The following is a 57,671-nucleotide window of genomic DNA, read 5'->3' as shown; positions in this document are numbered from 1 at the left end:
TTCAAAGCTATACAGAAAAGACAAAGCACTCCAAGAAGTATACGCAAGAGCACCGATTTGTTCATGCGAACAATCGCAATGTGTCTGGATTCCGTTCTTATTGGAAGGAAATGGTCTATCCGATCATTACACAAGCATCAGCTGGTTCAAAAATGTGGGATCTCGATGGGAATGAATATGTCGATCTGACGATGGGTTTCGGTGTAAACCTGCTCGGTCATAATCCTGCATTTATCATGAAAAAGCTGGAGGAACAGATTCAATCTGATCTGCCTCCGCTGGGTCCTATGTCGGATGTAGCTGGAAGGGTAGCAGAATTAATCAGCGAGCTTACCAGAGTAGAGCGTGTCGCTTTTTACAATTCGGGGACAGAGGCAGTCATGGTGGCACTGCGCTTGGCTAGAGCTGTTACAGGCCGTTCGAAAATCGCATTATTTTCCGGCTCCTATCACGGTACATTTGACGGCGTTCTGACTGTTGCTGATCCTGAGTCCCAGGACGGGAAGGCCATACCGATGGCACCAGGTATTACCCAACATACGGTGGATGACGTCCTGGTCTTAAACTACAACCATCCAAAATCAATCGAGCTGATTAAAAAACATGCACATGAACTGGCCGCAGTATTAGTCGAGCCTGTTCAAAGCCGCCGTCCAGATCTGCAGCCAGTGGAATTCTTGAAGGAAGTCAGAGAGATCACAAGCCAATCAGGCACTGCCCTTATTTTTGACGAAATCATTACGGGATTCCGCATACATCTTGGTGGCGCACAGGCGTGGTATGGAATAGAAGCTGACCTCGTTACGTATGGGAAAGTTCCGGGTGGTGGCATGCCGATCGGTGTTGTAGCTGGTAAAGCTGCGTTCATGGATGCGGTAGATGGGGGAACCTGGAACTTTGGAGATCATTCTTACCCGGTAAATGCCGAGAAAAAGACGTTTGTGGGCGGAACGTTTTGCACGCATCCACTGACGATGCATGCTGCGATCGCTACTCTGGAATATTTGAAGGATCAGGGGCCGAAGCTTCAGGATGCGTTGACTCAAAAGACTCTCTACTTGGTAGAAACGCTTAACGCGTATTTTAAGAACGAGCAGATTCCAATCCAGATGATTAATTGCGGTTCCTTGTTCCGCTTCGTATCGTTTACCGATATAGAATTGTTCTTCTACCATCTGATCAGCAAGGGCATTTATATATGGGAGGGCAGAAATTGCTTCCTTTCCACTGCTCATTCCGATGAGGATATCGAGAGACTGATCCATGCGGTGAAGGAAAGTATTGATGATCTGAGGCGAGGAGGTTTTTTGCCAGAGCCACCCCCAACTTCTCCGAATGGAGGACGCAAACAAAATCAAGTCGTCGAAATGACAAACTTTACGAGACGGGATGGACAGCAGCCAGAGGCAACGCTTGTGGAACGTGCGGGGGAACAACTGAGGCTTCCTCTTAGCCCTGAACAGAAACAAATGTGGTTTGCAGTCAAATATCGAGTAGAAGCATCCGCCGCTTTTAACGAGACTATCTCCCTTCAGGTGGAGGGTGAGCTTGATATCCCTGTGTTTGAGCAGGCAGTCCAAACCATGGTGGATCGTCATGAAGCATTGAGGACCATCATTGATTCCAACGGAGAGCATCAGGTGGTACTGCCCAAGAGGGACATACATGTTCGATTCGTAGATTTGAGTCACCTTTCTTCTGAGGAACAGGAAGAAAAAAGGAATCAGCTGTTGGATGAACAAACAGGCACGCCATTTGAACTGTCTTCTGAGGACCCTCTGTATCGGGTAAGTGTCATCAAGCTGGCTACCGCCAAATTCCTGACTTCCTACACCTTCCATCACATGATTGCGGATGGGTGGTCCATGGCTGTTTTTATAAAAGAGCTGGATGATATCTACTCGGCCCTTACACAGAAACGACCTATATCGCTCGAGCCTTCTACACCGTTTTCTACGTACCGAAACTGGCAAGAAAATCAGATGGAGAATCCAGCGTTTCAGGACGCGCTCACGTACTGGAACGAAAAGTTCGCAGATCCAATTCCCAAGCTCGTTTTTCCTTTAGAGAAACGAGAAACGGGAAAACCATCTTTTACAGGTGAGCGAATTACCTTCAAGATCGACAGTAGCATCACAAGGAAGGCAAGAAAAAGAAGCATTCAAAACAAGAACAGTCTGTTTATTACCTTACTGGCTTCTTTTAACCTCTTCCTCCATCGCATTCTTGGAAATAGAAAGATGGTTGTTGCGATTCCTACTGCGGGTCAATCCCATATCGGCAAAATGTCCTTGATCGGAAACTGCGTCAACCTGTTGCCTGTTTCCACGGAGATTGACGGCAATGATACGGCAGCGGATTATTTGTCTCGGGTGAAACAGGCGGTTGCGGAGATAGAAAAGCATCAAGCTTACTCCTTTGCAGCATTAGCTGAGAATTTGCCGCATCAGAACTTGCCAGAGCTTTCTGTGTTGTTCAATATGGATCGACCGCTTCACAACCTGACTTTCGCTCAAATGAAGGCTACGCTGTTGCCCAATCGGATCATTTACAGCAAGTACGATCTTTTTGTCAACGTGACAGAAGTGGGCGGAGAGCTTGTAGTTGATTTGGATGCACGAAGCGGGGTAGTAACCACGGAGATTCTTCGCCAGTGGGGAGTCTACTTCGCCAATCTTTTGCATCGTATTGCAGAAGACGATCAGGAAAAAATTCATGCACTATCACTTTTACAGCCCAACGAGATGGAAATGATGCTACGCGAATCCAGTGGCAACCTGGGCAAATATACAGCGGAATGGACAGAACTTCTGCAGGATGTGCCAGATGATCGAGTAGGACGAGCTTCCCTCTATGTCCTGGATCAGTATCAGCAATTGGCTCCTGTGGGTGCGGTCGGACAGGTGTATCTGGCTGATGGGGGATTCGAGCATGCGGACCTGTCTCATTGGCAGCAAACAACGAAAACGGCTGTTCAACTAGGAAATGGAGAAATCCACATTATCGATTCATCCGATCGACTTGCAGGGCAAAGAAGCACGGGAGGCAGAGAAGTAGAGCGGGCTGGTACAGCGACCGAAGAGACCATTAGGGTCATTTGGCAAGAAGTCTTGGGAAGCTCCCCGATGTATCTGGATGATAATTTTTTTGAACATGGCGGGAACTCCTTACAAGCGACGGTCATGCTCAGTAGAATCTACAAGGAATGCCATGTGCAAATTCCTTTGCATCAAATTTTTCAATCGCAGACGATACGTGAATTAGCCGCTTATGTAGACTCGTCGAAGCATCAAGCTTTTACTCCCATTCGCTCATGCGAGTTGCAGCCATACTATAAGGCTTCTTCCGCACAGAAAAGAATGTACATCCTCCAAGGTCTGGATGGAGGAACCGCCTATAACCTATCCGGCTACTTACAATTGGATGGGGAACTGGAACTTGATCGTCTGATTCACTCTTTGCAACAGGTTATACAAAGGCACGAGTCTTTCCGAACCAGCTTTGTCATCAGAGAGAATGAAGTCGTGCAAGTTTTACATGACGATCTGCCATTGGATATTGAGGTCGAACAATTGTCTGAAGAAGATGTAAATGAGGCGATTCGCACCTTTATCCAGCCATTTGATCTCAGCAAAGCACCGCTTATTCGGGCGAAAATCTTCCAAGTGTCAGCCAAGCGCTTTATTGTAGCTGTGGATATGCACCACATTATTTCGGACGGCTATTCGGTCTCTCTGTTTATCCGTGAGCTGCTGCATACGTATAGAGGAGAATCACTGCCTGAGCTCGGCGTGACGTATAAAGATTTTGTGGCATGGGAGCAAGAGAGGGAGGAATCAGAACAGCTCTTGGCTCAAAAGGAGTATTGGCTTAACCAATTTGGTCAAGTAGAGCTTCCGGTATTGAAGCTTCCCATTGATTATCAAAGACCGCCCGTTCAATCCTTTGAAGGTGACCGCTTGACGATGGGGATCAGTGAGGAAGTCAGGAAGCAGTTACTCCAATTAGCTAGGGAAACTGACACGACCTTGTATATGGTATTGCTTGCTGCTTACAATGTACTTCTTTCTCGATACACGGGGCAGGAGGAGCTGATTGTCGGTTCTGCTGTGGCCGGAAGACAACACCCTGATTTGGAACGAATGATGGGCATGTTTGTAAATACGTTGGCCATCCGAAACTATCCGACAGGAAGCAAAACCTTTACGAACTTCCTGAAAGAAGTGAAAAATCAAGCCATACGTGCCTTTGAAAACCAGGAGTACCCGTTTGAAAAACTGGTTGATGCTCTTCAACTAAACAAAGATTTGAGCCGCAATCCGCTATTTGATACCATGTTTGATTACCATTATGAATCCTTTGACGACGTGGCCTCAGATGATTTCAAAGTCACGACGTATGAATATCCAAAAGGTGTGTCCCTCTTTGATCTCAGTCTTGATGTCCATGACGATGGGACAACGCTCACGTGCCAATTTGATTACAGCACTCATCTGTTTAAACGCGATACGGTTGAGCGAATGGCCAATCACTTTGCCAAGATTCTTCACTCCATTCTGCAATCGAATGGTAGTTGTCTAGCTGATTTGGAGTACTTGTCCAGCGAAGACGTCAAGCAGGTTGTTGCTGACTTTAATCAAGAGAGAAAGCAAATACCCGCTCCTCTCTATCCAACGTTCTATGAATGGTTTGAAGCAGAAGCAATACGCCATGCAGAGCAAGTCGCTGCTTCTTACGGGGAAGAGCAGATCAGCTATCAGGAACTCAATGAGAAAGCAAACCGCTTGGCACGGACTTTGCGTGATCAGGGTGTAAAACCAAACAGCTCCGTTGCGATTTTGGTAGAACGCTCGATTAACATGGTCGTTGCTGTTCTGGCAGTCATGAAGGCGGGTGGAGCCTATGTTCCGATTGATCCTCAGTATCCGAAAGACCGCATTTCGTTCATGTTGGAAGACAGTCATGCAAAGGTCATGCTGGTTAATCAAAATGGACAGAGCGGAATAGACTTTAGCGGCGTCATTATCGATCTGGACACAGAAGCCAGTTACACGGAGGATTCATCCAATCTCGACGCCATCTCCGGACCGAGCGATCTCGCTTATATTATTTATACATCCGGTACTACTGGCAAACCCAAAGGGGTCATGATCGAGCATCGCAATCTGGTGAGTGTAGCCAATACATGGCGCTATGAGTACGAACTTGAACAGATGAATGTGAATCTCTTGCAGATGGCGAGTTTCTCTTTTGACGTGTTTGCAGGGGATTTGTGCAGGGCCTGCTGCATGGTGGGCATTTGGTGATTTGTCCTAGTGATGTAAGGATTGATCTTCCGGCTCTTTATCAGTGGTTGACCCGGTATGAAATTTCCTTGTTTGAATCGACACCTGCTCTTGTTCTTCCTTTTATGGAATACATTTATCAAAATGGATTGCCGCTCTCTCATCTGAAATTGCTGATTCTTGGTTCGGATACATGCCAAAGCGAAGCGTTTGTCCGCTTGGTCGAGCGTTTCGGGCAGATCAAAATCATCAATAGCTATGGAGTCACAGAGGCTGCTATTGATTCCAGCTACTTCGAAATAGCTGGCGATACCGAAATGACAACCGGAAATGTTCCGATCGGAAAACCGCTGCAAAACACAGAATTTTATGTGTTGGATTCCCAATGGCGGCCACAGCCGGTGGGCGTGTACGGAGAACTATATATCGGGGGAGCAGGTGTTGCGCGGGGTTATCTGAACCGAGAAGAATTAACCCGTGAGCGCTTCATCCAAAATCCTTTCCGTCCTGGTGAGACCATGTATAAGACCGGCGATATTGTGCGCTGGATGGCAGATGGAAATATGGAGTTTGTTGGTCGTTCGGACTACCAATTGAAGATTCGTGGATTCCGTGTGGAGCTGGGCGAAGTCGAAAATCAACTGTTACGGCATGCAAAGGTTCGCAATGCCATTGTGCTCCCGAAGACAAAGGGAGATGAATCCGTTGTATTGTGCGCTTATTACACGACGGATGAGGGAGTAAGTTCGTCCGAAATTAAGGGCTTTTTAGCCGATTCCCTGCCTGACTTCATGGTGCCAACCTTTATCATCCAATTGGCAGAGCTACCTGTGACGCCAAACGGCAAAATCGATCGTAATGCTTTGCCTGAACCGGATCTTTCTAAGCTAATATCCGAGGAGTACGTAGAACCTGCAACAGAAAATGAAAGAAAACTTGCAGGAATATGGCAAGAGGTCTTGGGTATCGAACGAGTCGGCGCGCTGGATCGATTCTTTGAGATCGGTGGACATTCGCTACACGCCGCCATTCTTCTTGCCAAAGTGAACAAGGAGTGGCAGGTAGAAATTCCGCTGCGAGCCGTTTTCCAAAATCCTACTGTCAGAAGTTTTGCCCACGTTATTTCTGAATCGACACTGACCGAAAAGCCTTTGATTCAGTCGGTTGGAAAACAAGAGAATTATGAGCTCTCTCCTTCGCAAAAAAGAATTTTTACGGTTCAATCGCTCGATGAAACGAGTGTGGCCTATAACATGGCAGGCGCGCTGATTCTTTCCGGGCAGCTGGATTCTACGGCATTGGAAAACGCATTCCAGTCTCTCATTCAAAGGCACGAGGCGTTCCGTACGTCCTTCGACTACGTAAATGGTGAGCCTAAACAATTTGTCCATGACTCTGTCCGTTTTGCCATCGATCATGCTCGCGCAGAGGACAGTCCTGAACGTATAGAAAATCTCATTCGGACGTTCATTCAACCATTCGAACTGAGCCTGGCGCCATTATTGCGCGTCAAGCTGGTCAAACTGGCAGAGGACAAGCATTTGCTCCTGATTGACATGCACCACATCATAGCAGATGGAACATCGGTGAGCATTGTGATTGATGAGTTGAATCAACTGTATAACGGGCGAAATCCAGAACCACTCACCGTTCAGTACAAGGACTATTCGGCTTGGTTGAAACAGATCAAGACGACGGGTCAGTCCCATAAGCAGGAGAAGTTCTGGCTCGATGAATTCAGCGGGGAACTACCTGTCATGAATCTGCCTACGGACTATCAGCGACCGCAGTTTCAAAGCTTGAAGGGGGTACGGTCGAAAGCGAGATTGAGGCGGATGTATCCCGCAGTTTGCACAACTTGGCGAAGGAAGCAAACGTAACGGTCTTTTCGATTCTATTGGCGGCGTACAACGTTTTGCTGTCCAAATATACGGGGCAAGAGGACATTGTCGTAGGGACTCCAGTGGCAGGACGTAACCACACCGATGTTCAAAATGTAGTGGGGATGTTTGTAAATACGCTTGCCCTACGAAATTATCCAGCAGGCACCAAAACGTTCCGCGAGTTTGTCCAGGAGCTAAGTGAGAAGTCACTACTGGCGTTTGAACATCAGGATTATCCATTGGAAGATCTCGTGGAGAAGCTTCAAGTTCGACGCGACCCAAGCAGGAATCCGTTATTTGACACCATGTTTTCCTATGACAATGTAGCAGATACGGCATTTGACTGGAACAGGGTAGAGGTCAGCCTTTATCCATTCCAAACGAAAATATCCAAGCTAGACATCGTCATGAATGTCGAGACGAGAAATGACAGCTTTTTTGTGGAGTGCGAATATAGCACCAGTCTATTTAAGCCTGAAACGATGGAGCGTTTTATTAACCATTTTACCAATGTACTGCGGCAGGTAGCTGCTAACATGGATATTCTTATGGGCGAGATTGACCTCATGTCTCCGGAAGAAATGCAGTTGATGGAGAAGCTCAGTAATGATACGAAGCGAGCGTATCCTGTGGTACAACCGATCCATGTTGCCATCGAGGAATCAGCCAGCCTTTATCCGAATCGAATTGCCGTTTCCTATCAAGGCTCGACAATCACGTACCAACAATTGAACGAGAAAGCCAATGCAGTCGCTTCTGATCTGCTGAAACGCGGTGTAGGTAAAGGCAAGTATGTACCTGTGCTGATGGAAAGAAGTCTCGAATTGGTCGTATCACTATTGGGTGTAATGAAGACGGGAGCAGCGTTTTCACCACTGGACATTCAGTGGCCTGTCGATCGACTCCAGTCTGTTATTGCCGAGCTGGGGAGCGAGTTCGTATTCGTAGAATCTGACCATTCCTTTACGGAAACGGATTTGGGAGCGAAATTGGTCGCGATTGATCTGGGGCAACTGACAATGGATGCCAAAAATCCGAATCTGTCCGTATCGCTAGAAGACCCCATCTATGTCATTTTTACTTCTGGTTCAACAGGCAAACCAAAAGGAGTCGTCGTACCTCATAGAGGGATCGTCAACCGCTTTCTCTGGATGGATGATTACTTTGGACTAGACGCAGCGCAATCTGTACTTCAGACCACCAACCATGTTTATGACAGTGCCATTTGGCAATTCTTCTGGCCGCTGACCAATGGCGGAAAAACGGTCTTGCCTACTACGGGGATGACAGTATCGGCTGATTACATGGCTGGAATCATTGAAGAAGAACAAATTACCTTAACTGATTTCGTCCCATCTGTCTTTAATGTGATCGTCAATCAGTTAGCTGAAAATCTCGAGCTACAGGGCAAATTACAATCGCTCAAAAAGATCATTATCGGCGGCGAGGAAATCGTTCCGTCCGCAGTTTCCAAATTTCTGAAAATATTCCAGTATGTATCACCGACGAATTTGTATGGCCCGACAGAAGCAAGTATCGGATGCATTGCTTATCAAATTACGGGAGAGGAAGATCGTATTCCGATTGGAAAACCGATATTCAACACGAAAATCCTTCTTCTTGATGCATACGGAAAGCGAGTGCCGATAGGTGTCCCTGGAGAAATCTACATCTCAGGCATGCCGCTTGGATTAGGTTATTTGCATAACGAGCAGCAAACGAAACAAAGTTTTGTCGATAATCCATACGCGGAACCGGGCTATGAAAAAATGTATAAGACAGGGGATTTGGCTGTCTACTTACCGGATGGGAACATCCACTTTCTGGGCAGAAGGGATTTCCAGATCAAAATTAGGGGATATCGAATCGAGCCAGGGGAAATTGAAAGCAAACTGCTTTCGCTTGAACAGGTAAAAGAAGCAATTGTTATCGCCAGAGAAGAGGAAAATGGAAGCAAGTACTTATGCGCGTATATTGTGACAGAGCATGAGCTTGCCGCTGACGAGTGGAGAGACCTTCTCGCTAAAGATTTGCCCGATTACATGATCCCATCTTTCTTCGTTCGATTAGACGCTATGCCGATTACGGCTGTTGGAAAAGTGGATCGGAAAAAACTCCCCCTTCCTGATCGCTCTCTCTTGGTGGAGGAACACATCGTAGAGCCGTCCGATGAACAGGAACAAATCATGGTCACCATCTGGAAGGATGTGCTGGGACTTGCGCAAGTAAGTGTGACACACAACTTCTTTGAGCTTGGGGGAGACTCCATTAAAGCTCTTCAGATGATAGCGAGATTGAGGAGTCATGGGTATGAGCTCCGATTGAGAGACTTGTTCCAAAACCCGCGCATTCGCAGTGCAGCAAGATATCTCCAGACGCTGACCAGACAGATTGATCAAGGGCCTGTAAGGGGAGCAGTAGCGTTGACACCGATCCAGATGAACTTCTTTGAACAAAACTATCAGAACCCGCATCATTACAATCAATCTGTCATGTTGTTCAGTGAAGCTGGCTTTGATCCAAAACTGGTTCAACAAGCATTTATGAAGCTGATGGAGCATCATGATGCTTTACGAATGAAATTCCAAATGAATGGGTCGGACATTGTGCAGGAACATAGGGAACTAGACGAGTGCCAGGTCCCCATTATGATCAGAGAGTTCCCGGCTCAAAGCGTAGTGGAGATGGAGCAAGCAGCGCAGCTCATTCAGGAAGGGATCGATTTGACAGATACTGCGTTGGTCAATCTCGGCCTTTTCCGAACAGATGCAGGAGATCACTTGTTAATCGTGATTCATCATCTCGTAGTGGATGGTGTCTCATGGCGGATTCTTCTCGAAGATTTCCATGCAGTGTATGACGCCTTGCTGCAAAAAGAAGAGCCTGCTATGCCTATGAAAACCGATTCCTATCAAACATGGTCAGAAGAATTGCAAAAATATGCGCGGGGAAGCGAGATTCAACAGGAAATCGGATATTGGAAGCAGGTCGAGGAAATGCCATTCTCTCCTCTGGCAAAGGCGGAAACGATTGGGGCACTGCTTATGCAAGATACAACAGATGTCACCATCGAACTTGATGAAGCCAACACAGAAAAGCTGCTGAAGCAGAGCCACCAGGCTTATAACACGGAAGTGAATGATTTGTTGCTTACGGCGTTAGGTTTGGCGGTAAAAGAGTGGGCGGGGATAGATCATGTGCTCGTCAATCTGGAGGGACATGGCAGAGAAGAGATCGTGAAGGACATCGATGTTTCACGCACCGTCGGATGGTTTACAGCCCAGTATCCATTCGTACTGGATATGAGCCGATCGGAATCCCTTGGCTACCCGATCAAAATGGTGAAAGACAGCCTGCGGCGTGTGCCGAACAAAGGTGTTGGATACAGTATTTTACAGTATCTGTCTGCGAGACAAACCGAAGTCCCATTAACGTTCGAGGTAAAGCCCGAGATCAGTTTTAACTACTTGGGACAGTTCGATACAGACTTGGAATCTGGCAGCATAACGACTTCCGCTCTTTCACCGGGGCGAGAAATCAGTCCGACCGCCATTCGATCCTTTGCGCTTGATGTGAATGGAATGGTGGTGAATCGCAAGCTGACACTTACTTTTACGTATCATCGTGAAGAGTTTGAAGAAGGAACCATTCAGCGCCTCGTGGATGCCTACCGAGATAAGATCGTAGAAATCATTACGCACTGCTTATCGAAAGAGTCAGTCGAGCAAAGCCCAACAGATTTCACATACGATGAGCTGTCCATTGAGGAATTAGATCATCTTTCCCAACTGCTGGGTGAAAAAATTCAATGATAGATGGTGATGAGGTTTGAATGGTGTTCAGATTAAAAATATATACCGCTTGACACCTATGCAAGAAGGCATGCTGTATCACTTTATCCTTCATCCTGAATCAGAGGTTCACTTCGAACAAACGGTGATTACGATGGAGGAGTCGTTGCGGCTTGATCTCCTTGATCAGAGCTTTCGCGACCTCGTCGAAAGATTTGATATCCTACGAACAGTCTTTCACTATAAAGATAGTAAAAAGCCTCTGCAAATCGTGTTGAAGCAAAGAGAAGCAGCTATTCAGATCGAGGACATCTCTGACCTGACTCAGGATGAGCAAGAAGCATTTGTGGAGCAGTTTCTTGTAAGAGATCGGCGCAACAGATTTGATCTGGAAAAAGATCTGCTGTTTCGGATTACCGTAATGAAATTGAGCGAATCAAAATACAAGATGGTGTGGAGCTTCCACCATATTATTATGGATGGCTGGTGCTTAGGGATTATCGCAAAAGACTTTTTCCATATCTATCGCTCTTATCTTCAAAATAAGAAGGCTGAGCTGGCTCCACCGTATTCCTTCAGTAGCTATGTCACTTGGCTTGGCAAGCAAAACAAACAAGAGGGACTCTCGTTCTGGCGAGATAGCTTGGATGGATTTGATCAGCAATCTCCTTTACCGGTTGAAACGATTTCAACCGGTAAGGGGTACCAACGAGAATCGATCGTGTTTCGCATGGATCGGGAAACGACTGCCCGTTTGGAGCAGATAGCGAGATCAAATGATGTGACACTGAGCATCGTCTTTCATTCCCTCTGGGGATTATTGCTGCAACGATACAATTATGCCAATGATGTTGTCTTCGGATCAGTCGTTTCGGGACGTCCTTCTGAACTCGTTGGCGTAGAAGAAATGGTTGGATTGTTTGTCAATACGATCCCAATGCGAATTCGCAGTGAAGGCAAACAGACATTTTCAGAGTTGCTTCGGCAGGTGCAACAATTCTTCACAGCCACAAGCAGCTACCAATACTTGTCTCTGGCGGATATTCAGTCCGAAACCGCATTAAAACAAAACCTGATTCAGCATCTCATGGTCTTTGAAAACTATCCATTGACGGAAGAGGCATTCGACGAAGATGGAAAAGGCGGTTTATTCGGAATCACGGATGTCCAAGGATATGAGCAAACCAGCTACGACTTCAACTTGTGCATTATTCCCGGAAAGGAATTAGAAATTCACTTTATCTATAATGCACTTGCATACAGCGATGCCTATCTGCAAAAAGTACGAGCGCACTTTAATCAGTTGATTCAAAGTGTCGTCGATAATCCCGACCTGCCGATTGCAAAAATACAAATGGTCACGGACGAGGAACAGGCACTCATTCTGCAACAATGGAATGACACGGAGATGCAAGTTGATCAAACGCTAACCATTGACCAGCTATTTAAGGAACAGGTCAAAAAGGGACCGGATCACATTGCCGTGGTCGATCAGGAAGGCACATACACGTATCGGGAATTAGATGACAAATCCGACGCGTTGGCCCACATGCTGCGGGAGAAAGGGGTACAACCAGGGAGCATTGTTGCTGTGATGGTAGAGCGCTCTACTGCATACAGCCTCGCTATTTTGGCCGTTTTAAAAGCGGGTGGTGCCTTTCTTCCCATTAGTACCGACCATCCGAGCGAACGCATCAGCTATATGATCGAAGATAGCGGGGTAAGCATTGTTTTGGTCCATGATCTGACTGTATCGTATGCAGAGCGTATTCTCCCTGAAGCAGCGTTGATCAATCTTGATGATAGGAGCGTATACAATGATGTCTCACTTGATGTACAGACCCTTCATCATGCCAGTGACCTGGCCTACGTCATTTATACATCCGGGTCAACGGGGAAGCCAAAAGGGGTAAGGCTGCACCACGTCGGAATCGCTAACCTCCAGCAGTTTTTCATCAACGATCTCGGTATCACCCAAGAGGACAAGGTGTTGCAGTTTGCCAGCATCTCCTTTGATGCCTCTGTCTGGGAGTTTACGATGGGGGTGTTGACGGGAGCGAGATTGGTCATTGTTTCAAAGGATGTCGTACTCGATCCGCAGGCTTTCAGTGAGTATCTATTACGGCATGAAGTAACAGTTGCGACGCTTCCACCTACCTTTGTAACGTATTTGGAGCCGGAAAATTTCCCGAAATTGAAGACATTAATCACTGCAGGTTCCACGGCAAACTGGGAGCTTGTCCATAAATGGAGCGCGCATTGCCGATACATCAATGCATACGGTCCAACCGAAACAACGATTTGTGCAACGACTTGGACGTATGAAGGGCAAGAAAGGCTGCCACAGCAAGTGCCAATCGGAAAGCCCATTGCCAACACAAAAGTATACGTGCTGGATGCGCACGGTCATTTGCAGCCCCAGGGAATTCCTGGTGAGTTGGCTATCGCGGGTATTAGCGTCGCTGATGGCTACATCAATCGCGAGGAATTGACGTACGAGAAATTTGTGGCAGATCCGTTTATTGCCGGTTCGAGGCTCTACAAGACGGGAGATATGGTGAAATGGCTTGCCGATGGAAGTCTGGAATATTTGGGGCGGATGGACAATCAGGTCAAGATACGTGGTTTTCGTATCGAGCTTGATGAGGTTGAAAACGTGATCCTATCCCAGGCAGGTGTGAAGGAAGCGGTCGTGCTAGCCAAAAAAGAGCAGGGAGGAGATGCCTGCCTGATTGCTTATCTGGTCTGGGAGCAGCCTGATTGGAACAGAGACTTGCGTCAGGAGCTTTTGGCCACCCTTCCGGCCTATATGGTACCAACGTATATCCACGTCCTTGAGAGAATGCCTATAACCCCTAACGGAAAAATAGATCGGAAAGCATTACCTGAGCCTGCCATGATCAGGGAGGCAAGTAAGCAGCTGAATCCACCTGTTACAGAGCAGGAGATTAGGCTGGCGGAAATCTGGAAAGAAGTGCTCGACCTACAGGAAATCAGTGTGGATGACCATTTTTATGATCTGGGCGGGCATTCTATCAAAGCGATCCAATTGGTAGCACGACTTCATAAGGAAGGAATAGAAGTAAAGATTCAAACGATCTTCCAATATGACACAGTCAGAGCGCTAGCAGGATATTTAGATACCGTAAGCCGGATTCGCACCACAAAAGCACAAGATAAAAAAGAGCTGGAAACTTTGATCTACGCTCATTTTCAAGTGCGAAGCAACTATGTAGAATTGCCCTTCGGCAGCAAGCACCGAGCTGTTCTCTACGTGGAAGAAAATGCGCGGGACAAACACCAAGAAATACTGTCCTTATTGCGTACGTCTTGTGAACCTGTGATTCAGCCGCACGCCATTCAGTATCTGGATCTCTCGCAAAAAGCATGGGAAAAAGAGAGGAATCATATCCGAGAGGCTGCACTAGATGAGAATGAATCGTTGCGATGGCAGGAGCGTCTCGTCAATGACCTCGATCAGATGCTCCTTCGTTATTCGGAGGCGATCGTCAATCAGCAGACTTTTATCAGACGTCCGATGTCACCTTCACAGCGCTATCATGTACAGGAAAAGGACATTTCTGGAACAGTGATTCGCTTTGAGCGGATGATCGATCCTAAGACACTGGAAAAGGCCTTTCTTGATGTCCTGGAGCGGCATCATTTACTGCGATGCACGCTGGCTTTTGAGGAAGAAGAGCCATATTGGAAGGAATATCCTTGCCCTAGTGAAATTGCGCTCCCTGTTGTTGATGTATCGAGCGATTCGGATGAAAGAAAAGAAGAGGTACGCCAGCTTTTACTGAGTGAATATTTTTACAAGCAGCATGATTCGATCGGTTCTTTGTCTTACAAAGTGATCTTGCTGAAAGAAAGCGAGAAAGAGTACTCGTTCATATTCCCGACATCGCATCTCATTTTTGATTTTATTAGCAGTGAGGTTCTGCAAAACGACATAAATCTGTATTACGAAGCGCTAGAAAATGGCACAGACCTCTCGGAAAATGAGCGGAATACGTATTGGGATTTCGTCCAGCAAATTACCAAAGGTCCAATCGGAATCGAAGATCAGCAGCTCATAGAGGAATTTGATCTTCACGAATTTGAGAATAGTCTTTTGTCCATAGAAAGACAGCTTTCATCTTCATCTGCTTTGGACGGCTACACGATTGTTACCTGCGAACTGGATATGGACAACCCGCAGGAGACAGAAAATGCGCGGATTCCGATTGCTCTTTTAGCTAGATTTTGTGAAAGAAGTTACGGAGTCCATAAGGCACCCGTCTTCCTCATGAACTTTGGCAGATCCTTTATGGGAAACCATTTCTTCGATGTCTTGGGTGAGTGTATCGATCATATTCCGCTTCATATTGATCCGGCGTGGAGTCTTGATGAGTTGGAAGCGTATGTGAAAGTTCAGTTGGATCTCACAAAGGAGAGGAATATCCATTTCACCAATCTTGTGCAAAATCCTGATGTAACGGAAAACTATCCTCTTTCCAACCACTCACTCATCCGATGCATGCAGATGACACCGATTATTTGCAACTTTCTGGGTGAGCAAAACCAGAGTCAACCAAGTGAATACGATCACCTGTTTATAAAAGGAAAGAAGCGTATTCTCTTTGAGGCTTCCTATACATCCATGGGCAAAATGACTATTTTTATGGCTTTGCCATATCGCGAGGATGAAAGGAAGTTGCGAGTGATTTTGGAGCAGGAAGCGAAAAAATTGATGGGATTGCCTCTAGTCATACGCTAAGAGTCGCCTAGGAATCGTATTGGAAGTCGGCAGATGGATTCCGCTCTATTCCGGATTTATTGTCCGAGGGGTGTAGCGGGTTCATCTTGCCGAAATAAATAGTCACCTAGAGGGATTACTATTCAGGGAGGTTAAGATGGGCAACCAAACATACGGATACGGATTAAATATTTTTCTCTTTTCTATTACTCGTTTTATCACAGAATTAGGTAGCGGTGTCTACAAATTTGCTCTTGCTCTGTACATTGCGGATGTGACGGGTTCTTCCGCTGCATTTGCAACTGTTTTGGGCTTTTCGTACTTGCCAGGGGTGCTAATTAATATTTTTGCAGGCGCCTATATTGATAGACACAACAAGAAAAAAATCATGGTTGTCACCGAGCTGCTAAGCGGTGCGCTAGTTCTCTTGTTTTTACTGTTTTTCCTTCAGTTTCCCACGAATCTATGGCTATTTGTCGGATACGCCTTCGTGATCAGTACTATTCAGGCTTTTACGTATCTCGCTTTGCAAGCATCCATTCCTGAGCTGGTAGACGAGGATAGAGTAGGAAGTATGAACTCTATTTATCAAGCGATCAGTGCCATTCTCAATGTAGCGGGTCCTTTGGTAGGGGCGGTTGCCTATGGGTTACTGGGGATGGAAATGATTTTGCTGATTGATGGCCTTTCTTTTATCGGAGCAGGGATCATGCAGATGTTCCTCCGTTTCCGCAAGACCGAGGTTGTACAGGAGACAACGCAAAGCTATACAGACACAATCAAGGAAGTCTTCCAATATATCCGAGAACAGGTTGTCATCAAGTACTTGTTCCTGATTTTCCTTGTGCTCAACTTTATTTTCCCTCCGCTCATGTATGTGGGGCTGCTGCATATTGCCTATCGAGTCGAAAAAGTATCGATGGAGCAATTCTCCTTTATTCAGTCCTCCTGGTTTATCGGGATCATTATCGGAGCGGCTATTGTCTCTATGAAAAAGGTGAGCAAATACGTTGAGAATAAAATCTTCCTTTTGATTCTATTGCAGGGGATTCTCTTGATGTCGTGGGTATTTCCGATTTTTGTTCCGGAAACGAGTAACGCCTCGTGGATCATTACGGGCGTGTTTGTCGGGATTTTATTGGTCTCCGCAATCTTCAACTCCATGGGGAACATCCCGATGTTTACCTTTGTTCAATTGAACACGCCTGAGCATTTGCGTGCCAGCATGTTTGGTGTGGTCGGCACTTTTACCGGAGTGGCCGTACCGTTTGGGATCTGGTTGTACGGTATTTTAATGGAGGCCGTTTATTGGCCGTATATCTTGTTGGTCTCAGGTGCCCTCATTTTCGTGATCGCCTTGATCGCTCATCTGAACAAACAAGTGAGTCAATACTTTAAACAAAAAGAAGAACAGGTGGTTGCTACAGACAAGTCTGCTTGAGCAAGATCATTATAACTAGAGAGAGAAAATGATGTCAGTTTCATTCAAAAAGACAATGACAAAACTACTGGAGGACTCTACGTGAAGAGTATGCACTACGTCGTTTTGACCGTTGTACTGATGTTCATCACGGGATGTGGAGTGGAAACGAAACAGGAAACAGAGCCAACCAAACAAAAGGTAGTGCAGGTGCACACTGTAAAACAGATGGATTCCCTGCCGATACCACTTACTGCTTTCGTTGAATACAAGCAGGAGAGTCATTTAGCCTTTGGGGCTTCTGGTACGATTGAACGAATGAACGTAACAAAAGGGGAAAAGGTGACACAGGGCCAGGTATTAAGTTCATTAAATACAAGCTATTATCAAAAAGGGCTGGAAGCGGCACAAAGCCAGGTTCAAAGTGCATCTGCGTTGCGTTCAAAAACATTACAAGGAGCAAGCGCAGATCTCATCAGCAAACAACGCTTGGCAGTCGACAGCCAAGAAAAGCGTTTGAAGGATGCGCAACAGAAATGGGAGACAGCCCAAGAGCTGTTTAAGGGTGGCGCTATTTCACAGAGTGAGCTGGACATTGCGCAGTCGGAAAAAGAGCAAATCGAGATTTCGTTACAAGAGGCGCGAATTACGTTGAATAAGTTGCTAAAGGGTTCGGAAGTCAACGAGATTGCCAGTGCAGATGCCGATTTGAAACAAGCGGCCAGTCAAGTAGAGCTTGCAAAGAAAACCCTTCAAGAAACGCAACTCGTCGCGCCGTTTAGCGGTATGGTCATCGATGTGACCCAAAAGACAGGCAGTCTTGCCCAACCAGGTGAAAGTATCATTCACCTGGTTGATAGCTCGGAAGTGAAGCTGAAGGTCGATGTCCCATTGGATGTGATGGAAAACTACAAGCAAGGGGACACAGTGCCTGTGACAGTGGAGGGTAAGGGCAAAAGTACAGGGACCATTACATTTATCTCCCCCATTCTTAACGCGGAAACGGGAAAGTATCTTGTAGAAATAGCTGTTTCCAATAAAGACAACGTGTTGATAGAGGGGATGGTCGCGACTGTAGAGATGACACGCAAAGTGAATGGAATGCTCGTTCCCGTCCAAAGCGTTGGAATTAAGGAAACACAGCGCTTCGTCATGGTTGTCGAGAATGGTGTAATCAAGAGACGCGACGTGGAAGTGGGGCAAATTTTCGGAAATAACGTCGAGATTCTATCGGGCCTACAGTCAGGCAATCAAATCCTAATCTCCGGCATAACGTACTATGCCGAAGGAGAAGTCGTTACGGTGAAAGGGGAGTAACCGATGGACAAGGTCATTCTCTTTTTGCTGAAACGAAAAGTGATCCTCTATTTGTGCACATTCCTCATCGTGCTAACCGGAATCGGTGCTCTCTTTTCCTTCCACGTGGAGCTCGTACCGAAAACGAATTTGCCTTGGATTGAAGTGAATATTTCAGGAGGAGCGTTGCCGCCTGAAGAGATGGTGGAAAAGGTCACAAAAAAAATAGAGCAAGAATTGAAATCTGTGGCTGGCATTAAAAATTTCTCATCGAAAACAGGGACGGGGTTTTCTGGCATCTCGATCCTTGCAGAGGATGGGGAAGGTGAAAAGGTCAAGCAAGAGACACAAAATATTGTGAATCGGCTGCGCAATGAGTTTCCCAAAGTAGTAGATACCGTAACCGTCACGCAAACGAATTTGGGTGATGAGGACTTAATCGACTACGCAATGGTGGGTACAGATACACAAACCATGCTCACCTTGCTGAAGACGACCATTAAGGATCGAATAGAATCTGTCCCGGGTGTGAAGGAAGTGGTCGTATCCGAGGACGGTTTTGAAAATAAGGTTGCGATAACGTTTCGTCCCGAACGGCTTACTGCCTATCGAACGACAGCGGCGGATGTTGTTGGTCAGCTTCAGGGTGCCAATTGGAAAAAAGCAGTGGGGATATTGGAGAATCCCGGGTTCGACACCGTTGTGATGATTGACAACAGCTTAAAAAATGTAGAAGAGTTCAAAAACATTTTGATCAAGACACCCAAGGGCAAGGTTGTACTCGAACAATTGGCAATGGTGAGTGATCTGCGCGGAAGCGTGAAGGACGCTATTTCCATGACAGAAGGTAACCTCTTTGTACAAATCAGTGTAAAGCGCGCTGAGGGGAGTGACCTGATCACTACACAGAAAAAAGTCGAGGAAGTTGTGAGGCAAATCAATAATGAGGCGGGCGGAAACTACGAGCTGAGAGTTATGTTTGAATCCGTCTCCTTTATCAAAAAAGCGATCAGCAATTTGAGTCGCGATGTTGTCATTGGGGGAATATTGGCAATCCTCGTCCTCTGGGTATTCCTGCGAAATTGGCGTGTCACGATGGTCATTGCAACGACGCTGCCGCTCTCCATCCTGATGACTTTCATCGCTTTGAAAGCTGCCGGATATAACATTGACATGGTGGTATTGATATCACTGAGTTTGTCCATCGGATTGATTGTTGACGCCGCGATCGTTGTTCTGGAGAGTATTTATCATTTGAGAGAAAAGGGAATGCAGCTCAAACAGGCCATCGTTCAGGGATCAAAAGAAGTCATAGCACCTGTTTTTGCTTCCCAATTAACTTTGATTATTGTGTTTTTACCCCTTGTGGTCGCAGATTTTGAACAGTGGCTGAAGCCTATTCTTCATACCATTGCGTTTACCGTTACTTCTACCATTCTAGCTTCAACGATTGCAGCTTTTCTTTTTGTTCCGATTTTTTCTGAGCGTTTTCTTCAACATGATAAACAGTTGCAGTCCCCTAGCGAAAAAGGGAAAAATCGAATTGTTTCTCTCTTTCAGCGATTACTGCATGTAACCCTTCGTCATCGAATTCTCACATTGCTGGTGGCTCTTGCTGTGTTTGTAGGGGCCTTGAGTCTCTTCCCATTGATAAAAATAGGAAATGGCTTAAATGCCAATGAGAATCAAATTTTTGCCACGCTCACGATGCCCGATGGAACTAGCTTGGAACAGGCACGAACAGCGGCAGTGGAAGCGGAAAAAGCGTTGAGAGAGTTGTCCGACGTGAATCAAGTCTTTTTTACGGCAAAGAAAGAGACAGTCGAGTTAAATATTACAGTAGTGACCAAGTCGCAACGAACACAAGAGAAAGAAGAATTTATGCAAGAAATAAACGGCCGTTTGAATGCCGTTGACGGAGTGGAACGGACGAGTTTGACTTTTGGCTTCTCAGGTGAATCGGCCCCGATTGAGTTGCAGGTCGCGGGCGAAGATTTGGAGGTTTCCCGGTCGATTTCCACCAAAGTAGAAGAAATGCTGGGGAGCATCCCCGGTGTGGTCAATATTCGGAATGACTTTGAAAGAGGGAAGGAAAAGGTAACGCTGACACCGAATCAGGAGGCAATGTCTCAATTACAGGTTGACTCTGATTCATTGGACAGCCAAATCAGCATGCTACTTGGGGAGCAGCCCCTCTCCACAATCAGTCAAAATGGTATTGAAACTTCTATTGTTGCCAGATTTCCAGAGACATGGGTGACACATCCTGACCAGCTTCAACAGACTATGATTCGAACCGAAACAGGCGCACAGGTGCCGTTACACGAACTGGTCGATTTCCATTTCAGCAAATCTCCGATTACGATCAAACATGAAAAAGGAGAACAAATCATCACCGTCTCAGCAGAATTGTTGGGCACAGACATCGGTACGGCGGGCAGACAAATCAATGAGAAGCTGGACACTGTGGAATTGCCTGCTGGATACAAGATCGAGATCGCTGGCGATTTGAAGGAACAGAATAACACCTTTACCCAGGGAATCATCGTCTTGGTATCGGTCGTCTCCCTCATCTATGTGATTATGGTGGCGCAGTTTGGGAGATTATCTCAGCCGTTTATTATCATGCTGTCATTGCCTATGGCCTTGGTTGGAGTCATTCTCGGATTCGTGATCACGCAGCGAACCTTTGGGGAGATGGCGATGATTGGGCTCATCATGCTAGTAGGAATTGTTGTTTCCAATGCGATTCTTTTAATTGACAGAATCAATTTGCTCCGTTCACGGGGGATGGGGTTGGAAGAAGCGATTGTACAGGGGACGCGAGATCGTGTTCGTCCGGTGATTATGACCAAGCTGACAGCGATACTCGGTATGCTGCCGATGGGACTCGCTGTTGCGGAAGGAGCGGAACTAGAGGCGCCGCTTGCTACTGGGGTAATAGCGGGTTTGATTTTTCACACGCTTGTAACGCTTGTATTGGTTCCCGTTCTTTACTCGATCTTTGAGGGGATGCGCGAAAAGAGAGTAGCGCGAAAAAAAGCACAGCGTATGGCTGATTTGTAGAAAATGGATATACGGGGCACGGCGCTGACAAAGCAGCGTTGTGCCCCTATTACTTCATAGAGCGAATATCGTCACAGGAAAGAAGCGGCCATGGAGTCAGCTGAAACGGGAAAAACGATTTTTTTGAAACAAAATATAGGATGATTGCCATGTTGCTTGGTCACACTAAGGTGGGAGGTGTAACCATGGAACAAACCATTCAGGTCAATGGTGAAGATTATCATTTCGAGTCAACGTATGATGGAGATTCACAGTATAATGTTCAAGTACGATGCGGCAAGAAAGTGGTATCGAGCTTCAAAATCTCGGCCGGATCGGAAAGTGAAGTGTTTGAGGCCGCTCGTGCTCATTTCAGTGCGGACAAGGAATTGGGCAATCTAAATGGATAGAGACTGGTCTCCGAACGCAGCTTGCGAATGCAGGGCTGCGGTTTTTTCTTGCGCAAAAGGAAATCTCATGATATCGTTAATTTGTTTCCTTGGAAACAAAAGTTGAAATAGATGAGGAGCTGATGCTGCATTGGACCCTAAAAAGAAGATTTGGAATCGATGGATCACCTTTCTACATAAACAGGAGGAGCGCAGCAAGCAACGCGAAGAAATGCTATTGCGCGATATCAGAAGCAGCGTACCTGATTACGATAAAGTTGGAAGGTTATCCATAACAGAGCTCCACGTCCTTCAAGAGGTAGGGGGTAAAGATCGAGTCAACGTTACGACAATTGCCCAGCATATTGGGGTAACAAAGAGTGCGATATCCAAAATAACAGTCAAGCTTTTGAAAAAAGGATTACTCGAGCGCTATCAGCTGGAAGACAATCAGAAGGAAGTTTTTTTTCGGCTGACATCAGTAGGAGAAATGGTAAACGAGATTCACGAACATTACCATCAACGACTGGAGATGGACATGTACCGATTTTTGGATAGGTATACTCCTGCTGAAATGGCATTTTTGGAAGAGGTCATAAGAGAAGCAACAGATGAATAGGGGAAACATACAAGTCGTTAATTTTTTTTGCGAAAATTGTTTCCAAGGACACAATAATAAGATAAGAGGAGAGCAACCATGAATCCAAAAAAAGTACTGTACCTACTTGGGATAACGCTAATGCTAGGTATGTTCGCGCAAAATTTGTTCATGCCTATTTTACCAGCCATGCAAAAAGAGTTTCAGACGAGTGCAACCATGATGAACTGGACCGTTTCAATCTTTACCATCATGCTCGCGATTATGCAAATCGTCTATGGGCCGTTTATCGATCGGTTCGGCCGAAAACGTGTCATGATACCTGCGCTGATCCTCTATACGGTCGCGTCGATCGGATGCTATCTGGTCGATTCTATTTATGGGCTATTATTTTTCAGGGCTTTACAAGGGGCGGGGTTTGCTGCCATTCCGATCGTTGCCGCAACGATCATTGGAGACTTATTTACAGGAATCCAACGTGCATCTGCGATGGGGACTTATCAGATGCTGCTTGCTCTTAGTCCGGCACTTGGTCCACTGCTAGGTGGCTGGATTGGAGGCATCGGCGGACATTCTGCGGTCTTTTTGTTTTTGGCGATCTGCGCAGTCTTTCTCGTCGTCATTAATGCAACACTGTTACCCGAAACGAAAAGGAATCAAGCTACATCATCCGGCGGTTTTACGTTAGGGTCTTTCCGTAACATTTTGCTCCACCCGGTCGGTGCGTCTGTCATTTTGATTGGTTTTAGCCAAATGTACGCTTATTATTGTTTTCTGCTGTTTCTCCCTGTCCAATTGACGAACCACTACGCAGTCTCTGTTGAAATAATCGGATTGGTTTTCTTGCTCGTGTCAGTTGTCTTTATTATCAGTAGCAAGCTGTCTGCTGTATTGCAAAATCGATGGGGAGCACGTAAAACGTTACTGGTGACGACCGGTTCAAATGCATTGGCGATGTTTCTTTTTATGACTGCGGCTGATGTTTCTTTTCTCCTGCTTGTGATAACAAGTACGCTGTTCGCCTTAACCTTGGGTGTAGGTATGCCTGCACACACGATTTTGCTATCTGAAGTATTTGAAGCAGAGCGTGCAACGTCCATTGGTGTGTACAATTTCATCCGCTATACAGGCATGGCTGCAGGTCCGGTTGTAGGTGCGATGCTGTTAGAATGGGGAGGGGTCTGGCTTGAATTTGGTATGGCCGGTATCCTCATTGCTTTGACGACCTTATTCGCACGACAAAAGGTGAAAAGAACCGCAGTGAACATTCAACGGGAGCTCTAATGTTCGGACAGACTTTTCATGTTCGGCTAAATATGCTACAACAGGGATGAAACAATGGAGCGGGAGGAGCAATCAAAAAATGCAGCATCAAGAAGAACGGGACCCGAGGGTACTGATTGCAGGTTTTAACGAAAATCCGTCCAGCATCCAGTCACTATCCGAAGGCGAATGCCTGACATTCCTGCAAATGCTCGAACAGCATCGTCAAGAACATCCAGGCGAAGAGCTTGATTTGATGGAAGCGATGGTGTTGACGCGGATGTCTGCTTTGCGGATGCACAAAACAGGAGGCCATACGCTCGCAGCTGAATGGGTAGATCGTGCGCTTCAACTAGCCCCTGATTTTCGCTACGCTGGAGAAGTTAAGCTCGAGCTGTACTTTTCACAGTTGCGATCCCATGCCTTTCTCACCGAATTCAAGTCCGTGCGTGAAACGGATAACGTCGTCATGCGCAGGAGAACAGTTGAAGTGCTGGAAGAGCAGGCAACCAATGAGTTGGCAGAAATCACGAAGTGGCGCTCTCTTGCTGAAGAGACGCTACAGGCAGCGCAAAAATGGAACGATTCGGAGGCGGAAGCTACGGCTACTGGCCTCGTGCTGTTATACACGGAACGACAAAATTTATTAGTACAATTGCAAGAACGTGTTCAAGCGTATGGAGCGTCTTTATCCGGGGTCTTTTACTCCAGTGAAATGCTCGTCCAATTGCAAGAGACGATTCGTGCTTTAACTAAACAGCAAGAACAGAAGGAAAAGCTCCTGCCGCAAAGGAACGAAAGGGTAGAAGATCACGAACAAGCGCCTCAGCAAGATTTGAGTGCTTTAGAGCAATTGGAGCGGTTGATTGGCTTGGACGAGATCAAACATCGGGTTCGGCAGTTGGCGCAATTTCTGCAATATCGCCAGCTACGCGAAGAAAAGGGCTGGCATATGAAAGACCAGCTTCCTCTTCATCTTGTGCTGATGGGGAACCCAGGTACGGGGAAGACGACTTTGGCTCGCTTGATCGCCAAGCTGTATCAAGAGCTCGGGTTGTTGGCAAAAGGACAGCTCATCGAGGTGGATCGTTCTCAGTTGGTCGGCGCTTACGTGGGACAGACAGAGCAGCGCGTCATGGAAGCGATCAAGCAGGCAGACGGTGGAGTCTTGTTTATCGATGAGGCATATAGCTTGAAGCGCCCAGACAGCTCCGGCAGTGATTACGGACAAGTGGTGATTGACACGCTTGTATCCGCTATGACGAGTGGCGAGTATGCAGGACGCTTTGTCGTGATGCTGGCGGGCTATCCGGAAGAAATGCGACATTTTTTGTATGCTAATCCTGGGCTGAATAGCCGTTTTCCAGAGACGGGCCACTTTTTACTGCCGGATTATCAGGCGGACGAACTGGTGCACATTGCAGAAGAAGTAGCCGTACGGAACGATTTTACGCTGACAGAGGCGGCAAAAATTACACTGCGCCAGCGCATTGAAAAAGCGCAAGTAGACGATACGTTTGGCAATGCACGGGCAGTTACAAATATCGTGCTCGATGCTATCTTTGCCAAAGGACGCGAGACAGACGGTAAGGAACTGAAATGGGATGACTTCACGATTCTGAAACCCGAGGATGTCCGTGGCTTCGATCCGCCGCAAAAAGAAAGGAATGCAGAAGCTCGACTGCAAGCGTTGATTGGTCTTGCTCAAGTGAAAACGGAGCTGAAAAAAATCGCTGCGTATGTGTCCGTTCAGCAAGAACGCGAAGCAAGAGGCCTGCCGAAAAGTCCGATTGAGCTGCATGCCGTCTTTACTGGAAATCCAGGCACAGGGAAGACGACGGTTGCCCAGCTGTATGCGCAGATTTTGCAAGAAATCGGCTATTTGAAACGAGGTCATCTTGTTACGGCGAGTAGAGCCGACTTGGTCGCGGGGTATGTCGGTCAGACCGCAGCGCTTACACGCAGAAAAGTTCGAGAAGCTTTAGGCGGCGTTTTGTTTATCGATGAAGCGTATTCGCTGCTCGGTGGAGGAGAGCGGGACTTTGGGCAGGAAGCGGTTGACACGCTCGTAGAAGAGATGACCAAACACGAAGAGAATCTGGTCGTGGTCCTCGCAGGCTATCCACTCGAAATGAATTCATTGTTGATGAGCAACCCCGGACTCTTGTCGCGGTTTAAAAAATATATTGCGTTCCCTGACTACACCGTGACGGAACTCGTGCACATTCTTGAACAGGCTGCATGCGACGTTGGGTATGCGATTGAGAAGAACGTGCTGGAAATGATCTCGCAGTCTTTGGATAAAGCAGTCAGTGATCATCGATTGAATGGCAACGGTCGTTTTAGCCATAACCTATTGCAAGAGGCGATCCAAAACCAGGCTGTGCGACTGATGGATATTCCGAAGCAGGAATGGAATCAGGAGATGCTGATGCAGTTGGCATGGGCCGATTTTCAACCGCTATTACAGTGGACGGTAGAAGAGGATGGGGCAAAAAATTAGTTTTTGTCCCATGTCTATGCCTTCTTACTCTTTTGACAATTCACCCTTTCTCGTATAATGGATAGAAATGGTTACATTACGCCATGGGGGAAGGGTGTTTGGTTTGCGAAAAAAATGGCAAGCAGCTTTATGCACGACACTTGTTCTGACACTTTCGCTGGAGGGCATTCCAGTGGATGCCAAGCAAGAGGGAGAGCGTCGAGGCAATATACAGATCGAAGCTGATAAGGGTCTTGCACTAGACAAGCTTACGTCGAAAAAGAGAGAGTCTGAGCTCGTCGTTATTCAGTTATCTGGTCCTGTTCGTGAGGAGTGGAAAGAAGAACTGGAAGATATCGGCGTCACGCTTGGTGATTACATACCGGATTATGCATTCATCGCGAAAATCGAGGATGAACAGGTAAGAAGTGAAGTCAAGGAGTTGTCGTTTGTCGAAGAGGTTTTGGCGTTTACACCGAAGTCCAAGGTATCGTCCGAGCTTCGCTTTTCAGGAGGCAACAGAGAGCGGGTCGAGGTTGCCGTCATCGGTTTCAATCAACGGGTGGACATGTATCGAGCGATGACGGAAATGACGGAGGATCAAGATATACGAGACATTCAAACGCCAGAAGATGCTCCGCATATATCTATCGCTAAGATGGATCAGCAAACGATTGAACAAGTGATCGAATCAGATGATGTCATTGCTGTCGTCCCTGTGCCAGAAAACAAGCTGCACAATGATGTAGCAGCTACCATCATTCGTTCGGACAAGCTGGCCTCGACAGGGTACACAGGAAAAGGACAAATTGTCGGAGTCGCCGATACCGGACTTGATACAGGGAAGCTTCAAGCGATGCATCCAGATTTTAAGGGCCAGATTGAGAAGCTCATTTCACTTGGCCGACCGAATGATGCGAGGGACGTCCACGGCCATGGTACGCATGTAGCTGGTTCCATTGTGGGCACAGGAGAAGCATCAGATGGACAGTATAAAGGAACGGCACCGGGTGCGAAGCTCGTTTTTCATGCGATAGAGGACGCGAAAGGGAAGCTCAACACGGATGTCGAGACGATTTTGCAGGAAGCATATGAAGAGGGTGCCCGCATTCACTCCAATTCATGGGGGGCTGATGATAAGGGAGAGTACAGCCTATCATCGCTCTTGTTTGATCGCTTTTTATGGGAGCATCCAGATATGACGGTGCTTATTGCGGCTGGAAACGATGGTGAGAATGGCTATAAAACGATTGGGAGCCCAGCCACGGCTAAAAACGTTATCGCCGTTGGCGCTACGGAAAATGTTCGGCCCAACTTGGGGAAGAACTCCGATAAAGCGGATGACGTGTGGGTATCGAGCAGTCGCGGCTTAACGGACGACGGGCGTTTGAAGCCTGATATTGTCGCGCCTGGTTCAGCGATCTTGTCCACGCGTTCTTCACTGGCACCGAGCAAAAATTTCTACAAGCGTTTTAATGAACATTACGCGTATATGAACGGAACGAGCATGGCTACGCCGATTTTAGCGGGCGGTGTGGCACAAATCCGGGAATTTTTGCAGGAAGAAGGGGAAAAAAATCCGAGTGGTGCATTAGTAAAAGCCATGCTCTTGACAAGTGCAGACAACTTGGATGAAGACATGCGAGAGCAAGGATTCGGTAGAGCCAATCTGGAGAAGGCGATTGAAACGAACTACAAGGACGAGAAGGATGGCATTCGCACGCGTGAAAAAGTTACGTATAAGGTCAAGGTCTCGGATGATTCCAAGCCTTTGGCCATTACGCTTGCGTGGACGGATTATCCTGCTGCTATTGTCGCAAAGCGTGCGCTCGTCAACGATTTGAATCTGAAGGTGACGACACCGAGTGGAGAAAAACTAAACGGCAACGACTTTTTTGAGGCCCCGTACAACGACGAAGTGGATAACCTGAACAACGTCGAGCAGGTATGGATTACCGAACCGGAAGAGGGAACCTACACTGTGACGGTTGAAGGCTATAACATCCCGAAAGGACCGCAGCCGTATGCGCTAGCGACAACGGGAAAATGGCAAAAGTCCGATGACGAGGAAGAGGAAAAGCCACCGGTTGAACAGGAGCCTTTCCGAACAGGAAAGCTGACGAAAAAACAGAAATACATGGACTATTCCATTCGCGTCAATGATCCGGGAGATTTGGAATTGACCGTAAAGTGGGATGAGGATTCAGATGTCGATTTGTATGTGTATAACAGTCGTTCAAAAGAGCTTGCTTCTGCCACAACATCCAACACTCCTGAGCAACTAACAGTGAATATCGAACAAACCGGCCTGTACAAAATTCGCGTCGCGCTAACGGAAGGCAAAGAAGCGAAGTATCGCTTGTATATGAAAAAGCCAGGAAAATAAATAACAGACACAACCTTCGTCTCCTGAACAGATGAACGGTTGTGTCTTTTTTTAGTGCTGTTCTTCTTTGTTTAACCAGTCCCGGGCTCGCATGGCGATCTCTAGGCAAAGCCTGTTTTGCGTTGCCGTGTAATCTTCACCGAGAATTTCTTCGATTTTTTCCAAGCGATGATAGAGCGTTTGCCGATGAATGAACAGTTTTTCCGCAGCCTCCTGCTTGGACAGGTTCACATCCAAATAGACACGCAGCGTATGAACGAGCGAGGAGCCATGTGCTTGGTCATGGGCTAACAGCGGGCCGAGGTAATCGCTTATGAAGGTCTTTATCACAGGCTCACTAGGTACATGGAACAGGAGTCGGAACAATCCGAGATCAGCGAAAAACGGACTGGATGATTCCTGACAAAAAGCCAGTGCTTGTTCCGCTTCCGCGAGGTGTCGTCCAGCATCAGACAACCGCTTTCCGGCTCGACTGACGCCCATCCAGATTTGAACATCCACCCCTAGCATTTGTGTCATGATTTTTTTGACATCGCGAAAGGCTTTTTCCAAGGTACGGCGGGAATCTGCAAGCGGCCGCTGCTCGATCAGCAAAAAGTAAAAGCGATGGCCCATGCAACGTATGAAAGGACGAAAGTGATGACGAGTCAATAGTGAACGAAAGATAGCCGTCAGATCGTGCGGCGGAAGGGAATCCTCGGCTAGGTTCTTCGGTTTCTCAAACGATAAAATAATCAAGTGATAGCTCGAGGCGTTACCGCTGCTTGTGATACCGAGCAGGGAACGCATTTGTTCCTCGGGTATGGAGCGGTTGGCAATCAAATCATCAAACAGCCGATTTTCGGTAGCAAGCGCCTGTTCCTCCACAAACATTTTCCGCATTAAAATTTGGGCCATCGCACTGACTGTATTGTCTAAAGTTAGGAGCAAATACTCATCTGGACTGCGTTCATACAAAAGGATGCCGACATAAGCAAGCACGTGACCCATTGCCATCACTGGTTGGTAGGCAAGCTGCCTGGTCGCAGAGAGAGAAAGGAAACGTACGCCAGCTTCACTACTATCCAGTTCGGAAAAATGAGACCGCATCAAGTCGCTCATCTCAACGGCAACATCATGCGGTACCACCGGGGCAAATTGTGTGGAGCCATCTGGTGCGTAATAGAAGACCTGCGTCTGAACCGCCACCTGAAAATGCTGCAACAGCTTAGGCGTGCCCGCAGCCTGCAGGCTGAGCTGTTGCAAACTGCGAGAGTATGCTTCGAGATTGCGAAGTGCTTGCATCTGTGCATGGATCAAATGCTCGTGCAAATCTTGTGTGATGTCCACAAAGCGGACGGGCTGATGAAAGACGAGCAACGGAAACTGGTGGTGATTCGCCAGCTCTAGCATATCTTCAGGGATGGAGGGGATGTAACGTCCCAGCTCGATGCAAAGCCCGACTGCCTTTCGCCGAATGAGCTCTGTTAAATACGCAAGTCGCTTTTCCTTTTCTTCGCCAAATCCTAGCCCGGTTGATAGGATTAGCTCGCCGCCATTTAAAAACTGTCCCGTATCGGCAGTCTCCAAGACGTGAACCCAGCGAACCGGTCGGGACAGGCCGCGATGCCCCGCCACCACTTGGGCATGCTGAAACAATGGACGTTTGATGATTTCTGCAATGGTTAGGCGCAAATCGTTACTCATAGGTTCACCTCATTTACACTCTGTATGATTAACCCTACGTAATGCGTTACGCTTTGTCTAGTGCTGACAGGCGTTATTTTTGGATAAAATGGAATTGTTAATGAATTGAGCGTGAGGAGTTGAAGGGATGAATACAGCTATCGTTGGAAATCCGTTGCAAAACTACATCGGGGGGCAGTGGGTAGATTCACTGACGACACGTTTTGAGGATGTACCCAATCCGGCAACAGGAGAATTGTTGTCGCGCGTGCCACTATCGACAAAAGAAGATGTGGACAAGGCTGTTGCTGCTGCAAAGGAAGCGTTTGTGAGCTGGAGTGCTACCCCTGTCGTGGATCGTGCGCGCATTATGTTTCGTTTCCATAGCCTTCTCGTAAAACACGAGGATGAACTCGCCCGGATGATCACCATGGAGAACGGCAAAAATCTGCCTGAGGCACAGGCAGAGCTATTGCGTGCGCTGGAAATGGTAGAGTTCGCTTGTGGGATGCCGACTCTGATGATGGGAGAAACATTGCCCAATATCGCAAACAGCATCGACAGTCAGGTGATCCGTTTTCCATTGGGGGTAGTGGGCGGGATTACACCATTTAACTTCCCTGTGATGGTCCCGATGTGGATGTACCCGATTGCGATTACCGCAGGAAATACGTTTGTCCTGAAGCCCTCAGAGCGTACGCCGCTGTCTTCGATTCGAATTGCTGAACTGCTAAAGGAAGCAGGGCTGCCAGACGGTGTATTCAACGTCGTAAACGGAGCGCATGATGTCGTCAATGGTCTGTTGGAGCATCCGGACGTAAAAGCGATCTCATTCGTCGGCTCGCAGCCGGTTGCGGAATACGTGTACAAGACAGCAGCAGCGAACGGGAAGCGTGTGCAAGCACTGGCTGGGGCGAAAAACCACCATTTGGTCATGCCTGACACGGATTTGAAGCGCGCGGCAAAAACAATTACGAGCTCAGCATTCGGCTGTGCAGGAGAGCGGTGTATGGCAGCCAGTGCTGTCGTAGCTGTTGAAGAGATTGCCGATGAGCTGATCGCGCATCTGATCGAGGAAGCCAATGCTCTTGCGATGGGGAATGGTTTGGAGGAGGGTATCGATCTTGGGCCGGTCATCCGTGATTCCCACTTGTCCAAAGTACATGATTATATCGAAAAAGGTGTCGCGTCTGGTGCCGCGTTGGTACGGGATGGTCGCGAGGATGCGAAAAGGCAGCCAGATGGCTACTTCCTCGGGCCAACGATATTTGACAAGGCAGATGCCGAGATGGTCATTGTCCGCGACGAGATTTTCGCGCCCGTCTTGAGTGTCATGCGTGTGAAAGACTTTGAAGAGGGCTTGGAGACGATCAGTCGCTCGCGTTTTGGCAATGGGGCGACCATCTATACGAATAACGGAAAATGGGGAAGAGAATTCGTTCAGCAGGTGGAAGCCGGGATGGTCGGTGTCAATGTAGGGGTGCCTGCTCCGATGGGCTTCTTCGCTTTTTCAGGCTGGAAGCAGTCCTTTTATGGTGATTTACATGCAAATGGAAAGGATGGCGTCCTCTTTTTCACGAAGAAAAAAACGGTCACATCCAGATGGTTCGAAGATGGTGATACCAGCATTGGCTCGCAAAAAGTTTTTGTAAAGTAACCTCTTACGAAAAAATAAGGAGGATTGCGCGATGGAGCAAGGACAAGTGACAAAAAATTTTGATAAAGAGAGCTTGCTGGATGCCGACCGTTCGCATATGTGGCACCATATGTCCCCCTACAATCCGAATCCGATGATCGTAACGGAAGCGAGCGGATCGTGGATCACCGATATCGACGGGAATCGATACCTGGACGGAATGTCTGGCTTGTGGTGCGTCAACGTTGGCTACGGCCGACAGGAGCTCGCAGACACCGCTTACGAGCAGTTGAAGCAATTGGCTTATTTTCCACTCACACAAAGCCACGTACCCGCTATTCGTCTATCCGAGAAAATTAGCGAATGGCTTGGCGAGGAGTATCGCGTATTCTTTTCTAATAGCGGCTCGGAAGCGAACGAGGTCGCATTCAAGATTGCCCGTCAATATCATCACCAGAACGGGGAGCCGGGCCGTTACAAATTCATTTCGCGCCATCGCGCTTACCACGGGAATACGATGGGGGCTCTCGCTGCAACGGGTCAATCCATACGCAAGGAAAAATACGAGCCACTAGCACCTGGTTTCCTCCATGTACCGCCGCCTTACTGCTATCGCTGTCCGGCTGGAAAATCGTACGGCAAATGCAATCTGGAATGCGCCGAATATTACGATCAAGTGATCAATTGGGAAGGTGAAAAGACAGTAGCAGCGGTCATCATGGAGCCGACCATTACAGGGGGAGGCGTCCTTGTTCCATCGCCGGAATACATGCCAAAAGTGCGGGAAATCTGCGATAAGTACGGCGTGTTGATGATCGTGGACGAGGTCATCTGCGGATTCGGTCGCTCCGGTCAAAAGTTCGGCCACCAAAATTTCGGAATCAAGCCAGACATCGTGACCATGGCCAAAGGTATTACGAGCGCCTATCTGCCACTTTCCGCAACAGCAGTGCGGGCCGAAGTCGCAGACAAATTCAATGAGCAGGGGAATAATCTGCATTTCCGTCATGTCAATACGTTCGGTGGCAATCCGGCGGCATGCGCGCTTGCCCTGAAAAATCTCGAAATTTTAGAAGAGGAAAAACTGGTGGAGAGAGCGGAGGAACTCGGAGCAGAATTGCGTGCCAAGCTGGCGTTTCTCGCAGATCATCCATACGTTGGAGACATTCGTAGCTTTGGCTTCCTGATGGGGATTGAGATGGTAGAGGATCGCAAAACGAAGGAACCTGCGGCGCCAGCGAAATTGACACAGGTGATTGCTGAGTGCAAGAAGCGGGGGCTAATCATCGGACGCAATGGCGACACCATTCCGAGCTTCAATAATGTGCTGACACTCTCGCCACCGTTTACCACGACGAGCGATGATATCGATTTTATAGCGCGGGTTATGAAGGAAGCCTTTGATACATTGGAGTAGGAGCAGCTCGGACGAAAAGACGAATAGATGAAAGCAGCGGCAGTTCTAGGAGATGCGAAAAACCTAGGCTGCCGCCGTTGTTATTCAACGATGGAGCTGATAGCGCTTTTGGAGCTTTGCTCGATGTGCTTCCAATATCTCCTCAAAAGGAACCTCGTATTGGTTTGCCAGCAAGATTAAGTTCCCGAGTACATCGCCCAGCTCTTCCACCAGCTCCTGCCGAGCTTCCTCTGCGTGCTTTTCCCCTTCATCAGGACGATCTCGACCAATTTCAATGGCGCGTACAGCTCTTGCCAGCTCGCCAGCTTCTTCCATCAGAAATCCTACACGAATAAACGGACCATACCCTGTCCAGCCTCGTTCTTGATAAAAATCTCCGACCCATTTTTGAAACTCAGTTATATTCACATGTATCTGTCCCTTCCTGATTTTAGTATAATTATATTACACGCAAAGAAATTTTTGAAAAAGCCATTCTACTTCAACAAGTTTTGGGAGGATGACATGAAACGTATTTGTGTTTACGCAGGTTCCAATCCGGGTGTAAATCCACTTTTTGAGCGGTACGCACAGGAGTTGGGAAAAGAACTGGTGGCTCGTGGTCTGGAATTGGTCTATGGTGGCTCTAGCATGGGGCTGATGGGGCGCGTTGCAAATGCAGTACTAGAAGGCGAAGGCAATGCGATCGGCGTCATGCCTACGGGACTGTTCCGCGGAGAAATTGTACATAAAGGGCTGACAGAATTGCATGAGGTCCTGACGATGCACGAGCGCAAAGCGAAAATGATCGATTTGTCTGATGGCTTCATTGCTTTGCCGGGCGGGTTAGGTACCTTTGAAGAAATTTTTGAAGTGGTGAGCTGGGGTCAAATTGGCATTCACCAAAAACCAATCGGGCTGTTGAACGTGGATGGCTACTATACGCCGTTGATGCAAATGGTGGAGCATGCGACTGAAGCCGGATTTATTCCCGCAATGCAGGGTGAATTGATCCTGTGCGAGAGTGATCCCGCTATTTTGCTAGATCGGATGCGAGATTACACACCGCCAGTGAAAGTAAACAAATGGTCGGAACTGGATAATTAAGAACGAGCAAAAAATAACCCGAAGCCCTCCATTTGTGGGAGGATTTCGGGTTATTCTAGTTATTGACAGGATGAATGCAGAAGTGCTATTGTATTTGATTATATCCCTAGTAAACACATAGGAATAATATTAATATGATTCGTCTTCATACGTCAGGAGGATTCTTCATGAACAGATCAGCGAAATGGCTACAACTCTCCACTTCAGCTGCCGTACTCTCAGCGGCGCTCGTTTTTCCAACTGCAGTCGGTGCAACAACGAAAACAACGGTAGAAGCACACGTAGAGTGGAACAGCTTTTTGCAGCAGCAATACGGTGTGACTTTTGACAAGACGGTAACTCGCGAGCAATTTGAGAAAGCCTTGCTCAAGATCGTATCGACTACTACAAGTATAGCGGAAAAAGACTTGGTAGCCAAAACTTTCTTGCCTGAATCCAAAGATGCCTCCAAGCTGGTTGTATGGGAAGCGGTCAGTGCTGCCGCAAAAGCTGCTGGGTTAAAAGAACTCGGGTATACATATAGCGAGGAAAAAGTAGCCGCTGCCTTGAAAAAAGCAGGGGTTTCGTATAAAAAAGGTGGCACGTTTACCTTACAGGCTGCACAAGAGCTGGCTGTAGCCATTGACACGGGGCTTGTGTCCGCCAATGCTTTGAAGTCAGCTTCTGTAGAAGGGGCAGTATCTGCAGAGCTTGCGAGTCAATTGCTAGCAAAAGTAGCAGAGTTCCATGGCTCTGCCAAAAACTATCTGGGCACAATCGCCGATGAAGAGATTTTTGGCAAACTTGCACAGGCGTGGAAAGAATCGCAAATCATTAAAGCCGGTGAATTGCAAGAGCTCGTAGACAAAGGCTTGAAGCAAAACCTGATTACTGGCTACAATCTGAAAGATGCCGCATTCGATCCTCATTTTGATCCACAGCGCACGATTACCTATGGGCATAGTGATATCGCTCACGCTATTCAATTAATCGGCCTGTTAAAAAGTGAAGGCGTCAATGCCAAGGTTCAATTTGAGCCGAAAACATCAGCCTTCATTTACTTGAAGGAATGGGGAGAGCCTGTTCAAACAGCCGATTACGAGGTCGTTCAGATTGAAAACGGCAACTACATTGCGTATGCCAAGGAGTACGATCTCAGCCTGGAATTCGACAGTGTAAAAGAAAAAGAGAAGTTCCAGCCACTTGTTTTGAAATATGCCAAACGGGATCAAGAAGACATGACCGGATTGCTCAAGGCTTCTTGGTGGCAGCCGCTTTATCATTCCCGTACAGAGCTGGCAGATTATGCTGTCATTACGAACAACGTGTTAAAAGATGGCCGTTATGTCGTGCAGTCTTTCTCTCTGAATGACGAATCACCAAAAGTTGTGGAAGGCTTCCAAAAGCTGAATGACAAAGTAAAGGTAGAGACATACAAATTTTGGGTAGATCAACCGTTCTTTAATTATCTTAACGGCGAATCGAAGTAAATACCGAGCATCGAAAAGCGTCCTTCCCTTCACAACATCGGGGAAAGGACGCTTTGTTCTATTGCATGGATCATGGTCGAAAAAATCCATTTAGCGGATTTTGTCTGTTTCTGGTATAATTTAGGGATAACCGTTGTTTTATGGCGATGGTTGTGTAGTCATGCTGATAGTTTGGGAGGGAATGAAGTGAAAAAGAAAGCGATAATGCTACTGTTGTCCTGCTGTTTGTTCGCTTCGACAGCATTCGCAGCAAGCGCATCAACGACAATGCCAATCACGCCGAAAAGCGGTATGGGAACATCCGTGCAGTCACCAGCAGATTTGTCAAAAGGGCTGCTCGTGAATACCTTCACTTCCCATCAGTGGAAACAAGATTCGCTTACGAAGCTACTGGGGAAATCCGTGAAAGAATTTGATGGTTATGTGTATTATCCACAAGGAATCAGCATGAAGTGGGACGAAAACAAGCAAGCGTTTGCCGTTCTCGTTGAACCTTCCTATAAAGGCGAAGTTGTAAAAGGTATTACGACCTCTAAAAGAAAAGACGAGATCGTCCGAGTCTTGGGTAAACCACATTTTTCCGATGAAAAGATTGAGTTGATCGGCTATGCGGAACAGGGCTATCACTTGTTTTTCACGTTTGCTCAAGATAAAGTAAAAGCCATTTCTATTTATCGTCGTGATCAGATCGTCGATACAAAGGCACTTGTTGATATGGCTAAAAATTTGCAAGACTATGGTGAAAAATTAGGGGCACCCGCCGAATATGCTGATTTTTCTATCTTTGGTGCATGGGGTAAGCCGGATTTTTCGTACCATCTTAGAGGAATCGGTACATATGCGTGGGAATATCCATCTAGAGGCATCGCTTACGACGGTATGCCAGATGATGCAACGCTAACTATCTACAGTAATTTTCCGAGCAAAGACAAGCTCACTGATTTGAAAAACGTAAAAAACATTGTCTTTTCTAAAGAAGATTCCCTGTTCTTGATCGAAAAACTGAGAATCGAAACCGAAAAAGAAAAAATCGAATTGGCGAAAAAAGCTGGAATCCCATCTCAAGACAAGAAAAAAATTGCGGTGATTGATTCAGATAATTTGTACAATACTGCGAACATTCGCTTTTATCAGCCAGACTACACACCGCAAGCCCAACTGTTTCCAGGTTATTTTATCGATGAAGTAACATGGTTAGACAACAACTGGATCTTGTATCAGACAATGATGGGTGTGGGAGTTTATCATGTTACTACCCATGAAAAGATAGAAATTGTAGGGATGGAGAAAAAGGCAAACGAGCCGTTTGATATGTTGGATGTCAATACAGTCAAGCCTGATTTGACGAAAAAAGCAATTGTGTTTGAAGTCAGCATGAAAGAGAAGAATCAGACTTACACGGTTCGCTATCAAATCACGGGTGACAAAATCACGTTTACCTGGTAGAGAGTGGGGACTATCGTTCTTTTTTGGCGCTGATGGGTGAGCTGGCTGCTTCCTTCTCGGCCAGATACGACCGCATGCCTCGAACGAACAACTCACGAAGGACTTCCTGCTGTGTTTTGCTGCTGACGAGAGAGCGAATAAGCTCTAGCTCAGTGACCAATTCTGAATCAAGGTGAAGGTTAACAGTCTTCCCTTTGGTTCGTGGGTGCAGCTCGTAGTATTCCGTTGATTTTTTTACGATTCCTTCGATGACAACAGCTTCGTTCAAGCATTCCTGGTCGGGGATATACAAGCATGGTGCTTCTAAAATAATATGGGTCAGTTCTTCGCTAAATCGAATGGCGAGGGTCTGGCCCTTTTTTTTATGCAAATCGCGGATTTGTCGTGATCTCTCTTGATTGGCAACTGTATTTTCCAGCGTGATTACGGCCAGTTCCATAGTGCCTCCTTACGGGATGAGCAGCAGTTCTTCTTCTGATACCGACAACAATACTTCTCCCGATTTTTCCAATTGAACTTGATAGGTGAAGTGTTGATCGCTTCGATCGACGGAGGTGATGATTCCCCAACAGCATGTGCTATTTCGTATGAGCTGGACACGATCCAACACCTCGTAGCTCGGGCGAAGATACCCTCTTTTATATAGATAAGTGAGCACGGATTCTCGAGGAAAAAGAAATCGTTTGTTTCCTTGTTTACTGACCAAAAGGGGGAAGGTCTCCCGTTCGTCTATCCAATCCCCTAAATAGCCTTGATCTGCCCAGCGTTTGACAGTAGCCATACTGCCAGCACGACCAGCTTTTGTCTCCAGGATGTCTAGTATTTCGCGCGAAGAGAGAAACGCTTTGCGTCTTTCGAGTTGTGTTAGGTAGTTTTTGCGTTCGGTTTCCAATTGGCTGAGAAGCGCATGTGCATCTTCGATTTTTTGTTTCACTACCCTGATCTCCAGGTCGTAATCCTTCATACGGGACGGCCCTTTCTTCCTTGTTTGTTTTTATCCTATTCGAACATGAAATCATTCATGTCAATCCAAGCAGATTGATTTCGTTTCCTCACTAGCCAAATATGAAATCTAACAATCATAAAAAAGCGATCTCGCACATTGATTAATAGCAAGCATGTTTAGATCTGGTGAGGAGGTTGTGGACAGATGAGCATTCCCAATGAGCTCGTGAAAAATTTCGCAGAAGTCGTGCCTGCCCTAAAACCGATGGAAGCCATCCATGAGGCGAATCGTTGCTTGTATTGCTACGACGCACCCTGTATTAAGGCTTGTCCCACGTCGATTAACATTCCTTCCTTCATCAAAAAAATTGCGACCGGGAATTTGCTCGGATCAGCTCGGACGATCATGGAATCGAATCCCGTCGGGGCGAGCTGTGCGCGCGTATGTCCAACCGAGGAGCTGTGTGAGGGTGCCTGTGTACTTCATTCAGCTTCCAAACCCATCATGATCGGTCTTCTCCAGCGTCATGCGACAGACTGGGCAATCCAAAATCAAGCAACGCTTTTTTCAAAAGGCGAAGCAAATGGAAAACGGGTAGCCATCGTCGGAGCGGGCCCTGCGGGATTATCAGCAGCACGTGAGCTTGCGCGTCTTGGCTACGCGGTTACGATATTTGAAGCAAAGGAAAAGGCGGGAGGATTGAACACGTACGGCATCGTTTCTTTCCGTCTGCCGCAGGAAATATCGCTATGGGAAGTAGAGCAAGTAGAGGCATTGGGGGTAGAGATACGTACGAATACACGAATCGGTGTGGATGTAGCGTCAGACGAGTTATTGGACCAGTATGATTCCGTCCTGTTGGCAACTGGTATGGGCAATGTCCCTCAGCTGCATATACCGGGAGAAGAACTGGAAGGTGTCCTCGATGCCATTGCACTGGTGGAGGAGACCAAGACCAAGCCACTATCAAACGTGATGCAGGGCAAAAAAGTCGTGATTATCGGTGCGGGGAATACGGCGATTGACGCTGCCACCTGTTCGAAACGGCTGGGTGCAGACAATGTTCAGATTTTGTACCGACGGACAGTTCAGGAGATGTCCTGTTATCAGTTTGAGTATGAATTCGCCAAGCAGGATGGCGTAGAATTCCGCTGGCTCGTTGCTCCCACGCGTGTACTCGAGGAAAACGGTAGGGTGAAGGGCTTGGAACTGGTACGAATGGAGCTAGGTGAGCCGGATGAGAAAGGAAGAAAGCGTCCAGTAGAAATTCCAGGCAGTCATTTTGTCATCGAAGTCGATTATGTCGTCAAAGCGATCGGACAAAACAGACATCTGTCCTTGATTGAATCATTTGGGCTTCAACACCGTAATGGGATTGTCGAGGTCGAGGAAGGCACCTATCGAACCTCCCATGTCAAAGTTTACGCGGCGGGCGATGTTATTTTTGGTGGAGGCAAGACAGATGCGATGGTAGTCGATGCAGCCAATCATGGGAAACGAGCGGCACATGCCATCCACCAATCGCTCAGTGATCAAAAAAAGCCAGTATAAAGGAGGAGACCTATCATGGCAGATCTCAGTATTAATCTGGCGGGAATCCAATCCCCGAATCCATTCTGGTTGGCCTCTGCGCCGCCGACCAATTCAGGCTACCAAGTACAGCGTGCCTTTGAAGCGGGCTGGGGTGGCGCGGTCTGGAAGACACTCGGAGAGCCGATCATCAACGTCACCTCCCGCTTTGCAGGACTGAATTTCGGGGGACAGCGCGTCTTTGGTTTCAACAACATTGAACTAATCACGGACAAACCGCTTGAGGTCAATTTGAAGGAAATGGATGAAACGAAGCGCCGTTTTCCGAAGCACACGTTGATTGCGTCGCTCATGGTTGAACATAAACAGGAAGCATGGCACGAGATTGTCAAAAAGGTGGAAGCAATCGGCGTAGACGGTCTGGAACTGAATTTTGGCTGTCCGCACGGCATGGCAGAGCGCGGGATGGGCTCTGCGGTCGGTCAGCATCCAGATTTAATCCGGCAACAGGTCGAATGGGTAAAAGAAGTTGCCCAAACCCCTGTGATCGTCAAGCTCACCCCAAACATTACGGATATTCGCTTTACAGCGCGGGCTGCTAGCCAGGGGGGGGCCGATGCCATTAGCATGATCAACACCATAAATAGCTTGATGGGGGTTGATCTCGACAAATGGCTGCAGATCCCACATGTAGATGGAAAAGGAGCGCATGGCGGCTATTGTGGACCAGCAGTCAAACCAATCGCCCTGAACATGGTCGCAGAATGTGCACGCGATCCCAAGGTTGGTATCCCGATCTCTGGTATTGGGGGAATCTCTGATTGGCGCGATACCGTTGAATTTCTGCTGATGGGAGCAACGGGTGTTCAAGTATGTACAGCCGCCATGCATCATGGATTCCGGATCGTCGAAGACATGATTGATGGGCTTAACAATTACCTGGATCAGCGTGGAATTGCGTCCGTGATGGATATTGTCGGAAAAGCGGTGCAGACGTACTCGGATTGGGGCCATCTGAATCTGAATTACAAGGTCGTGGCGCGCATCCATGAAGAGACCTGTATTCATTGCAACAAGTGTCATATCGCTTGTGAGGACACTTCCCACCAATGCATTGACATTGTTCCTGATGCAGCGACGGGCAAAGAGCGCTTAGTCGTACGAGAAGAAGATTGTGTCGGCTGTAATTTGTGCTCCATCGTTTGTCCAGTGGAAGGAACGATCGAGATGGTCGAGATCCCGAGCGACAAAGCCCCTCTCAGCTGGAATCAGCGGCAGGCTGCTTTGGCTGCGGGTGGCAGCTGCGAGCTGTAAAGCAGTCATGTTTTCGGCGTGGGGTGCATAGCGTGTACAAGGGAAGGCATGTCTACTCGGTGACGGATTGAAGGGGAGATGATCATCGGATGAAAAAATGGATTCGATATGGCACAGTCGTGACAGCGTCAGACACGTATCAGGCGGACATTTTGATCGAAGGGGAAAAGGTAGTCGCAATCGGCTCCAATCTAGATGGGAAAGATGCCGAAGTAATTGATGCCACCGGATACTATGTTTTCCCAGGAGGGATTGACCCACATACCCATCTCGATATGCCTTTTGGCGGAACGGTTACTTCCGATAACTTTTATACAGGCACGAAGGCAGCAGCATTTGGCGGGACGACGAGTATCATCGATTTTTGCTTGACGAATAAAGGGGAGCCATTGCATTCATCCATTTCTACCTGGCACGAAAAAGCAAGGGGCAAAGCGGTCATTGACTACGGGTTCCACCTGATGGTTTCCGATGCGAACGATCAAGTGCTCGAGGAATTAGGAGCAGTCGTACGAAATGAAGGGATTACGTCGCTCAAAGTATTCATGGCCTACAAAAATGTGCTGATGGCCGATGATGAGACGCTATTTAAAACGTTGGTTCGGGCGAAGGAACTAGGTGCCCTTGTACAGGTCCATGCAGAGAATGGAGACGTTCTGGATTATTTGATCAAGCAGGCCATTGCAAAAGGGCAGACAGACCCCGTGTACCACGCTTATACCCGCCCACCTGAAGCAGAAGGAGAAGCGACGGGACGTGCGATTGCATTGACTGCACTGGCAGATGCCCAGTTGTATGTCGTGCATGTATCGTGTGCTGAGGCTGTGCGTCGAATCGCAGAGGCTCGCGAAAAAGGATGGAATGTGTACGGGGAGACATGCCCGCAATATTTGGTGCTCGATATTACGGATCTACAGAAGCCGGGCTTTGAAGGAGCGAAGTATGTCTGGTCCCCTCCGCTTCGGGAAAAGTGGAATCAGGACGTCCTGTGGAGCGCATTGAAAAATGGCATCTTGCAAACGGTTGGCTCTGATCATTGTTCCTTTAATTTCTCCGGTCAAAAAGAGCTGGGGTTAGGGGATTTCACGAAAATCCCGAATGGTGGTCCAATCATTGAGGACAGGATGCGGCTTCTCTTTTCGGAAGGGGTAGCAAAGGACAAGATCAGCCTCAATCAGTTCGTCGATATGACCTCTACAAAAGTAGCCAAACTGTTCGGGATGTTCCCACAAAAAGGAACGATCGCAGTAGGCTCGGACGCAGATATCGTATTGTTTGATCCAAAGGTGAAGCGCACGACCTCCGTTGAAACTCATCATATGAATGTCGACTACAATCCATTTGAGGGCATGGTGGTGAACGGCGATATCGTCTCGGTACTTTCGCGTGGCTCATTTGTCGTTCGCGATCAACAATTCGTCGGTCAAGCCGGGGCTGGGCGCTTTGTAAAACGATCGACCTTTACAAGACCGTAATCAATGACAGTGTAAAAAGGCGAGGAGGGCGATTATGGCAGATATCATTCGCATCGGCTTGATTCAAGCGAAAAACGATGTTCACGGAAACGAACCGGTTCATTTGCACAAAGAAAAAGCCATTGAGAAGCATGAGAGGATGGTGCGGGAGGCGGCAGCCAAAGGGGCCCAAATCATCTGTCTGCAAGAAATCTTCTATGGCCCGTATTTTTGTGCCGAACAGCAACAGAAATGGTATGAATCAGCGGAAGAAGTCCCAAATGGACCAACTGTGCAACTTTTCTCTTCCCTTGCCCGCGAGTTAGGAACCGTACTCATTTTACCAGTGTACGAGCGCGTGGGGATCGGTACGTATTACAACACTGCCGCTGTGATTGATGCGGATGGCACGTATTTGGGCAAATATCGCAAGCAGCATATCCCGCATGTCGGAGTGGGCAGCAACGGGTGTGGATTCTGGGAGAAATATTACTTTAAGCCCGGCAATCTTGGGTATCCCGTTTTTGAAACCGCTTTTGCCAAGGTCGGGGTCTATATATGCTATGACCGCCATTTTCCCGAAGGCGCACGATTGCTGGGCTTGAATGGGGCGGAAATTGTATTCAATCCATCTGCGACTGTCGCTGGCCTATCCGAGTACTTGTGGAAGCTCGAGCAACCTGCTCATGCCGTTGCCAACGGTTATTATGTGGCAGCGATCAATCGGGTAGGGACAGAAGCACCGTGGAACATGGGAGAATTTTACGGTCAATCGTACTTGGTAGATCCGCGAGGGCAATTTGTCGCCTTGGGGAGTCGGGATCAGGATGAGGTCATTATCGCTGAAATGGACCGTAACAAAATTCATGAGGTGCGGGATACGTGGCAATTTTACCGGGATCGCAGACCAGAGACTTACGAAGATATGGTAAAGCTATTACCTTAATACAAGAGTGAGGGAGGTGCCGGATACGCGCCTTCCTCCTTTTCACATCATTGGAAGGATTCCATCAGAGTCAAAAGGAGCGTTCAGGGATGAGGCAGATTGTATATCGAGGGGTCGAATACGGCGAGGGACTTCGCGTCGTCAAAGCGCAAAAGTATGCGAGGGAAGAACGGCGTCATTTTACAAACGGTGCGAGTGCAAAGGCAGTGTTTGGCGCTGGTGTTTACTTGGTGAGCAGTCCAGAAATCGCCGCACAGTATGCGATTTGTCATGCGGAGACCAATGGGGAGAAGGCTGTTGTGTTGAGCCAGCAGCTACATTTGCAGGGTCTCGTTTGTTTGGACGAGCGCTATGGGGAAAATGAACTACGCCTCGATGCATTGCGTGCTACTTATTCAGAAGAGGAACTCGAACAGAGACAGAACGGAATGGGCTATGAAGAGTGGCTGAAATGGACAGGCGATAAGGTGCGTGCGTATTTAATTGCCTGTGGATACCGGGGGATTCGGTATCGGATCAGCCCGGAGCTAACGTATTATATTTGCTATGAGCCTGACGTTCAAATTGAAGAGATCGTGATTCTATCTGTGCTCGATGTGTGAGTAAGCGACTAAGACTATCGACTTATTCGACAAACTTTGGTAAGATTAGACAATATTTGCGCTTTTTTAGCATACCTATTTGACACAGGAAGGATTGCCGCAACGATGAGTCTATTACGTAACCTCAGCACCCGAGCCAAACTGTTTAGCTTGATTGTGATGATGGCGGTCTTTTTGTGTACGGTCGGATTCACCGGATATTTTCATGTGCAAGTCTCAGGTGAACGCATGCAGGCCATGTACGAAGAGCAGCTTCTTCCCGTTAAGTGGATTAACGACTGGAGACAAGAAATCCGCGCGATTGACGGATTGGTCTATAAAATGATTCTCGATCCATCTCCTGCGGTCTTTGCCGAATACAAAACGGAACTGGACTTACGGATGGAAACAGCAGACAAAACGTTCCAATATCTCCAAAACGCTAAGCTGGATGCACAAGAACAAGAAAGAGTGACGATGCTAAAGGAGCTCATCGAGCAGTATCGCAAAGACCAGAGCGAGGTCATGAAAATGATCCAGGAGGGGAAAGCGGATCAAGCCTATTCGTTTTATCGTGCAACGGATAAGACGCTGAATTGGATTAATCAGGAACAGCTCGAATGGGCGAATTACAAGTCAGAGCAAGCAGTCGCTATGCAAAAGAAAAACCAAGATGAGACTCAAGAAGCGATTACATTCTTGATCGTGGTTGGCATATTGTCGATCGTGATTGGGAGTGTATGGGGATGGATCATCTCCCGCATGATCGCTGATCCCCTTCTTGCTGTCTCCAGCCGCATGCAACAGTTGGCAAGCGGGAATATGGCGGTTGCTCCCGTCACCTACGTGACTCGTGACGAGGTAGGTACTCTTGGTACTGCGTTCAATGAATTAGTAACGAATTTCCGTTCATTGATTGAACAAGTAAAAGTGGCGGGTGAGCAAGTGGCTGCTTCCTCTGAGGAATTGTCAGCGAGTGCGGAGCAGTCCGCCTATGCAACAGAACAATCGATCAGCAGTGTGCAGCAAATTGCCTCTGCCTCCGAAGTACAGACGCAACGTACCCAAGAAAGTGTTCGTGTCATGGAAGAAATGTCGATTGCTATTCAGCGGATTGCTGATACGTCTGGAGCTGTTTCTGAATCATCGGCGCAGGCAGCAGAGGATGCGGAACAAGGAAACATTCATATTCAGCAAGCCGTTGATCAGATGAATACGATCTCCGACTCAGTGAATCACGCAGCAGATCTCGTGCAATTGCTCGGCGTACGGTCAGAAGCCATCGGCCAAATTGTTGATGTGATTACTGGAATTGCTTCCCAAACAAATCTGCTGGCGCTCAACGCAGCGATTGAGGCGGCACGTGCAGGAGAACACGGCAGGGGATTTGCTGTCGTGGCCGATGAGGTCCGTAAACTCGCAGAACAGTCAGAGGAATCTGCGCGAGAAATTGCCAGACTGATTGGGGAAATCCAGCAAGAAACCACGCAAGTCGTGCATGTCATGATGGATGGAACCCAAGAGGCGAAAAAGGGTGCAGAAGTCGTTCAAGAAGCGGGTGTCACCTTCCAACGTATCGTAGCGTCTTCTCAGGAGGTTGCGGGTCAAATTCAGGATGTATCCGCCGCGAGCGAGCAAATGTCGGCGAGCATTCAGCAAGTCGCATCTGCTATGGATGAGATGAATCGCCTCGCACAGGAAGCAGCCGTACATACCCAAGGAGTATCGGCGGGGGCAGGAGAACAGCTTGCCAGCATGCAAGAAATCGCCCGTTCCAGTGCGAATCTGAATGAGCTTTCTCAAGAGCTGCAAGAGTCCATCAGTCAATTCAATGGTAGAGTAAGTGATGAAACGAAAGACTGGCAAACCCAATGGGGCAGCCAGTCTTTTTTGGTAGCTTGCTATTAGGAAGCAATCGTTTGTTTGTTGTTTGCTGTGATTTTTTCATAATCATTAGCACTCAAAATCGAAGCGTCGTTTTTCATCATCCACGTGTAAAGCACGAGTGAAATCAGTAGCCCGATAGTCCAAGCGTTGTCCCAAATAATAGATAAGCCCGGAATGTATTTACTGATAAAAGGAATCGCAATCCCGATTAGCATCGCCCATATGGCTCTACCATTAAAGCCCGTTTTGTAGGCGTATATCCCGTTTGTTTTGTACAACTCTGTTAAATGAATGCGCCGCTTGCGCACGAGCCAATAGTCGGCAATGGCTATTCCGTCTATTGGGCCTAACAAGGCTCCATACGTTCCGAGCCATAAAAAGATGTAGTTCCCGAAGTTCTCTAGAATGTACCAAGGTTGCATCAAGAGCGACACGACCCCAGCGATGATGGCGCCAGCTTCATACGAGAAACGGCGAGGAGCCAGATTTTCCACTGCCCGGGCGGGAGCAACAATATTGGCTGCTACGTTGGTCGTCAATGTGGCAAGAATAATTCCAATCGTTCCGAGGAAAATGGCAAAAGGCGAGAATTTAGCCAACACGGCAGCAGGGTCCCATAACGCTTCTCCGTAAATCACGACGGTAGCAGAAGCGACAGCAACTCCGATGAACGAGAAGAAACCCATCGTAGTTGGTAATGAAGAGGATTGTCCGATGATTTGTGCTTTTTGACTTTTGGCATACCGACAGAAATCCGGAATGTTGAGGGCCATTGTTGCCCAAAAAGCAATGGCTCCCGTCAATGCTGGGAAGAAGACCTTCAAGAATTCTGCGTTAGTAGTGAATTTCGAAGGTGCCGAGAGCATCGGGCCCCATCCGCCTGCTTTCGTAAGCGCCCAGACGAGGATAGCCAAACTCATGATGATCAGGATGGGAGCAGCCCAAGCCTCCATTTTTTTGATCGCTTCGGGACCGCGATAAGCGACCCATACGTTTAACAGCCAAAAGCCAAAGAAGGATATCCAGAGATGTCCGGGAACATTCGCCCAGCCTGTCATCGACATGAGGAGTGTATCGATGGCAGCACCTCCGAACCAACAGTTGATGCCAAACCAGCCAGCACCAATCAAACCGCGTGCGACAGCAGGGATGTGCGCTCCTTTGGAGCCGAACCAGAGGCGCGCAAAAACTGGATAAGGAATGCCAAATTTCGTCCCGGCATGAGAGTTGAGAAGAATGGGAATAAGGACAATACAGTTGCCGAGAATGATCGTCAAAATGGCCTGCCACCAGTTCATACCCAAGGAAATTAACCCTGCCGCCATTGCATACGTCGGCAAACAGATCGACATACCGATCCACAAGCTAGCGAAGTTGTAAGATGTCCAGCTGTGCTCTGCCGTCCTCGTCGGCCGAAGACCTTCATTATAAAGCGGACTGTTCTTGATTGCCTCTTCGCCTTCTTTCGTCAGGGTAACAATTCCATTTGATACCGTCTGCGTCTTCATTTCTTTCCCTCCTTTGCTTTTCAAGATGTCTCGTATTCGGACAAGCGCCCTAGTTTGTCTTGAATACAAGTTGTAACATTATATTGGGGGAAAGAAGGCCTAATACCTGATTTTTCGTAGTTAAAAGACAAGCTATAACGACAAGTTTCACTATTGACAATGGGAATGATTCTACCTTTTTACCTAATTGGGATGGTAAGATGAAGCAAGGGGTGAGCGAGCTGTGACAACAAGCAAAATCCAAATGTCTTTGCAAACCAGAATGATCTTATTGATTACTATTGTCATTATTCTGATTGTTTCGTCAGTTGGAGCGGTGTTTTCTTCCATTGTTGCGTCTTCGATCGAAGAGCAGGTGGGCAAAAAAGCATTGAGTGTGGCAAAAATTGTTGCCAGCGATCCTGAGCTGCGTAGTGCTTTTTCAAGCGATTACCCTCCTGCGCTCATTCAACCCATCGCTGAAAACGTCCGGATTCAAACCGGAGCAGAGTTTGTGGTCGTGGGAAATCATGAGGGAATTCGGTATGCGCATCCGATTCCGGAGCGGATTGGAAAGAAAATGGTGGGGGGAGATAACGAGCCAGGACTCTCGCTTGGTCAATCTTACATATCGAAGGCTGTCGGCAGCATGGGACCATCATTGAGAGGGAAGGTGCCGATCAAAAATGACAAAGGGGACATCATCGGAATCGTATCCGTTGGGTTCCTGCTGGAAGATATCGAGGAGGCCATTGACCTCTATCAAGACCGCATATTGATCCTGACTCTTCTCGCCTTGTTGTGTGGTGTTGCTGGTGCCATTGCACTCAGTCGCTATTTAAAGCGCTTAATTTTGGGATTGGAGCCGGAGGAGATCGCCTCCTTGTACGTAGAGAGAAATGCTGTACTGGAGTCAGTCCGCGAAGGCATCGTGGCGATTGACCGCAATAATCGCATCACGATGATGAACAAGGCTGCCATTCGTATTCTGAATCTACCGGAAGAAGAGTTTCATCGTAAAGAAATTGTGGAAGTGCTACCAGACAGTCGGATGCCAGAAGTATTGGAATCAGGCGAACATCAATTAGATCGCGAGTCCATCATGAGCGGAAAAGAAATCATTGTGAATCGACTTCCGATCAAGTTCGGAGGGAAGGTCGTAGGAGTAGTCAGCAGCTTTCGTCCCAAATCGGAAATTGATCAGTTAGCTTCTGAGTTGTCCCAAGCGAGGCGTTATGCAGATGTACTTCGCGCCCAAACACATGAATTTCACAATTTGTTGTATACCATATCTGGTTTGTTACAGCTTGGTTCAATTCAGGAAGCGGTCGAGCTGATTACGAGTGAAACGTCATCACAGCAAGAGATGATTTTGTTTTTGGCGAAGCAAATTCCAGATCCGTTAATAGGGGCTTTGCTGTTAGGCATGCACAACCGAGCCAAGGAGTTGAAAATTCAATTCGTCATCCATCACGACAGTGATTTGAAGGAGCTCCCACCGACGATCAACCGACAACAGATCGTGGTTTTATTGGGGACACTGATCCAAAATGCGTTGGAAGCGGTCAATGAGCCAAGTGTCGAGTATAAACGAGTGGAGTGTTATTTGTCTGACACCGGCGATGAGATCATGTTCGAAATCGAGGACTCGGGACCGGGAGTTGTGGAAGAACTGCGAGAAAAAATATTCGAGCACGGTTTCTCAACGAAAAAAGGCGAAGATCGTGGAATTGGTCTGGCTAAGGCGCATGGAATCATTAACGAATTGGACGGCTATATTCTCATTGGTAAAAGCGAGCTAGGAGGTGCACTTTTCACAGTATCTCTACGCAAAAGAATGGAGGTGGCGTCTTGAGAAAGCTGGAGGTTCTCATCGTAGAGGACGATATGCGGATTATCGATATCAACAAGCGATTTGTCAGCAAGATTGAAGGTTTTGAAGTGATTGCAACCGCAACGAATGGGACGGATGCCAAAGAATTGCTGTCTTGTACACGCCCTCAGCTCGTTTTGTTGGATGTGTACTTGCCTGATATGCTGGGAACGGAGCTGGTCTGGTTTATCCGGCAACATTACCGCGAAGTAGATGTGATTATGATCACCGCAGCAAAGGAAATGGAAATGGTACAAGAAGCGCTACGCGGCGGAGTATTCGATTACATCGTCAAGCCGCTGGTTTTCGAGCGCTTTCGTGAACGGTTGGAAAGCTATCGGGAGCACGTCATTCGGACGAGAGAAGCTGTCGAGGTGGACCAGGAAGTCATTGACCAAATGCTGACCAGAAGGCTGGTCGCCCCGAAAAATCGAGATGCGCTTGCACCAAAAGGAATTGACCACTTAACTTTGGAAAAAGTGATCGAGGCGATCAGACAGACGGGAGACAAAGGGGTCTCGGCGGAGGAAATTGGCCGCGAGATTGGAACTAGTCGAACAACGGCACGACGGTATTTAGAATACTTGGTCCTGGAAAAAAAGGCGCGTGCTGAATTGATTTATGGCACAGTTGGCAGACCGGAAAGAAAATATCGTTATCTTCCATAATGTTCCATGAACAATATGAACAAAAAGTGGTTAATTTTCAAAATAGACCTTATGCACGAAAACTATTCCCCTAGCTACCGCGGTGGTACATTATGTTCAAGCGTGATAGCGCTTACAAATAAGCGGGTCAAGGGGGATATTTGTTTGATGAAAAGAAAAAAAGTGCTAATCACAGTGTCCACTTTTCTTACACTAGCATTGGCTGCTTGTGGTGGAGGTACTGGAAATACGGGAACAGCAAGTCCAGGAGCACAACCAGCACCAGCAGGGCAGCCTGCCGCAGAGGCATCAAAATACCCACAAAAGCCGATCGTGTATGTAGCTCCATCCGGTGCAGGTGGGGGATGGGATAAGACAGCTCGCTCCGTAGCAAAGGTGTTGGCGGAAAGCAAGCTGGTTACGGAAACCATCACGGTAGAAAATAAGCCAGGTGGTGGGGGAACCGTGTTCTTGGCTGAGTATGTAAGCAAGGACAAAGGCAATCCTTATAAATTATTCGTTAGCTCTCCTCCTATCTTAATTAACAATAATAAAAAAGAGGGGAACAGCCCATTCGGCTACAAAGATGTCACACCATTGGCGCAAATGACGAAAGATTTCGGCACCCTCGTTGTGAAAGCGGATTCACCTCACAAGGATATCAAGAGCGTGCTGGACGCAATCAAGGCTGATCCAAGCAAAATTACACTGGCAGGGGGTTCTGCGCCAGGATCGATGGATCATCTGATCGGCGTTATGCCAGCAGCCAAATATGGAATTGATCCGAAAAGCGTAAAATACGTCTCTTATGATGGCGGCGGAGAAGCAATGGCAGCCTTGTTGGGAGGCAATGCGGATATCATTGCAACAGATGCTTCCAGCGTGGGTGAATATCTGAAAGCAGGTAAAATCCGCGTACTGGGCGTTACTTCTGATGAACGTCTCGGCGGCAATTTGAAAGACATCCCGACGTTAAAAGAGCAAGGCATTGATGCGACGTTCACGATTTGGCGCGGTGTCTTCGGTCCGGCTGATATGCCAGCAGACGCAAAAGCTTACTGGGATGCAAAGCTGAAAGAACTTTCCACGCATGAGACATGGACAAAAGAATTGGCTGCAAACGGTTGGGAAAGCGAGTACAAGGACGCTGCTGCTTTCTCAGCATTCCTGGACGAACAAGATAAGCAGGTCAAAGAACTGTTGACATCACTTGGTATGTTGAAGTAGGACGAGGAGGGGCATCCCCTCCTTTTTCCACACCTTAGGAGGTATACATGAACCTGATGTTTGATCGTATCGGCAGCCTGTTTTTTGCGCTAATAGGTGCACTCTTCATTGCTGAAAGTCAAAATATTTCGTCTAGTGCATACGGAAGTCAGGTTGGGCCGAATATGTTTCCATTTGGGCTCGGCGTCATCCTGATCTTGTTGAGCTTGCGACTGTTGTGGGAGACCTATAAGAAAGGCGTGGCTGCTTCTTCAACCGAGTCGCAGGGTCCACTGCGATACAAGCGGTTTTTGTTCATTTTGGCAGCGACAGTCTTGTATGTATTGTTGTTGGAGAAACTCGGTTATGTCATCTCGAGCTTCGCTTTCCTTCTGTATGCCTTCACCATGATGGGAAGTAAAAATATTCTTAAATCGGGAATCGTTTCCTTACTGTTTTCAGTAGGCGTTTATGTCATCTATGTGCATTTGCTAAGAGGTACGCTTCCAGGACTACCTGCCTGGCTAGGCGTCTAGGAAGGGGATAGAGTAGTATGAGTGCATTGCAATTTTTGGCGGATGGTTTTCTCGTTGCCTTACAGTGGCATAATCTTGTCTTTGCCTTTATTGGCGTCCTGATCGGTACTGCGGTAGGGGTCCTTCCTGGCATTGGTCCCATGAGCGGAGTGGCGTTATTGATGCCCGTTACGGCTTCCTTGACTTCTGGCTTACCTCCTGAAAGTGCGGCGGCTAGCGCACTGATTTTGTTGGCAGGTGTTTACTATGGTGCAATGTACGGTGGTTCCACAACATCCATTTTGTTAAATACGCCGGGTGAATCCTCCTCTGTCGTTACGACATTGGACGGCTATCAGATGGCCAAGCAGGGACGTGCTGGCGCTGCGTTGTCGATTGCAGCGATCGGTTCTTTTGTCGCGGGCCTCGTGGCGTTGATTGCTCTTGTATTTTTGGCTGATCCATTATCCGATCTCGCTTTGAAATTCGGCCCTGCTGAATATTTCTCCCTGATGCTTCTCGGCTTGTGTGCGGTCAGCGGACTAGGGGGGAAGTCGATGACCAAAGCCCTTATTATGACAGTCATGGGACTATTGCTTGCGACAATAGGGATGGATACCGTTTCGGGTGTGGCTCGGTTTACCTACGAAATTCCCGATTTGTACCAAGGCTTGGAGTTCCTCACGATAGCAGTTGGGTTGTTTGCTCTTGGAGAAGTGTTCAAGACGATTATCGAAGACGACCAATCCACAAAGGAAATTATTAAAGTAGGGCGGGTACTGCCCTCCAAGCAAGACTTAAAAGAAAGTGCCGGACCGATTACACGCGGCTCGTTGCTCGGTTTTTTCATTGGTGTTTTGCCTGGTGCTGGCGCGACTCTCGCATCCTTCTTCTCGTATATTTTTGAGAAAAAGCTGAGCAAAGATCCAAGCCGCTTTGGAAAAGGTGCGATTGCAGGTGTAGCAGCACCGGAGTCTGCAAACAATGCTGCTTCTGGCGGTGCGATGATTCCACTATTGACGTTGGGTATTCCAGGGTCCGGTACCACTGCAATTTTAATGGGTGCATTATTGATGTATAACGTACAACCGGGGCCGCTATTGTTCAGTGATCATCCGCAGATTGCCTGGGGCTTGATTGCGAGTATGTTTATCGGAAATGTGATGCTGTTGATTCTTAACATGCCATTAGTGAAAGTGTTTGCCAAAATCATCGAAACACCGTCTCATTTCCTGATTCCATTCATCATCGCGATTTCTGTTTTCGGTGTGTACGCAGTGCAAATCAGTACGTTTGATTTGATTTTGCTTGTGATTTGTGGGGTAGCTGGCTATTTCCTGACGAAAAACGATTTTCCACTGGCACCACTCGTCCTCGGCCTTGTGTTGGGACCGATGATTGAAAATAATATGAGAAGAGCATTGACCACCTCGAATGGCGACTTCTCGATCTTCTTTACGAAGCCGCTTTCCGCTTCTTTTCTGGTTTGTGCGCTTCTGTGGTTGCTGATCCCTCTCTTCCTAAAGCGCAGAGGGAAGCAAGTCATTATCAGTGAAGAAGCGTAACACCCTACTATTTGTCTTGACAGTTTCCTCTCGAGCCCGTATCATTGGAAAAATTTCGGGAAACTGTTCTGCTTGATGGATGTAGCAGAACAGTAGAGGAGAGACAGACATGTTAAACATTGAACCTGTAAATTTGGGAGGCAGGCTCGTCCGATTGGAGCCGCTCAGAATGGCGCATGTGGACGGAATCTGGGAAGCCGGCGCATACGAGGAGATTTGGTCGCATATGTCCGTTACCATTCGAACGAGAGAAGATGCTCAGTCTTTTATCCTGCAAGCTTTAGAAAATGAACAAGCCCAAACAGAATTGCCATTCGTTATCCTTCGCCAAGAAGATAAGCAGATCATCGGGAGCACGAGATTTTTAGGGATAGCGCAAAAGGATCGCGGATTGGAAATCGGGTTTACATGGCTGACCCCATCGGTTTGGAAAACGGGCGTCAATACAGAATGTAAATGGCTCCTCCTGCGCCACTGCTTCGAACAACTGGGGTGTATACGCGTGCAGCTCAAGACAGATTCGCGCAATTTGAATTCGCAACGTGCCATTGCCCGAATCGGTGGCATTCGAGAAGGAGTCCTGCGCAATCATATGGTGATGCCAGATGGATACATTCGCGACTCGGTATACTTCAGCATACTCGACCGTGAATGGCCAGAAGCCAAGGAAAAGCTGCAATTGTTGCTGTTTGGTGAATAAAGGCTTGGATTGATTGAAGGGCGTTCAGCGCATGTGTACAATAGGGGTGAACCAAGAGGGTTAACTCTGACAAGACCCGGAAAAGAGGGTATCTATGAGACTGCGTTTGTCGCCACCGGGCTATTTATTGTTGCTCGGGGATCTGATCGCCTTTGTGCTTTTTGTTTATTACGGAAAAATCATTCATAACTACCCTGTCACGGTCATGGGAATAATCGAAACATTAGCCCCTTTCCTCGTGGGATGGATCATCACGATTCTGCTTTTCAAGAGCTACGGAAAGCGAACGTATGAATCTGCGGGACGACAATTATTATCGGCACTGATTACGTGGACAGTAGCTGCACCAATTGGTTTACTGATCCGCTCCTGGTGGACAGGTGTGCCGACGACGCTTATTTTTGCAGGTGTGACTTATTTCATTACGTTGGCCTTTTTGCTCGGGTGGCGTGTACCGTTCGCCATCGGATACGCGACCTACAAACGCAAGAGACTACTCGCAACCAGCTAATAAAGTGACCCGAATTGGTTACGCTATCCTATGAACGACTTAGGAGGTGAATCAATTGGGAAAGAACAACAACAGCAAGGACCTCGGAAAAAACCGTGGCAAAACGCTGGATGAAAAAGATCGCAACACAAATTTACGACAATCGAACCATAATGATCGAAATGAAGGAACTGCAAAAGACCGCTGAGCAATCAGCGGTTTTCTTCATTCTTAATACAGGTCATGATGTGATATAATAGATTTTGTTTTTTTCTAGTGAGTGGAGGGAAACGTATGACGGAACCGATGCAGAATGTACAGCCGGTGACCTTGTCGTCACAGGCGTTTTTACTTTTGTGCAGACTATATGATGGCTGCTATGACGATTTGAAGAAAAATGAGCAGTTTCACGAACTCGTGGAGTCCATCGGTGATATTTTGCTGGCGGGCGTGGAGACATTGGAGAAACAAGAAGCCAAACCGAAAAATATTACCTTTCCACTTACCGTACAGCAAGCATTTTTCTTGCGTAGGCTCGTGGTTGAGCTGTTGGCTCAGTCGCCGACAGACAAAGAAGACCGAACGACGCAATGGCTGCAGGAGTGTGTGACAGCACTCGCTGGAGGCGGTGTCCAACCTGATGTCAAGCACTCGTGAGCTGCATGTGATTACGAGCGGTCGACATTCGCTTGATGAGGTATTGCGAATGGCAGAAGCTGCTTATGCAGGTGGTATGAACTTTTTACACATACGGGAAAAGCAACGTGCCGCAAAGGAATGCATGGACTGGGTAAAGGCATTGGCGAATGTCATCCCCCTTTCGTCCTTGATCGTGAATGATCGGGTGGACGTAGCTGCTGCTTCAGGTTGTGCAGGTGCTCACCTGGCATACCATAGCCTGTCTCCTGTGGAAGCGAGAATGGTACTGAAAACTGGTCAAAAAATAGGGCGTTCTGTCCATTCCGTGGAGGAAGCACAGCAAGCTATTACCGCACAAGTCGATTATTTGCTCTACGGACATATTTTTGCGAGTGGTTCGAAGCCGGGCCTTGCGCCAAAAGGAACAACAGAGCTTGTGCAGATAACAGCACGATGGGATACACCGATCATAGGGCTCGGTGGCGTCACACCGGAACGGACGGAGCAAGTTTTGGAGGCCGGGTGTACGGGCATTGCTGTTTTATCGGGGATCACCGATGCAACTGATGCCAAGTTAGCAGCTAGCGCTTATCGAGAGGCATTGGATCGTTGGGAGGGAGAATAAAGCATGCGAGATATACAAAGACTTCGGGAAAAAATGGGTGTATACTTTGTCGTTGGTACGCAAGACTGCGGGTATTCCAGCGAAAAGACCGTGCAAATTGTGGAAGCAGCATTGCGTGGAGGAGTGGGCACGCTTCAGTTGCGTGATAAAGGAAGCAAGCTAACTGCTGAGGAACAATATGAGCTGGGCAGACAACTGCAGCAGCTATGCCGTGACCATGATACCGTATTTTTTGTGAATGACGATGTGGGTCTGGCGATTCGCTTGCAGGCTGACGGTGTCCATGTCGGACAAGATGACATGGTGTTGTCGGAGGTACGAGCCAAAGTTGGCTCCGAGATGTACATCGGAGTTTCGGCAGGTACGGTCGAAGAGGCGCTCGCTGCCCAGAACGGTGGCGTTGATTGTATCGGTGTAGGAGCGATGTTCGCTACCCGTTCCAAGGCAGATGCTGGCGAGCCAATCGGACCAGTGGGGCTAAAGGAGATCCGTAAGGCAGTCGGTAATAACTTGCCTATCGTCGGAATTGGTGGCATTACCCTTGAAAATGCTTCTGAAGTGCTTGCTGCCGGGGCTGATGGAGTCGCGATTATCAGTGCGATCAGCCAGGCCGATTCTCCTGAAGTAGCAGCGCAAACTCTACAGCGGATTGTACGATCTCGTTAGCACGGACAAAGCGACGATTACATAAGGTAGGGTAATAGAAACAAACCAGGATGATGCAATTTTGGCGATCAAAAGGAGGTGAAGCCGATGAAAAATCGGATTTACCGTATCGGATATGAATGGGTGAGCAAACGGGAATTGCTCGAGCGATTGTTCATGACCGACTGCATTCTTATCGAACACAAGCGAATGCATCCCCCACCGGAGGATCAAGATACGGAATTGCCACCAGAAAAGGAAGTTCATGCTGTTTTGGTTCGCAGCCAGCGCCGCCCAGGCGAATGGGTGACGTTTAACGGGCTATACGAAATACAGTCGAGAGAGCCAATCCCTTGGATAGATTCACCGTTGGAGTACCATCAATTCGGAGTAGAATTGATTCCTGGGAATATTCGCAGGGAAAAGGCACCTCAAGGCAGGATACCCGCTAAAACCAAGCTGCAGATCGCAGCTGTGCGACAAGATACGGTATTTGTCACAGTTCCTGGGCATCCATCTCGGCGTTACGAAATGTCGTTGGCTCACGCGCGTTTTGCCAAGGATAACCCGACAGAATTGGAAATGAGGCTGCAAGTATACGCTTTTCCTCCACGCAATGATATTTTTGTGGATTGGTTATTGAAAGAAGGGCGTAAATCAGGAATCATTACGCGCCCCAATCAGGAAAGGGTAGAAAAATCAGCTTTTCAGGTGTGGGAGGATCTACGCCAAGAATACGGCATTAGTGTCAGTGCGGCATTGATTGCGATTAAACAGGCACTCATTGTTCTGGATCGTGCTGGTGTCGAAACTGACTTCCCATACCCGGCCCAAGAGCGATCGGATTTATCATTGTTCAGCGAATCGGAGCGAGAGGCCTTTTATTCCTACCAATCCGTTCGATGTGCGATGGCCGCTGTCGCTGCGCTTCTGACGGTAGACCCCAAAGATCCATTGCAGGATACACTCTTGATGGATATCATGCTCGAGCAACAAATCAACCGCAGGCGCGAATAGCGTTTGCGGTTATTAGGTTTTTCACCAAAAGTAGTAGTATAATGGGAGTTGGTAGATGAATCCAATGAAAAAAGGATGTGTGACCATCATGTATGTATCCATGAACAGACTGACTGTACCAGCAGACTACCAATCCCACTTGGAACGCGCATTTGGTAATGGAGGAGAACGGATGAAGGAGGTTCCGGGTTTTTTGGAGTTCCTTTTCCTGGCACCTACGGAAGGTGACGAATACATCGTTCTTACGAAATGGACCGATGAGGAATCGTTTAAAAATTGGACAGAAAGCGAAGCTTTTAAGCGCGC

40 protein-coding genes and 1 pseudogene (2 of these 41 cut by a window edge) are annotated in these 57,671 nt (G+C 47.6%); 36 read left to right on the top strand and 5 right to left on the bottom strand.

Annotation, left to right across the window (positions count from 1 at the left end):
- The 12 genes and pseudogenes from ACQ5DJ_RS07930 to ACQ5DJ_RS07875 form a co-directional block, all read left to right on the top strand.
- Positions 1-5,306: the 3' portion of an aminotransferase class III-fold pyridoxal phosphate-dependent enzyme gene (locus ACQ5DJ_RS07930; RefSeq protein ID WP_429841961.1), read on the top strand. It extends 4,579 nt beyond the left edge of the window; only the last 5,306 of its 9,885 coding nucleotides appear in the window; the start codon falls outside the window, past its left edge; it ends in the stop codon at positions 5,304-5,306.
- A pseudogene (locus ACQ5DJ_RS07925) lies at positions 5,273-9,214 on the top strand (condensation domain-containing protein). The gene ACQ5DJ_RS07930 and the pseudogene ACQ5DJ_RS07925 overlap by 34 nt, the downstream one beginning before the upstream one ends.
- Before the next feature lie 29 nt (positions 9,215-9,243).
- Positions 9,244-10,980: a condensation domain-containing protein gene (locus ACQ5DJ_RS07920; RefSeq protein ID WP_429842018.1), complete on the top strand. Its 1,737-nt coding sequence runs from the start codon at positions 9,244-9,246 to the stop codon at positions 10,978-10,980.
- 16 nt (positions 10,981-10,996) lie between these two features.
- Positions 10,997-15,721, top strand: a complete 4,725-nt coding sequence (locus ACQ5DJ_RS07915; RefSeq protein WP_429841960.1) for an amino acid adenylation domain-containing protein — start codon at positions 10,997-10,999, stop codon at positions 15,719-15,721.
- 136 nt (positions 15,722-15,857) lie between these two features.
- On the top strand, positions 15,858-17,141 hold the full coding sequence (locus ACQ5DJ_RS07910; protein ID WP_429841959.1) for an MFS transporter: 1,284 nt from the start codon (positions 15,858-15,860) through the stop codon (positions 17,139-17,141).
- 90 nt (positions 17,142-17,231) lie between these two features.
- Positions 17,232-18,437: an efflux RND transporter periplasmic adaptor subunit gene (locus tag ACQ5DJ_RS07905; RefSeq protein ID WP_429842016.1), complete on the top strand. Its 1,206-nt coding sequence runs from the start codon at positions 17,232-17,234 to the stop codon at positions 18,435-18,437.
- A gap of 3 nt (positions 18,438-18,440) precedes the next feature.
- On the top strand, positions 18,441-21,482 hold the full coding sequence (locus tag ACQ5DJ_RS07900; RefSeq protein WP_429841958.1) for an efflux RND transporter permease subunit: 3,042 nt from the start codon (positions 18,441-18,443) through the stop codon (positions 21,480-21,482).
- Positions 21,483-21,667: 185 nt separating this feature from the next.
- Positions 21,668-21,871, top strand: coding sequence for a hypothetical protein (locus ACQ5DJ_RS07895; RefSeq protein ID WP_167497587.1), 204 nt, complete (start codon positions 21,668-21,670; stop codon positions 21,869-21,871).
- 130 nt (positions 21,872-22,001) lie between these two features.
- Positions 22,002-22,469, top strand: a complete 468-nt coding sequence (locus tag ACQ5DJ_RS07890; RefSeq protein ID WP_429841957.1) for a MarR family transcriptional regulator — start codon at positions 22,002-22,004, stop codon at positions 22,467-22,469.
- Between the two features lie 78 nt (positions 22,470-22,547).
- Positions 22,548-23,732 carry an MFS transporter gene (locus tag ACQ5DJ_RS07885; protein ID WP_429841956.1) on the top strand — a complete coding sequence of 395 codons (1,185 nt, stop codon included), beginning with the start codon at positions 22,548-22,550 and terminating at the stop codon, positions 23,730-23,732.
- A 79-nt stretch (positions 23,733-23,811) separates the two neighbouring features.
- A complete protein-coding gene (locus ACQ5DJ_RS07880; protein ID WP_429841955.1) occupies positions 23,812-26,214 on the top strand; it encodes an AAA family ATPase in 2,403 nt (800 codons plus the stop codon).
- A 94-nt stretch (positions 26,215-26,308) separates the two neighbouring features.
- Positions 26,309-28,579, top strand: a complete 2,271-nt coding sequence (locus ACQ5DJ_RS07875; protein WP_429841954.1) for a S8 family serine peptidase — start codon at positions 26,309-26,311, stop codon at positions 28,577-28,579.
- A gap of 51 nt (positions 28,580-28,630) precedes the next feature.
- Here the strand turns inward: ACQ5DJ_RS07875 and ACQ5DJ_RS07870 are convergent, their stop codons facing one another.
- Positions 28,631-30,265, bottom strand: coding sequence for a PucR family transcriptional regulator (locus ACQ5DJ_RS07870; RefSeq protein WP_429841953.1), 1,635 nt, complete (start codon positions 30,263-30,265; stop codon positions 28,631-28,633).
- 127 nt (positions 30,266-30,392) lie between these two features.
- Between ACQ5DJ_RS07870 and ACQ5DJ_RS07865 the strand changes: the two genes are divergently transcribed.
- Positions 30,393-31,901 carry a CoA-acylating methylmalonate-semialdehyde dehydrogenase gene (locus ACQ5DJ_RS07865; protein WP_429841952.1) on the top strand — a complete coding sequence of 503 codons (1,509 nt, stop codon included), beginning with the start codon at positions 30,393-30,395 and terminating at the stop codon, positions 31,899-31,901.
- A gap of 31 nt (positions 31,902-31,932) precedes the next feature.
- Complete coding sequence (locus ACQ5DJ_RS07860) at positions 31,933-33,297, top strand: aspartate aminotransferase family protein (RefSeq protein ID WP_429841951.1); 1,365 nt, start codon at positions 31,933-31,935, stop codon at positions 33,295-33,297.
- Positions 33,298-33,381: 84 nt separating this feature from the next.
- Here ACQ5DJ_RS07860 and ACQ5DJ_RS07855 read toward each other — a convergent pair whose 3' ends face one another.
- Entirely contained in the window at positions 33,382-33,705 is a 324-nt protein-coding gene (locus tag ACQ5DJ_RS07855; RefSeq protein ID WP_429841950.1) for a MazG nucleotide pyrophosphohydrolase domain-containing protein, read from the bottom strand.
- A 96-nt stretch (positions 33,706-33,801) separates the two neighbouring features.
- Here ACQ5DJ_RS07855 and ACQ5DJ_RS07850 point away from each other — a divergent pair, with 96 nt between their 5' ends.
- The 3 genes from ACQ5DJ_RS07850 to ACQ5DJ_RS07840 all read left to right on the top strand — a co-directional run bounded on the left by ACQ5DJ_RS07850 (position 33,802) and on the right by ACQ5DJ_RS07840 (position 37,298).
- Positions 33,802-34,383 carry a TIGR00730 family Rossman fold protein gene (locus ACQ5DJ_RS07850; protein WP_429841949.1) on the top strand — a complete coding sequence of 194 codons (582 nt, stop codon included), beginning with the start codon at positions 33,802-33,804 and terminating at the stop codon, positions 34,381-34,383.
- A 167-nt stretch (positions 34,384-34,550) separates the two neighbouring features.
- Positions 34,551-35,852 (top strand): hypothetical protein, encoded by a 1,302-nt coding sequence (locus tag ACQ5DJ_RS07845; RefSeq protein ID WP_429841948.1) that lies wholly within the window; start codon positions 34,551-34,553, stop codon positions 35,850-35,852.
- A gap of 186 nt (positions 35,853-36,038) precedes the next feature.
- On the top strand, positions 36,039-37,298 hold the full coding sequence (locus tag ACQ5DJ_RS07840) for a hypothetical protein (RefSeq protein ID WP_429841947.1): 1,260 nt from the start codon (positions 36,039-36,041) through the stop codon (positions 37,296-37,298).
- Positions 37,299-37,308: 10 nt separating this feature from the next.
- On the opposite strand, the gene ACQ5DJ_RS07835 is transcribed toward ACQ5DJ_RS07840, so the two are convergent.
- Both ACQ5DJ_RS07835 and ACQ5DJ_RS07830 read right to left on the bottom strand, forming a co-directional pair.
- Entirely contained in the window at positions 37,309-37,737 is a 429-nt protein-coding gene (locus ACQ5DJ_RS07835) for a hypothetical protein (RefSeq protein ID WP_429841946.1), read from the bottom strand.
- A gap of 9 nt (positions 37,738-37,746) precedes the next feature.
- Complete coding sequence (locus ACQ5DJ_RS07830) at positions 37,747-38,232, bottom strand: hypothetical protein (RefSeq protein WP_429841945.1); 486 nt, start codon at positions 38,230-38,232, stop codon at positions 37,747-37,749.
- 216 nt (positions 38,233-38,448) lie between these two features.
- On the opposite strand from ACQ5DJ_RS07830, the gene ACQ5DJ_RS07825 reads away from it, so the two are divergent.
- The 6 genes from ACQ5DJ_RS07825 (at position 38,449) to ACQ5DJ_RS07800 (ending at position 45,977) form a co-directional block, all read left to right on the top strand.
- Positions 38,449-39,795 (top strand): NAD(P)-dependent oxidoreductase, encoded by a 1,347-nt coding sequence (locus ACQ5DJ_RS07825; RefSeq protein ID WP_429841944.1) that lies wholly within the window; start codon positions 38,449-38,451, stop codon positions 39,793-39,795.
- A gap of 15 nt (positions 39,796-39,810) precedes the next feature.
- Complete coding sequence (gene preA / locus ACQ5DJ_RS07820) at positions 39,811-41,088, top strand: NAD-dependent dihydropyrimidine dehydrogenase subunit PreA (protein ID WP_429841943.1); 1,278 nt, start codon at positions 39,811-39,813, stop codon at positions 41,086-41,088.
- 89 nt (positions 41,089-41,177) lie between these two features.
- Positions 41,178-42,563 (top strand): dihydropyrimidinase, encoded by a 1,386-nt coding sequence (gene hydA, locus ACQ5DJ_RS07815; protein ID WP_429841942.1) that lies wholly within the window; start codon positions 41,178-41,180, stop codon positions 42,561-42,563.
- A 34-nt stretch (positions 42,564-42,597) separates the two neighbouring features.
- Positions 42,598-43,488, top strand: coding sequence for a nitrilase-related carbon-nitrogen hydrolase (locus ACQ5DJ_RS07810; protein WP_429841941.1), 891 nt, complete (start codon positions 42,598-42,600; stop codon positions 43,486-43,488).
- Between the two features lie 89 nt (positions 43,489-43,577).
- The gene (locus ACQ5DJ_RS07805; RefSeq protein WP_429841940.1) at positions 43,578-44,090 is read left to right on the top strand and encodes a hypothetical protein; all 513 of its coding nucleotides are present in this window, start codon (positions 43,578-43,580) and stop codon (positions 44,088-44,090) included.
- A gap of 105 nt (positions 44,091-44,195) precedes the next feature.
- On the top strand, positions 44,196-45,977 hold the full coding sequence (locus ACQ5DJ_RS07800; protein ID WP_429841939.1) for a methyl-accepting chemotaxis protein: 1,782 nt from the start codon (positions 44,196-44,198) through the stop codon (positions 45,975-45,977).
- Here ACQ5DJ_RS07800 and ACQ5DJ_RS07795 read toward each other — a convergent pair.
- Positions 45,974-47,464, bottom strand: coding sequence for an NCS1 family nucleobase:cation symporter-1 (locus ACQ5DJ_RS07795; protein WP_429841938.1), 1,491 nt, complete (start codon positions 47,462-47,464; stop codon positions 45,974-45,976). The two genes, ACQ5DJ_RS07800 and ACQ5DJ_RS07795, sit on opposite strands and share 4 nt — an antisense overlap.
- 223 nt (positions 47,465-47,687) lie before the next feature.
- Between ACQ5DJ_RS07795 and ACQ5DJ_RS07790 the strand changes: the two genes are divergently transcribed.
- The 13 genes from ACQ5DJ_RS07790 to ACQ5DJ_RS07730 all read left to right on the top strand — a co-directional run.
- Positions 47,688-49,298, top strand: coding sequence for an ATP-binding protein (locus ACQ5DJ_RS07790; RefSeq protein WP_429841937.1), 1,611 nt, complete (start codon positions 47,688-47,690; stop codon positions 49,296-49,298).
- A 32-nt stretch (positions 49,299-49,330) separates the two neighbouring features.
- Positions 49,331-49,984 (top strand): response regulator, encoded by a 654-nt coding sequence (locus ACQ5DJ_RS07785; protein WP_429842015.1) that lies wholly within the window; start codon positions 49,331-49,333, stop codon positions 49,982-49,984.
- A gap of 147 nt (positions 49,985-50,131) precedes the next feature.
- Positions 50,132-51,190 carry a tripartite tricarboxylate transporter substrate binding protein gene (locus ACQ5DJ_RS07780; protein ID WP_429841936.1) on the top strand — a complete coding sequence of 353 codons (1,059 nt, stop codon included), beginning with the start codon at positions 50,132-50,134 and terminating at the stop codon, positions 51,188-51,190.
- A 47-nt stretch (positions 51,191-51,237) separates the two neighbouring features.
- Positions 51,238-51,705 (top strand): tripartite tricarboxylate transporter TctB family protein, encoded by a 468-nt coding sequence (locus ACQ5DJ_RS07775; RefSeq protein WP_429841935.1) that lies wholly within the window; start codon positions 51,238-51,240, stop codon positions 51,703-51,705.
- Between the two features lie 17 nt (positions 51,706-51,722).
- On the top strand, positions 51,723-53,249 hold the full coding sequence (locus tag ACQ5DJ_RS07770; protein ID WP_429841934.1) for a tripartite tricarboxylate transporter permease: 1,527 nt from the start codon (positions 51,723-51,725) through the stop codon (positions 53,247-53,249).
- A 109-nt stretch (positions 53,250-53,358) separates the two neighbouring features.
- A complete protein-coding gene (locus ACQ5DJ_RS07765) occupies positions 53,359-53,949 on the top strand; it encodes a GNAT family N-acetyltransferase (protein WP_429841933.1) in 591 nt (196 codons plus the stop codon).
- Between the two features lie 94 nt (positions 53,950-54,043).
- The gene (locus ACQ5DJ_RS07760) at positions 54,044-54,460 is read left to right on the top strand and encodes a DUF3054 domain-containing protein (RefSeq protein WP_429841932.1); all 417 of its coding nucleotides are present in this window, start codon (positions 54,044-54,046) and stop codon (positions 54,458-54,460) included.
- A 55-nt stretch (positions 54,461-54,515) separates the two neighbouring features.
- Complete coding sequence (locus ACQ5DJ_RS07755; protein ID WP_255344520.1) at positions 54,516-54,647, top strand: hypothetical protein; 132 nt, start codon at positions 54,516-54,518, stop codon at positions 54,645-54,647.
- Positions 54,648-54,733: 86 nt separating this feature from the next.
- Positions 54,734-55,096: a hypothetical protein gene (locus ACQ5DJ_RS07750; RefSeq protein ID WP_429841931.1), complete on the top strand. Its 363-nt coding sequence runs from the start codon at positions 54,734-54,736 to the stop codon at positions 55,094-55,096.
- Complete coding sequence (locus tag ACQ5DJ_RS07745) at positions 55,080-55,703, top strand: thiamine phosphate synthase (protein ID WP_429841930.1); 624 nt, start codon at positions 55,080-55,082, stop codon at positions 55,701-55,703. Before ACQ5DJ_RS07750 ends, ACQ5DJ_RS07745 begins: the two co-directional genes overlap by 17 nt.
- Positions 55,704-55,706: 3 nt before the next feature.
- Positions 55,707-56,369: a thiamine phosphate synthase gene (gene thiE / locus ACQ5DJ_RS07740; protein ID WP_429841929.1), complete on the top strand. Its 663-nt coding sequence runs from the start codon at positions 55,707-55,709 to the stop codon at positions 56,367-56,369.
- An 87-nt stretch (positions 56,370-56,456) separates the two neighbouring features.
- Entirely contained in the window at positions 56,457-57,365 is a 909-nt protein-coding gene (locus ACQ5DJ_RS07735; protein WP_429841928.1) for a hypothetical protein, read from the top strand.
- A gap of 55 nt (positions 57,366-57,420) precedes the next feature.
- Positions 57,421-57,671 carry the 5' portion of an antibiotic biosynthesis monooxygenase family protein gene (locus tag ACQ5DJ_RS07730; RefSeq protein ID WP_429841927.1) on the top strand. 73 nt of this gene lie beyond the right edge of the window, so only the first 251 of its 324 coding nucleotides appear in the window; its start codon is at positions 57,421-57,423; its stop codon lies beyond the right edge, outside the window.

It is taken from the genome of Brevibacillus sp. FIR094 (assembly GCF_050477165.1).
Lineage (GTDB): Bacteria > Bacillota > Bacilli > Brevibacillales > Brevibacillaceae > Brevibacillus.
Note: the sequence above shows the minus strand (reverse complement) of the source record. Positions and strands in the feature narration are given on the sequence as shown.

What these genes read in the sequence shown, in the direction of transcription:
- ACQ5DJ_RS07920 (WP_429842018.1), top strand. Translation starts at nt 9,244, where the DNA reads ATGCCGATTACGGCTGTTGGAAAAGTGGATCGGAAAAAACTCCCCCTT.
- ACQ5DJ_RS07910 (WP_429841959.1), top strand. Translation starts at nt 15,858, where the DNA reads ATGGGCAACCAAACATACGGATACGGATTAAATATTTTTCTCTTTTCT.
- ACQ5DJ_RS07905 (WP_429842016.1), top strand. Translation starts at nt 17,232, where the DNA reads ATGCACTACGTCGTTTTGACCGTTGTACTGATGTTCATCACGGGATGT.
- ACQ5DJ_RS07900 (WP_429841958.1), top strand. Translation starts at nt 18,441, where the DNA reads ATGGACAAGGTCATTCTCTTTTTGCTGAAACGAAAAGTGATCCTCTAT.
- ACQ5DJ_RS07895 (WP_167497587.1), top strand. Translation starts at nt 21,668, where the DNA reads ATGGAACAAACCATTCAGGTCAATGGTGAAGATTATCATTTCGAGTCA.
- ACQ5DJ_RS07885 (WP_429841956.1), top strand. Translation starts at nt 22,548, where the DNA reads ATGAATCCAAAAAAAGTACTGTACCTACTTGGGATAACGCTAATGCTA.
- ACQ5DJ_RS07880 (WP_429841955.1), top strand. Translation starts at nt 23,812, where the DNA reads ATGCAGCATCAAGAAGAACGGGACCCGAGGGTACTGATTGCAGGTTTT.
- ACQ5DJ_RS07870 (WP_429841953.1), bottom strand. Translation starts at nt 30,265, where the DNA reads ATGAGTAACGATTTGCGCCTAACCATTGCAGAAATCATCAAACGTCCA.
- ACQ5DJ_RS07865 (WP_429841952.1), top strand. Translation starts at nt 30,393, where the DNA reads ATGAATACAGCTATCGTTGGAAATCCGTTGCAAAACTACATCGGGGGG.
- ACQ5DJ_RS07860 (WP_429841951.1), top strand. Translation starts at nt 31,933, where the DNA reads ATGGAGCAAGGACAAGTGACAAAAAATTTTGATAAAGAGAGCTTGCTG.
- ACQ5DJ_RS07850 (WP_429841949.1), top strand. Translation starts at nt 33,802, where the DNA reads ATGAAACGTATTTGTGTTTACGCAGGTTCCAATCCGGGTGTAAATCCA.
- ACQ5DJ_RS07845 (WP_429841948.1), top strand. Translation starts at nt 34,551, where the DNA reads ATGAACAGATCAGCGAAATGGCTACAACTCTCCACTTCAGCTGCCGTA.
- ACQ5DJ_RS07835 (WP_429841946.1), bottom strand. Translation starts at nt 37,737, where the DNA reads ATGGAACTGGCCGTAATCACGCTGGAAAATACAGTTGCCAATCAAGAG.
- ACQ5DJ_RS07825 (WP_429841944.1), top strand. Translation starts at nt 38,449, where the DNA reads ATGAGCATTCCCAATGAGCTCGTGAAAAATTTCGCAGAAGTCGTGCCT.
- preA (WP_429841943.1), top strand. Translation starts at nt 39,811, where the DNA reads ATGGCAGATCTCAGTATTAATCTGGCGGGAATCCAATCCCCGAATCCA.
- hydA (WP_429841942.1), top strand. Translation starts at nt 41,178, where the DNA reads ATGAAAAAATGGATTCGATATGGCACAGTCGTGACAGCGTCAGACACG.
- ACQ5DJ_RS07810 (WP_429841941.1), top strand. Translation starts at nt 42,598, where the DNA reads ATGGCAGATATCATTCGCATCGGCTTGATTCAAGCGAAAAACGATGTT.
- ACQ5DJ_RS07805 (WP_429841940.1), top strand. Translation starts at nt 43,578, where the DNA reads ATGAGGCAGATTGTATATCGAGGGGTCGAATACGGCGAGGGACTTCGC.
- ACQ5DJ_RS07800 (WP_429841939.1), top strand. Translation starts at nt 44,196, where the DNA reads ATGAGTCTATTACGTAACCTCAGCACCCGAGCCAAACTGTTTAGCTTG.
- ACQ5DJ_RS07795 (WP_429841938.1), bottom strand. Translation starts at nt 47,464, where the DNA reads ATGAAGACGCAGACGGTATCAAATGGAATTGTTACCCTGACGAAAGAA.
- ACQ5DJ_RS07785 (WP_429842015.1), top strand. Translation starts at nt 49,331, where the DNA reads ATGCGGATTATCGATATCAACAAGCGATTTGTCAGCAAGATTGAAGGT.
- ACQ5DJ_RS07780 (WP_429841936.1), top strand. Translation starts at nt 50,132, where the DNA reads ATGAAAAGAAAAAAAGTGCTAATCACAGTGTCCACTTTTCTTACACTA.
- ACQ5DJ_RS07775 (WP_429841935.1), top strand. Translation starts at nt 51,238, where the DNA reads ATGAACCTGATGTTTGATCGTATCGGCAGCCTGTTTTTTGCGCTAATA.
- ACQ5DJ_RS07770 (WP_429841934.1), top strand. Translation starts at nt 51,723, where the DNA reads ATGAGTGCATTGCAATTTTTGGCGGATGGTTTTCTCGTTGCCTTACAG.
- ACQ5DJ_RS07765 (WP_429841933.1), top strand. Translation starts at nt 53,359, where the DNA reads ATGTTAAACATTGAACCTGTAAATTTGGGAGGCAGGCTCGTCCGATTG.
- ACQ5DJ_RS07760 (WP_429841932.1), top strand. Translation starts at nt 54,044, where the DNA reads ATGAGACTGCGTTTGTCGCCACCGGGCTATTTATTGTTGCTCGGGGAT.
- ACQ5DJ_RS07750 (WP_429841931.1), top strand. Translation starts at nt 54,734, where the DNA reads ATGACGGAACCGATGCAGAATGTACAGCCGGTGACCTTGTCGTCACAG.
- ACQ5DJ_RS07745 (WP_429841930.1), top strand. Translation starts at nt 55,080, where the DNA reads ATGTCAAGCACTCGTGAGCTGCATGTGATTACGAGCGGTCGACATTCG.
- thiE (WP_429841929.1), top strand. Translation starts at nt 55,707, where the DNA reads ATGCGAGATATACAAAGACTTCGGGAAAAAATGGGTGTATACTTTGTC.
- ACQ5DJ_RS07735 (WP_429841928.1), top strand. Translation starts at nt 56,457, where the DNA reads ATGAAAAATCGGATTTACCGTATCGGATATGAATGGGTGAGCAAACGG.